The 57,358-nt window shown below is 63.1% G+C and carries 52 protein-coding genes; 23 read left to right on the forward strand and 29 right to left on the reverse strand.

Features of this window, described 5'->3' with window-relative positions; all coding sequences use genetic code 11:
- Positions 1–60 precede the first annotated feature (60 nt).
- From VE092_RS18930 to VE092_RS18940, 3 genes are all read left to right on the forward strand, one after another.
- The gene (locus tag VE092_RS18930) at positions 61–927 is read left to right on the forward strand and encodes an NAD(P)-dependent oxidoreductase (protein ID WP_324879451.1); all 867 of its coding nucleotides are present in this window, start codon (positions 61–63) and stop codon (positions 925–927) included.
- A 30-nt stretch (positions 928–957) separates the two neighbouring features.
- Complete coding sequence (locus tag VE092_RS18935; protein ID WP_324879453.1) at positions 958–1,596, forward strand: 4-carboxy-4-hydroxy-2-oxoadipate aldolase/oxaloacetate decarboxylase; 639 nt, start codon at positions 958–960, stop codon at positions 1,594–1,596.
- Between the two features lie 119 nt (positions 1,597–1,715).
- Entirely contained in the window at positions 1,716–3,038 is a 1,323-nt protein-coding gene (locus tag VE092_RS18940) for an MFS transporter (RefSeq protein WP_324879455.1), read from the forward strand.
- Positions 3,039–3,482: 444 nt separating this feature from the next.
- Here VE092_RS18940 and VE092_RS18945 read toward each other — a convergent pair whose 3' ends face one another.
- From VE092_RS18945 to VE092_RS18960, 4 genes are all read right to left on the reverse strand, one after another.
- Positions 3,483–4,931 (reverse strand): amidase, encoded by a 1,449-nt coding sequence (locus tag VE092_RS18945; RefSeq protein WP_324879457.1) that lies wholly within the window; start codon positions 4,929–4,931, stop codon positions 3,483–3,485.
- Positions 4,932–4,972: 41 nt separating this feature from the next.
- Positions 4,973–6,286, reverse strand: coding sequence for a citrate-proton symporter (locus tag VE092_RS18950; RefSeq protein ID WP_324879459.1), 1,314 nt, complete (start codon positions 6,284–6,286; stop codon positions 4,973–4,975).
- 204 nt (positions 6,287–6,490) lie between these two features.
- Complete coding sequence (gene qhpR / locus VE092_RS18955) at positions 6,491–7,552, reverse strand: AraC-like transcriptional regulator QhpR (protein WP_324879461.1); 1,062 nt, start codon at positions 7,550–7,552, stop codon at positions 6,491–6,493.
- Between the two features lie 59 nt (positions 7,553–7,611).
- Entirely contained in the window at positions 7,612–8,613 is a 1,002-nt protein-coding gene (locus VE092_RS18960) for a phosphotransferase enzyme family protein (protein WP_324879463.1), read from the reverse strand.
- 224 nt (positions 8,614–8,837) lie between these two features.
- On the opposite strand from VE092_RS18960, the gene VE092_RS18965 reads away from it, so the two are divergent.
- On the forward strand, positions 8,838–10,166 hold the full coding sequence (locus tag VE092_RS18965; RefSeq protein WP_324879465.1) for an aspartate aminotransferase family protein: 1,329 nt from the start codon (positions 8,838–8,840) through the stop codon (positions 10,164–10,166).
- 230 nt (positions 10,167–10,396) lie between these two features.
- Here the strand turns inward: VE092_RS18965 and VE092_RS18970 are convergent, their stop codons facing one another.
- The gene (locus VE092_RS18970) at positions 10,397–11,599 is read right to left on the reverse strand and encodes an ammonium transporter (protein WP_324879467.1); all 1,203 of its coding nucleotides are present in this window, start codon (positions 11,597–11,599) and stop codon (positions 10,397–10,399) included.
- Positions 11,600–11,950: 351 nt separating this feature from the next.
- On the opposite strand from VE092_RS18970, the gene VE092_RS18975 reads away from it, so the two are divergent.
- Complete coding sequence (locus VE092_RS18975) at positions 11,951–13,570, forward strand: alkaline phosphatase D family protein (protein WP_324879469.1); 1,620 nt, start codon at positions 11,951–11,953, stop codon at positions 13,568–13,570.
- 44 nt (positions 13,571–13,614) lie between these two features.
- Here the strand turns inward: VE092_RS18975 and VE092_RS18980 are convergent, their stop codons facing one another.
- From VE092_RS18980 to leuS, 15 genes are all read right to left on the reverse strand, one after another.
- The gene (locus tag VE092_RS18980) at positions 13,615–14,412 is read right to left on the reverse strand and encodes an IclR family transcriptional regulator (protein ID WP_324879471.1); all 798 of its coding nucleotides are present in this window, start codon (positions 14,410–14,412) and stop codon (positions 13,615–13,617) included.
- 136 nt (positions 14,413–14,548) lie between these two features.
- Positions 14,549–15,274: an SDR family NAD(P)-dependent oxidoreductase gene (locus VE092_RS18985; protein WP_324879473.1), complete on the reverse strand. Its 726-nt coding sequence runs from the start codon at positions 15,272–15,274 to the stop codon at positions 14,549–14,551.
- A 95-nt stretch (positions 15,275–15,369) separates the two neighbouring features.
- Positions 15,370–16,656 (reverse strand): MFS transporter, encoded by a 1,287-nt coding sequence (locus VE092_RS18990; RefSeq protein ID WP_324879475.1) that lies wholly within the window; start codon positions 16,654–16,656, stop codon positions 15,370–15,372.
- 240 nt (positions 16,657–16,896) lie between these two features.
- Positions 16,897–17,631, reverse strand: coding sequence for an SDR family NAD(P)-dependent oxidoreductase (locus VE092_RS18995; protein ID WP_324879477.1), 735 nt, complete (start codon positions 17,629–17,631; stop codon positions 16,897–16,899).
- Positions 17,632–17,642: 11 nt separating this feature from the next.
- Positions 17,643–18,170, reverse strand: a complete 528-nt coding sequence (locus tag VE092_RS19000; RefSeq protein WP_324879479.1) for a 2,4'-dihydroxyacetophenone dioxygenase family protein — start codon at positions 18,168–18,170, stop codon at positions 17,643–17,645.
- Positions 18,171–18,474: 304 nt separating this feature from the next.
- A complete protein-coding gene (locus VE092_RS19005) occupies positions 18,475–19,374 on the reverse strand; it encodes a LysR family transcriptional regulator (protein ID WP_324879481.1) in 900 nt (299 codons plus the stop codon).
- Between the two features lie 52 nt (positions 19,375–19,426).
- Complete coding sequence (locus tag VE092_RS19010; RefSeq protein WP_006461819.1) at positions 19,427–20,257, reverse strand: dioxygenase; 831 nt, start codon at positions 20,255–20,257, stop codon at positions 19,427–19,429.
- A 141-nt stretch (positions 20,258–20,398) separates the two neighbouring features.
- Positions 20,399–20,812: a DoxX family protein gene (locus VE092_RS19015; RefSeq protein ID WP_324879484.1), complete on the reverse strand. Its 414-nt coding sequence runs from the start codon at positions 20,810–20,812 to the stop codon at positions 20,399–20,401.
- A 179-nt stretch (positions 20,813–20,991) separates the two neighbouring features.
- Complete coding sequence (locus tag VE092_RS19020; RefSeq protein ID WP_324879486.1) at positions 20,992–22,248, reverse strand: class I SAM-dependent RNA methyltransferase; 1,257 nt, start codon at positions 22,246–22,248, stop codon at positions 20,992–20,994.
- 101 nt (positions 22,249–22,349) lie between these two features.
- Positions 22,350–22,955 carry a 2-hydroxychromene-2-carboxylate isomerase gene (locus VE092_RS19025; protein ID WP_324879487.1) on the reverse strand — a complete coding sequence of 202 codons (606 nt, stop codon included), beginning with the start codon at positions 22,953–22,955 and terminating at the stop codon, positions 22,350–22,352.
- A gap of 44 nt (positions 22,956–22,999) precedes the next feature.
- On the reverse strand, positions 23,000–23,425 hold the full coding sequence (locus VE092_RS19030) for a CopD family protein (protein ID WP_324879489.1): 426 nt from the start codon (positions 23,423–23,425) through the stop codon (positions 23,000–23,002).
- A gap of 39 nt (positions 23,426–23,464) precedes the next feature.
- Positions 23,465–24,733, reverse strand: coding sequence for a glutamate-5-semialdehyde dehydrogenase (locus VE092_RS19035; RefSeq protein WP_324879491.1), 1,269 nt, complete (start codon positions 24,731–24,733; stop codon positions 23,465–23,467).
- A gap of 52 nt (positions 24,734–24,785) precedes the next feature.
- Entirely contained in the window at positions 24,786–25,805 is a 1,020-nt protein-coding gene (gene holA / locus VE092_RS19040; RefSeq protein ID WP_324879493.1) for a DNA polymerase III subunit delta, read from the reverse strand.
- A 17-nt stretch (positions 25,806–25,822) separates the two neighbouring features.
- Positions 25,823–26,362, reverse strand: a complete 540-nt coding sequence (gene lptE / locus VE092_RS19045; protein WP_324879495.1) for an LPS assembly lipoprotein LptE — start codon at positions 26,360–26,362, stop codon at positions 25,823–25,825.
- 28 nt (positions 26,363–26,390) lie between these two features.
- Positions 26,391–29,039 carry a leucine--tRNA ligase gene (gene leuS, locus VE092_RS19050; RefSeq protein WP_324879497.1) on the reverse strand — a complete coding sequence of 883 codons (2,649 nt, stop codon included), beginning with the start codon at positions 29,037–29,039 and terminating at the stop codon, positions 26,391–26,393.
- Between the two features lie 481 nt (positions 29,040–29,520).
- On the opposite strand from leuS, the gene VE092_RS19055 reads away from it, so the two are divergent.
- The 6 genes from VE092_RS19055 to VE092_RS19080 are packed head-to-tail and all read left to right on the forward strand — an operon-like array spanning position 29,521 to position 35,291.
- Positions 29,521–30,609: a LacI family DNA-binding transcriptional regulator gene (locus VE092_RS19055; RefSeq protein WP_324879499.1), complete on the forward strand. Its 1,089-nt coding sequence runs from the start codon at positions 29,521–29,523 to the stop codon at positions 30,607–30,609.
- 45 nt (positions 30,610–30,654) lie between these two features.
- Positions 30,655–31,662 (forward strand): ABC transporter substrate-binding protein, encoded by a 1,008-nt coding sequence (locus VE092_RS19060; RefSeq protein ID WP_324879501.1) that lies wholly within the window; start codon positions 30,655–30,657, stop codon positions 31,660–31,662.
- Positions 31,663–31,683: 21 nt separating this feature from the next.
- The gene (locus VE092_RS19065; RefSeq protein WP_324879503.1) at positions 31,684–32,562 is read left to right on the forward strand and encodes an ABC transporter permease; all 879 of its coding nucleotides are present in this window, start codon (positions 31,684–31,686) and stop codon (positions 32,560–32,562) included.
- A gap of 16 nt (positions 32,563–32,578) precedes the next feature.
- Positions 32,579–33,382, forward strand: coding sequence for an ABC transporter permease (locus VE092_RS19070; RefSeq protein WP_324879505.1), 804 nt, complete (start codon positions 32,579–32,581; stop codon positions 33,380–33,382).
- On the forward strand, positions 33,379–34,473 hold the full coding sequence (locus VE092_RS19075) for an ABC transporter ATP-binding protein (protein ID WP_324879508.1): 1,095 nt from the start codon (positions 33,379–33,381) through the stop codon (positions 34,471–34,473). The genes VE092_RS19070 and VE092_RS19075 overlap by 4 nt, the downstream gene beginning before the upstream one ends.
- Positions 34,470–35,291 (forward strand): phosphodiesterase, encoded by an 822-nt coding sequence (locus tag VE092_RS19080; protein ID WP_324879510.1) that lies wholly within the window; start codon positions 34,470–34,472, stop codon positions 35,289–35,291. The genes VE092_RS19075 and VE092_RS19080 overlap by 4 nt, the downstream gene beginning before the upstream one ends.
- A gap of 79 nt (positions 35,292–35,370) precedes the next feature.
- Here the strand turns inward: VE092_RS19080 and VE092_RS19085 are convergent, their stop codons facing one another.
- From VE092_RS19085 to VE092_RS19105, 5 genes are all read right to left on the reverse strand, one after another.
- Positions 35,371–35,697, reverse strand: a complete 327-nt coding sequence (locus VE092_RS19085) for a barstar family protein (RefSeq protein ID WP_324879511.1) — start codon at positions 35,695–35,697, stop codon at positions 35,371–35,373.
- Positions 35,698–35,709: 12 nt separating this feature from the next.
- Positions 35,710–36,153 carry a biopolymer transporter ExbD gene (locus VE092_RS19090; RefSeq protein WP_324879513.1) on the reverse strand — a complete coding sequence of 148 codons (444 nt, stop codon included), beginning with the start codon at positions 36,151–36,153 and terminating at the stop codon, positions 35,710–35,712.
- 16 nt (positions 36,154–36,169) lie between these two features.
- Positions 36,170–36,868: a MotA/TolQ/ExbB proton channel family protein gene (locus VE092_RS19095; protein WP_324879515.1), complete on the reverse strand. Its 699-nt coding sequence runs from the start codon at positions 36,866–36,868 to the stop codon at positions 36,170–36,172.
- Between the two features lie 159 nt (positions 36,869–37,027).
- Complete coding sequence (gene dapB, locus VE092_RS19100; RefSeq protein ID WP_324879517.1) at positions 37,028–37,834, reverse strand: 4-hydroxy-tetrahydrodipicolinate reductase; 807 nt, start codon at positions 37,832–37,834, stop codon at positions 37,028–37,030.
- A 42-nt stretch (positions 37,835–37,876) separates the two neighbouring features.
- Positions 37,877–38,446: an outer membrane protein assembly factor BamE gene (locus tag VE092_RS19105; protein ID WP_324879519.1), complete on the reverse strand. Its 570-nt coding sequence runs from the start codon at positions 38,444–38,446 to the stop codon at positions 37,877–37,879.
- 193 nt (positions 38,447–38,639) lie between these two features.
- On the opposite strand from VE092_RS19105, the gene fur reads away from it, so the two are divergent.
- Positions 38,640–39,065: a ferric iron uptake transcriptional regulator gene (fur, locus tag VE092_RS19110; RefSeq protein WP_006461799.1), complete on the forward strand. Its 426-nt coding sequence runs from the start codon at positions 38,640–38,642 to the stop codon at positions 39,063–39,065.
- A 105-nt stretch (positions 39,066–39,170) separates the two neighbouring features.
- Here fur and hrcA read toward each other — a convergent pair whose 3' ends face one another.
- Both hrcA and VE092_RS19120 read right to left on the reverse strand, forming a co-directional pair.
- Positions 39,171–40,199, reverse strand: a complete 1,029-nt coding sequence (gene hrcA, locus VE092_RS19115) for a heat-inducible transcriptional repressor HrcA (protein ID WP_324879521.1) — start codon at positions 40,197–40,199, stop codon at positions 39,171–39,173.
- Positions 40,200–40,268: 69 nt separating this feature from the next.
- Positions 40,269–40,988 carry an HAD family hydrolase gene (locus VE092_RS19120; protein WP_324879523.1) on the reverse strand — a complete coding sequence of 240 codons (720 nt, stop codon included), beginning with the start codon at positions 40,986–40,988 and terminating at the stop codon, positions 40,269–40,271.
- A 36-nt stretch (positions 40,989–41,024) separates the two neighbouring features.
- Between VE092_RS19120 and VE092_RS19125 the strand changes: the two genes are divergently transcribed.
- From VE092_RS19125 to dnaJ, 6 genes are all read left to right on the forward strand, one after another.
- Positions 41,025–41,942 (forward strand): NAD kinase, encoded by a 918-nt coding sequence (locus tag VE092_RS19125; RefSeq protein ID WP_180665618.1) that lies wholly within the window; start codon positions 41,025–41,027, stop codon positions 41,940–41,942.
- 68 nt (positions 41,943–42,010) lie between these two features.
- Positions 42,011–43,657 carry a DNA repair protein RecN gene (gene recN, locus VE092_RS19130; protein ID WP_324879527.1) on the forward strand — a complete coding sequence of 549 codons (1,647 nt, stop codon included), beginning with the start codon at positions 42,011–42,013 and terminating at the stop codon, positions 43,655–43,657.
- Between the two features lie 39 nt (positions 43,658–43,696).
- On the forward strand, positions 43,697–44,806 hold the full coding sequence (hemH, locus tag VE092_RS19135; protein WP_324879530.1) for a ferrochelatase: 1,110 nt from the start codon (positions 43,697–43,699) through the stop codon (positions 44,804–44,806).
- 621 nt (positions 44,807–45,427) lie between these two features.
- Positions 45,428–45,988, forward strand: a complete 561-nt coding sequence (gene grpE / locus VE092_RS19140) for a nucleotide exchange factor GrpE (protein WP_324879532.1) — start codon at positions 45,428–45,430, stop codon at positions 45,986–45,988.
- Positions 45,989–46,143: 155 nt separating this feature from the next.
- The gene (gene dnaK, locus VE092_RS19145) at positions 46,144–48,093 is read left to right on the forward strand and encodes a molecular chaperone DnaK (RefSeq protein ID WP_324879534.1); all 1,950 of its coding nucleotides are present in this window, start codon (positions 46,144–46,146) and stop codon (positions 48,091–48,093) included.
- 264 nt (positions 48,094–48,357) lie between these two features.
- Positions 48,358–49,488 (forward strand): molecular chaperone DnaJ, encoded by a 1,131-nt coding sequence (dnaJ, locus tag VE092_RS19150; RefSeq protein ID WP_324879536.1) that lies wholly within the window; start codon positions 48,358–48,360, stop codon positions 49,486–49,488.
- Between the two features lie 109 nt (positions 49,489–49,597).
- Here the strand turns inward: dnaJ and panB are convergent, their stop codons facing one another.
- Complete coding sequence (gene panB / locus VE092_RS19155; protein ID WP_324879538.1) at positions 49,598–50,425, reverse strand: 3-methyl-2-oxobutanoate hydroxymethyltransferase; 828 nt, start codon at positions 50,423–50,425, stop codon at positions 49,598–49,600.
- Positions 50,426–50,432: 7 nt separating this feature from the next.
- Positions 50,433–51,074 (reverse strand): deoxynucleoside kinase, encoded by a 642-nt coding sequence (locus VE092_RS19160; protein ID WP_324879540.1) that lies wholly within the window; start codon positions 51,072–51,074, stop codon positions 50,433–50,435.
- A gap of 394 nt (positions 51,075–51,468) precedes the next feature.
- Here VE092_RS19160 and VE092_RS19165 point away from each other — a divergent pair, with 394 nt between their 5' ends.
- From VE092_RS19165 to VE092_RS19185, 5 genes are read left to right on the forward strand one after another with little or no spacing between them, the layout of a single operon-like run.
- Positions 51,469–52,554, forward strand: a complete 1,086-nt coding sequence (locus VE092_RS19165; protein ID WP_324879542.1) for a chemotaxis protein — start codon at positions 51,469–51,471, stop codon at positions 52,552–52,554.
- 9 nt (positions 52,555–52,563) lie between these two features.
- Positions 52,564–52,932, forward strand: coding sequence for a response regulator (locus VE092_RS19170; protein ID WP_324879544.1), 369 nt, complete (start codon positions 52,564–52,566; stop codon positions 52,930–52,932).
- Between the two features lie 45 nt (positions 52,933–52,977).
- Positions 52,978–53,310 carry an STAS domain-containing protein gene (locus VE092_RS19175; RefSeq protein ID WP_324879546.1) on the forward strand — a complete coding sequence of 111 codons (333 nt, stop codon included), beginning with the start codon at positions 52,978–52,980 and terminating at the stop codon, positions 53,308–53,310.
- Positions 53,307–55,499, forward strand: a complete 2,193-nt coding sequence (locus VE092_RS19180) for a chemotaxis protein CheA (protein ID WP_324879548.1) — start codon at positions 53,307–53,309, stop codon at positions 55,497–55,499. The genes VE092_RS19175 and VE092_RS19180 overlap by 4 nt, the downstream gene beginning before the upstream one ends.
- 26 nt (positions 55,500–55,525) lie before the next feature.
- Positions 55,526–57,313: a methyl-accepting chemotaxis protein gene (locus tag VE092_RS19185; RefSeq protein WP_324879550.1), complete on the forward strand. Its 1,788-nt coding sequence runs from the start codon at positions 55,526–55,528 to the stop codon at positions 57,311–57,313.
- Positions 57,314–57,358: the final 45 nt, after the last annotated feature.

The raw sequence follows: 57,358 nt of genomic DNA on the forward strand, positions 1-57,358 counted from the left end.
ATTTGCCTTAATTGTACTTTTTTTGTATTCTTCATAAAAATATTCAAACCGGAGACACCGATGCGCATTGCAATCGTCGGCATGGGCGAAGTTGGTCGCTGCTATGCCAAAGCCCTCTATGCAGCTGGGTATGAACTGACCCTCTGCGAAGCCTTTCCTTCCCCGGCGGCCCGGGAGCTGGCCAGCCAATGGAGCCTGGAGCTACACCAGGAGCCAGGCGTTTGCTTCGAAAATGTACAGTGGGTGTTTTCCTGCGTGACCGGGGCACAGGCCCTGGCCGTGGTCCAAAAGGCGGCACCGTTTCTGGACCCGGGGACCGGATTTGCCGATCTGACCACCGCCAGCCCCGAGGTCAAGAAGCAAGCCTTCGCCACCGCCCGCGCGGCCGGATTCGAGTACGTGGATGTAGCCATCATGGGCGCCATTTCGCTCAACTGGGAAAAGACCCCGCTGCTGGCTGCCGGCAGCAGGGCGGCCGATTTCAGGGAGGTGCTGGGCGCCGCCGGCGGCCGGGTGCAGGTGATCGAAGGCGCCAGCCCGGGCGCCGCGATTTCGCTGAAGATCCTGCGCAGCATCTTCACCAAGGGCATGGAGGCCCTGGCGGTCGAACTGCTGATGAGCGCCGAGAAGCAGGGCGTGCGCGAAGAGCTGTATCACCAGCTGAAGGATATCGACGAGACCCCACTGCGCAGCTTCATCGACATGCTGGTGCGCACCCACGTGATCCACGCCAAACGCCGTGCCCATGAAGTCCACGATGCCCGCCGGGAACTCGATGGCCAGGGCTTGCCATCGCTGGTGCTGCCGGGCGTGGAGGCGCGCTTCAATGCCACCACGGCACAGCTGGAGCGGCGCCCGCTGGCGCTGGACAACCCCGACGTCGGACAGGCTCTTACCTGGTTGCTCGCCGCTGGCGACGCAACCTGACTTCAACTTCCAACCCAGGACATATCCATCATGACCACCAAAGAACAGATTACCCAGTTGCGTGAGCTCGGTTCGGCCACGGTCTACGAAGCACAGGGGGCCAAGGGCGCCCTGGACCACGGCATGAAACCGATCGATCCCACCTCTCGCCTGGCCGGTCCGGCCCTGACGGTGGATGCCCGCCCGGGCGACAACCTGGTGCTGCACTACGCGGTCCTGCAGGCCAAGCCGGGCGACGTGCTGGTGGTCGATGCCAAGGCCTTCATGGAAGCCGGTCCGTGGGGGGACGTGCTGACCGTGCTGGCAATGAAGCGGGGTATTGCCGGGTTGGTGGTCAATGGTTGCGTACGCGATGCGAACACCATCATCGATCTGGGCTTCCCGGTCTTTTGCCGCGGTCTGTCCATCAAGGGTACCGGCAAGCACCAGCCGGGCCGGGTCAACGTTCCGGTGGTCATCGGCGATGTCGTCATCCATCCCGGCGACATCATCGTCGGTGACCGCGACGGCCTGGCAGTCGTGGCAAAAGACGAAGTCGAGGCGACCATCGCCAGCAGCATCGCGCGCGAAGAGAAGGAAGAAAAGATGCGACGTGCCATCGAGGACGGCGCTTCGACCGTCGAGCTAATGAACCTGCAGGACATCCTCAAGAACTACGGCCTGGTATAGGCCATCGACCGGAGAGAGCCGGCGCAAGACCGGCCTCCATCTCCCTGTCGGCCCGCTGTTTCCGGTGGCCGGCCGACAGGTAAAAACAGAACATGCTTCAATCGCTGAAGGAGACTTGAATGGAAGCGGTAGCCACTGAACGTACGAAGTCGAAAAGCCATTTCCGATGGGTGATCGGCGCACTGATTTTCATCGTCTATACGGTGGCCGCGGCCGACCGTGCCAACCTGGGTGTCGCCTTGCCATTCCTGCGCAAGGAATTCGTGATGTCCAACACCGAGGCCGGGGCACTGGCCAGCATCTTTCTGTTCGCCTACAGCCTTGCGCAGCTGCCTTCCGGGCTGGCCTACACCCGCTTTGGCATTCCTCGCGTGTTTTCGCTGGCCATGCTGGCAACCTCGGTCTTCACCGGCCTGATCGGTACGGCCTCATCGCTGCTGATGCTCAAGGTCTATCGCTTCGGCCTGGGATTGGCCGAAGGACCGCTGCCCATCGGCATCACCTCGACCATCAACAACTGGTTCCCGGCGCGCGAAAAGGGCACCATGACCGGGATCTTCCTGGCGGCCGCCAAGTTCGGTCCGGTGCTGGTGCCGCCAGTCTGCGCGGTCATCATCCATTACTGGGGCTGGCGCTATATCTTCTACATCTTCGCCATGCCGGGCCTGGTGCTGTCGGTGGTATGGCTGATGCTGGTGAAGAACCGGCCCTCGGAAAGCCCGCATGTGTCCGAGGAAGAACTACAACACATCAATGACAATCATGTCGCCGGCAGCACCACGCAGGCTCCCGCCCGCAAGCGCGACTTCGCCCTGCTGGATCGCCTGATCCGCACGAGCAAGGTCGCCACCGTCGATACCAACCGGGACATCTTCCGTTCATGGAACATCATGGGTGCGGCGCTGGGCTATTTCTTCATGACTGCGATCATGAACGTCCTGCTGGCCTGGATTCCCACCTACCTGATCAGCGTCAAGGGCTATTCCGTCACCAACATGGGCATGGTGGCCGCAGCCCCCTGGGTGGGCGCGGTGATCGGCAATCTGCTGGGCGGCATGATGACCGACCGTCTGCTCGACAAGCGCCGCAAGCCGGCCATGCTGATTTCGGCGTTCTTCACCACCATCATGATGGTCATCCTCATCAACTCGCCGGCCGATCCCTTCCTGTATGGGGCGCTGCTGCTGCTGACGGGGATTCTGCTCAACATCGGCTATTCCACCTACATGGTCTATCCGATGGGCATGACCTCGCGCAAGGTCTACCCGATGGCCAGTGCCATGGTCAACACACTGGGCCAGCTGGGTGGCGCCTGCGCGCCGCTGATCGCCGGTCTCTTGCTGGACAACTACAGCTGGAGCTATGTCTGGGTGTTTCTGGCGGTGTGCTCGGTGCTGTGCTTCATCACCATCCTGACCATTCGCGAGCCGGCGCACGCTTGAATGGTCCTGTTGGGTGCTGTCTTCCACCTCTGGGCGTAGGGTGGCGCTACGATGGCATCGGTGACGAGCGTCTGCAATCCCTGGCTGAAAAGCGCAGGTGATGGGCGACGGCATGCGACTGATTCTGTGAGAGGGCAGCCCGCTTCTGGCCGAAGCTGACATCGGTGAGCCATGTCCCGGGAGCTGCTGGAGCTTCCGGGCATTGTGCAAGGATTGAAATTCGCCGATGCTGGTGGCAGGCCAGTTCCCAATCGCAGTACCGTTGCCCGGACATTGTAGCGCGGGCGAGTACGGCTCCACCATCGCTCAGCAAGGCGTTTGCGCAGAGGGGTACCGTCCTGCTTTCCCCTCAGCTGTGCTTGCAGGTCTGAGAAAAGGCGGCTGTTGAGGCCGCCGAAAAGGCGGAGAATGACTGCGCACGACTCAACCAGCGGTCAAGAACATTTATCGGTTCAATGTTTCCACGACAGTCAACGGCGTTTGTGAGACCCACGAGCGTAGGCCTTCCAGTGCATGTGCCAGTTGCAAGACACCGAGATCGTCTCTGGCTGGACCGATGATTTGCATTCCCATCGGAAGACCATTCTTCCCAAAACCGACGGGTACGCTCATGACGGGCAATCCTGCAAGTGTCGGCCCAATGACCACCTCCATCCAGCGATGGTAGGTATCCATTTCACGACCGGCAACGCTTCGCGGCCATTTGGTCGCTGCGTCGAACGGAAACATCTGGGCGCTGGGCAAGAGCAGGTAGTCAAATTGCTCGAAGAGCTTGTGGATTGCACGGTACCAGTCGCTACGCGCCAGGGATGCACGGAAGATATCGTCGGCCTTCAAGTTGAGACCCGACTCCACTTCCCATTGCGCTTCGGGCTTGAGCAGGGCGCGTTGCACCGGATCGGAAAAATAAGGGCTCAGGTTGCCGCCCACCAGCCAGTGCCGATGAACAAGCCAGGTTTCCCAGAGCTTTTCCATCGGATAGTCGGGTTGGCATTGCTCTACCGCACAACCGAGATCTGCAAAGTCCGATAGCGCTGCCTCGCACAGCGCCATGACTTCCTCTTCTATCGGCAGATAACCATCGTAGTTTCCGAGCCAGCCAATTCTGGCGCCTTTGAAATCCCGCTTCAGTTGCTCCGCATCGCCAGTGACATCCGTGTCGCCGGAAAGGGGGCAGCTGCTGTCATATCCTGCCTGGGTGGCGAAGAGTCGGGCGACATCGGCGACAGTTCGGCCCATTGGCCCCTCTGTGCTTAGTTGCTGCAGGAAGAGTTCGCCGCCTGAACCGTAAGGGACCCGACCCTGAGTTGGCCTGAAACCATAGACGTTGTTGAACGCCGCCGGATTCCTCAGGGAACCCATCATGTCGCTACCGTCGGCGACTGGCAGCATACGCATCGCCAGCGCGGCAGCGGCACCACCGCTGCTGCCGCCAGCAATGCGTGAGGAGTCATAGGCATTCCTGGTCACGCCGAACACCGGGTTGTAGCTGTTTGAGCCGAGCCCGAATTCGGAGACATTGGTCTTTCCTATGAAGATGGCACCAGCGTCACGAACCCGGGCGATGCAAGTTGCGTCGCCCAGGGCAGGCTCCATGGATGACAAGGGGGAGCCTTTGCTGGTGGGAAGTCCTCTACACGATGCGAGGTCCTTCGGTGCCTGGGGCATGCCGTGCATCCATCCCAGATACGTACCCCGTGCAAGCAACTGGTCAGCGCGCTTTGCTTCGTCGAGCAGCTCATCGGCTGGACGCAGCGAAACGATAGCGTTCACATGCGGATTCATCTGCGCGATATGTTCCAGATACGCTTGCATGACTTCACGGCAAGAAACCTCCTTGCTGCGAACTGCAGCGGACAGCGCCAGTGCATCGAGCGTGACCAATGGGTGCATCTTTTCTGCTCCTTGAATCGCTTGCGAACGCTTTGCTTCTGTCACTTGACCTCTCCAATTCCAGCGAAGACTTCAGTCTGCCGGTTCTGCGCAGCGGGGCTTTGGTCACGCATCGCCCAGGCTGCGGCAACACCGATACAGGCGGCGAAAAGCACATACCAGGCGGGCGCCACCGGTGAGCCCGAGACCTTGGTAAGCCATGTCACGATGAACGGAGCAAAACCACCGAACAGCATCGCTGCCAGATTGTAGGCGACCGCCAGGCCGGTGGAACGCACCCGCGTCGGGAATTGCTCGGACAAGGCGGTTGGCATCGGACCAAAATTTGCGCCAATCATGATGCACAGAAGCACCTGCATCACCAGCAGACGGGTCAGGCTGGGGGCCGCGGAAACCCAAACGAACAGAGGATACACAATCAAGAGGAACGCCAGGGAGCTATAGAGCAGGACGGTCCGACGACCAATGCGGTCCGACAGTGCGCCGGCAAATGGGATGATGAGCGTGAGCAACGCCACGGCAATCATCTGTACCATGAACGCCTGGTCGAGCGGGAGCCCCAGTTGCTTGTTGGCGAACGTCGGCATGTTCACCAGGACGACGTAGAAGGCCACGGTACCGTTGATGACCTGCCCCATCGATACCAGCACGCCACGCATGTTGGTCTTCACCACATCGAGCAACTTGATGGGAGCAGCGTTGGGCTTGTTGGCGCTTTCCAGGAAATCGTCCGTTTCATGCATGTGGCGGCGAATCCAGAGACCCACTGGACCGATGAGCAGGCCAATCACGAACGGCAGTCGCCATCCCCAGCTGTTCAGAGCCTCCGGCGATAGATTGCGCGTTATCAGAGCGCCCATGCCTGCACCACAGAAGACCGCGAGACACTGACCGACGAGTTGCCACGAACCATACAGGCCGCGCTTGTGGGCGGGCGCGCTCTCGACCAGAAATGCGGTCGAACTGGAGTATTCACCGCCCGTTGCGAACCCCTGTAGCATGCGCGCGATGACGATCATGATGGGTGCTGCAATGCCGATAGTTGCGTAGGTAGGCGTAAAGGCAATGATTGCGATGGCCAGGGTCATCAGCACGATGATGACCTGCATTGCCGCCTTGCGGCCTTTACGGTCGGCGTAAAGACCGAGCAGGACACCGCCCACGGGGCGCATGAAGAATCCGATGCCGAAGGTCGCAAGGGCGACCAGCAACGAGGTGTATTCGTTGTCTGCCGGGAAGAACAGGCGAGCGATAATGGCCGAGAAAAAACCATAGACAATGAAGTCGTACCACTCGAGGGCATTGCCCACAATTGCGGCGATGACCTGGCGTTGTTTGCTAAGTTGTGGTTGCACGGTAGGTCCCTATCAATGGGTTGGCAAGAGCTTCTGAATGACGAGCTGGAGGAAAAAAATAAGACTTCCGCTTTATCGCTTCAGTATCTTGCGGCCTCGACCTGATTTTTCGTTTGACCCGGAAACACAGCTTCTTGATAGTCAACGACAATAAGAAACGGCCCCCGAGGAGGCCGTCGCTGAAACCGCTGCCGGATGGCAACCTCACTGAATCCGCAGGCTTCCACCCAGATGCTGGCGCCGCCATTCGGTCGGGGAAATTCCGTGCCAGCGTTGAAAGGCCCGCGAGAACGCACTGATTTCTGAATAGCCGAGAAGGAATGACAGTTCTGAAATCTGCAGAGCAGGGTCCTTCAGATATTCGAGCGCTGTGTTCTTGCGCACATCGAGGAGGACCTCCTGATACGTCAGGCCGGCCGTGCGCAATCTGCGTTGCAGCGTCCAGTTCGCCATCCCCAGTGCGCTCGCAATCTCTTCAAGCGTCGGTTCGCTGTCACCCAGGCGCAAGCGGATCGCGGCGCGAACCTTGTCCACCAGGGTTTCCGCTGTTGCCGCTGTCAGTCCCAACTGGCGGAGATTGTTGCGCATCAGGCTATGCAGGTGCGCATCTGCTCCAGGCATCGGAGCATTTAGATCGTTCTCTCGAAGCACGATGGCATTGGTCGCCTGGGAGAACTGGACCGGAGCACCAAAAATGTGCTCGTGCTCCTCATTGCCGTGCAGCGCACCATGTTCGAAACGGATTTCCAGCGGACTCCACTGCTGCCCCAAGGCCTGCCTGAGGACGTTGAAGAACATCCCGATGGATAACTCGGCATCTTGGCGTCGCTGCATGACCAGAGGGTCGGTGATGCGGTATTCAACGTAAGCTAGGCCGCCCGCCTGAGTCACGCCCAGATGAGAACGCTGCTGATGATGATGGAACATCGCGCCCATGTTGCGCAGGGCCTCGCCTACCGTGGGAGAGGTCAACCCGAGATAGCCCAGCATGCCGAGCCCTGTGGGCATGAATTGTTGGCCAAAGCGCAATCCGAAGTGCTCGTTTTGGGTCTGACGTGCGGCTTGCTCCATCGCATTGCAATAGATATCGAGGCTCAAGGTCGCGGTCGGCTGCTCGATTGCATTGCAGTCAGCGCCCGCTGCGCCGAGGATGCGCTCAGGGTCGCCGCCTTCGCTCTGGATGAATTCAAGCAGGCCCGTTGCTGCTGCAGAAAGAATGCGGGACTGACGGTCGGCATTAGGAGATACACGCGGCGCACTGGGCATGGTCGGACTCCATTTTCATGGTAAATAATTTCCCGACCCTACTAGCAATTTTCAGACCATTAGCCCATTTGGCGCAGATAGTCCGTTGCCAGGTCGGCAGTAGCTGCCACCCAGCGCTCGCCCAGGCTTTGTGCCAGTTCGGTTTCGCTGTGTGAGGCCATCCAGGCCAACAGTTGCAGCCGGCGCTGCATCAGGAAGGTCGGGAATTCCTCGATGTCGGCTTGCGTCAGCGCCCCATGGCGTGCATATCCCTCCGCCCAGCGCAGCATCAGTTCGCGGCGGTCGGGACGATGTTCGATGAAGCTCAGCGTCGTCGCCATATCATGCAAGAACCAGCCGATGCCGCAGTCATCGAAGTCGATGATGGTAGTACGATCTTTCTTGACCAAGAGGTTCGCGATACGCAGGTCAGCGTGAATCAGCCCGTATTTGTCCGGCGACTTCCCGAACGAAGCCAGCCGCAAGCTCATCAAATCTCGCGCCTGCTCGAGCACGTTGATCTTTGCCCTGTGGAGCCAGGGAGCATCTCGCCAACGGCCCCAACGGCCATTTTCGCCCACCGTGTCGTTAAGACTCCAGGTATGGCGTTCGAAATAGCTTGGGCGCTGCCACTGGCGTGACTGCCGATGCATTCTTGCGCTCAATTCGCCTAATGTCTGAAGTGAAGGCGGCAGGTTGCTCTCGTCCGGAAAGTCGCCTTCGACCCAGGCGAAGGCGGCGATCATCCTCTTGCCGGCATCGGCTGTTTCCACCTGGATCAGCGATTCGCCATCGAGCGTACGCAAGGGTTGGGGAGTGGCAATGTCCGCTTCGTTCAATGCCGTCATCCAGTCCAGTTCTGACTGGATCGCGTTGGGGGTCTGATAGTTGGCGCGATGCACACGCATCACAGCGCGCCACCCGGTCTTCGGATTGTCGAGCCGGAATACCGTGTTCTCCGAATGGCTCAGCAGCGCCACCTGCACATTGGATGAGAATCCATATCTCGGAAGCGCTGAGCGGGCCAGTTCTTGAAGAGCCGCAATGTAGGAAAGATGGGATTCGGTAGGTGCGAGGGTCATAAAGAGGTTCCGAGTAGCGTTGCCTACATCTTCACGCCAGCACCGAACAGTTCGTTTGACATCGCAACACAAATCGTTGACCGTGGATATCAAGCTGCACACAGGCCTTGCGTTTCCCCGGAAGGGCGTCTTCTGCTATCAAGGAAATGTCGTCGGTGGTCAAGACGGGCAGGCATCTTCGCGAGCACCATTCCCGTGCCGAATCATCTTGTACTGGAGAGACCATGACTCACGCCGATGGCATGCTTGCCTTGAACGCTTTCAATCCGCAATCAGGCAGTACCACCGCCCCCGCGACTCGCGCCCTGATCGAGCGCCGGCGTAACACCTTTGGCGATGGCGTTCCTTTGTTCTATCGCGATCCCGTGCATTTCGTCAGCGCGTCCGGCGTCTGGTTACGTGACCAGGATGGGCTCGAATACCTGGACGCTTACAATAACGTTCCCTCGGTTGGCCACTGCCATCCCCATGTCGTCGAGGCAGTGTCCAGGCAGGTGGCCACCCTCAACACCCACACGCGTTATCTTTCCGATGTCGTCACATCCTACGCGGAACGACTTATCGACACGTTCCCGCGTGAGCTTTCCAAAGTGCTCTTCACGAGCAGCGGTACAGAAAGCGTAGACCTCGCAATGCGCTTGGCTCGTCTCTACACGGGGGGAAGTGGCTTCATCGTGACCCGCTTTGCCTATCATGGGCATTCGACAGCCGTTGCTGAAATTACGCCGGCATTCGGCCCGGGCGTCCCCATTGGCATCAACGTACAGCTGGTCGATGCCCCCGATGGATATCGGCAGGATGAGCCTGTTGGCGTCAAATTCGCGCAGGACGTGGCCACGGCGATCGCTGACATGGAGCGCCGCGGTATCAAGTTCGCAGGACTCATTGTGGATACCGTATTCTCCAGTGATGGCCTGTTTGTCGACCCGCCAGGATTCCTCATGGAAGCCGTTGCCACCGTAAAAAGGGCTGGTGGCGTCTTCGTTGCCGATGAAGTGCAGCCAGGCTTCGGCAGGACCGGAGAAGGTATGTGGGGATTTGAGCGCCACGGAATTCTCCCTGACATCGTCGTGATGGGAAAACCCATGGGCAATGGCATGCCTATCGCCGCCGTCGTGACCACCGCAGATATTATGCAGGCCTTCACCGACCGTTCGGGTTACTTCAATACCTTCGGCGGAAATACGGTCTGCTGCGCTGCTGCATCCGCTGTGCTGGACGTAATCGAATCGGAGGGCCTGATCAGCAATGCCAAGAAAACGGGGGCGTATCTGAAACGAGGATTGCAGCAGTTGAAAGCGCGGCATCAATCTGTTGGTGACATCCGCGCAATTGGCCTTTATGCAGCCGTTGAGTTTGTGCGGCCTGGCAGCAAACACGGCGATACCGGAATGGCACTCGATGTGGTCAATGAACTGAGGCAGCGGCGTGTCTTGATCAGCACCTGCGGCCCGGACGGCAATATCCTGAAGATCCGGCCACCCCTTCAGTTCTCTTCCGATCACTGCGACATCCTGATTGCTGCGATCGATGACGTTCTTCGGATTCGCTAAACCGAGAGTTCCACCAGGCACCTCGCTTACCGGGTTCCTCCCTTGACGCAGGCCTGCTTCCACAAGCAAGGCAAGTCGGGACAAGTGGCGACGGTCGAGTTTTCGAGAAAATCAACAAGGGAAAACCTGGATCGGCGCCGGCTTCTGCCCGGTAAGCCGGTCTATTTTGCGCCAGCATTTTCGGCACAGCAGCAAGGGGGCCGACAGACTTATTGTCAATGGGCAGCGCTCTACCAGCTGGTCTCCCGCTCCGCCGTCGACGAAATCTTGTGGATCGCCAGATCGGCGCCTTCGAATTCCTGTTCAGGATCAAGGCGGATGCCGACCGTCTTCTTCAGCAGGCCGTACACGATCCATCCGCCGACTGCCGCGATGGCGATGCCCATCACGCTGCCCACCAGTTGCGACATGAAGGATACGCCACCGCGTCCACCCAGCGCCTGCAGTCCGAAGATGCCGGCGGCCAGGCCGCCCCACAGGCCGCATAGGCCATGCAGGGGCCAGACACCCAGCACGTCGTCGATCTTCCATTTGTTCTGGGTACGGGTGAACATCCACACGAAGATGGCGCCGGCGATGCCGCCGGTGACCAGCGCGCCCAGCGGGTGCATCAGGTCGGAGCCGGCACATACCGCCACCAGGCCGGCCAGCGGGCCGTTGTAGGCGAAGCCGGGGTCGTTGCGGCCCATCAGCAGTGCGACCAGGGTGCCACCGGCCATGGCCATGAGGGAATTCATCGCGACCAGGCCGTTCATCTTGTCCAGGGTCTGCGCGCTCATCACGTTGAAGCCGAACCAGCCCACCGTCAGGATCCATGCGCCCAGTGCCAGGAAGGGAATGTTGGAGGGAGGATGGGCGGCGACCGCGCCTTCCTTGCTGTAACGGCCGCGGCGCGCACCCAGCAGCAGCACGGCGGGCAAGGCGATCCAGCCGCCGACGGCGTGGACCACGATGGAACCGGCGAAGTCGTGGAATTCGGCGCCGAAGGTGGCTGCCAGCCAGGCCTGTACGCCGAAGTGCTGGTTCCAGGCGATGCCCTCGAAGAAGGGATAGACCAGGCCGACCAGTACGGCGGTGGCCAGCAGTTGCGGGTTGAATTTGGAGCGCTCGGCGATGCCGCCCGAGATGATGGCCGGGATGGCGGCGGCGAAGGTCAGCAGGAAGAAGAACTTCACCAGTTCGAAGCCGCTGCGCTCGGCCAGGGTTTCGGCACCGGCGAAGAAGCTCACACCGTAGGCGACGTAGTAGCCGATGAAGAAATAGACGATGGTCGAGACCGCGAAGTCGGCCAGGATCTTCACCAGGGCATTGACCTGGTTCTTCTTGCGCACCGTCCCCAGTTCCAGGAAGGCGAAGCCGGCATGCATGGCCAGGATCATGATCGCCCCCAGCAGGATGAAGAGGGCGTCTGCGCCGTTTTTGTGATCGTCCACCAGAAAATCTCCCGAAAATTGTGCAAGGAAAGAATCGAAAGCCCGGACTGATGCAATTTTCGTTCCATTTTGGTGATTATTTTGCAGTGGCTTGATTAAAAAGGACTTTCCAGGTGCGTCAGGTGCTTGTCAGATTGTGATACGCACGAAAATTGTGCGATATGGGCAGGTGGTACGATGGGGTGGCTTGTTTTGGTGCGAAGGCCGCGAGGCTCGAATTTTTCTTGAAAATCACGTCATTTGGCCGTTTTGGGGGATCCGGTCAGCATCGGTCATCGTGCTTTCATGGAACGGTCATACGCGATTGCTAAATTGCAACTCCCTTCTTTTCCCTCACCCTCAGGAGTTGCCATGCCAGACCAGAATTCGCCAGCCGATACCCGCCGTCGTCGCTTCCTGCGCGATACCGCCCTTACCGCCGCGGGGACAGCGGCCGTCATCGCCAGCCCCGCCAGCCTGGCTGCCGCGCCGGCCATCGTCACCTCCGAGCGTCTGCGCCCGCAGTTCCCGGGTGGAATCATGAGCGGCGATGTCACCCGCGATAGCGCCATCGTCTGGGCGCGCGCCGATCGCAATGCGCGCATGCTGGTTGAATATTCCACCAGCGAGAACTTCGCCGATGCGGTACGCATCGCCGGCCCCACCGCGCTGGCGCGGGACGACTACACCGCCCGACTGGACCTGCGGGGTTTGCCGGCAGGGCAGCGGGTGTATTACCGCGTGCGTTTCCAGGACCTGGTGCATGAGTCGGCCCTGAGCGAGCCGCTGACCGGCAGCCTGATGGTGCCGGCTGCGGCGCGCGGGCAGGCACGTGACATCACCTTCGCCTTCTCGGGGGACGAAGCCGGCCAGGGCTGGGGCATCAACGAGCAATGGGGTGGCTACCGGGTGTACGAGAGCATGCGCCGCTTCCGTCCTGACTTCTTCATCCATTCGGGCGACCAGATCTATGCGGACGGTCCGATCCAGGCCGAGGTGAAGCTGGACGATGGCAGCCTGTGGCGCAACGTGGTGACCGAGGCCAAGTCCAAGGTGGCGCAGACGCTGGACGATTATCGCGGCAACTTCGCCTACAACATGCTGGATGCCAGCAAGCGCCGCTTCGCCGCCGAGGTGCCGTTCCTGGTGCAGTGGGACGACCACGAGGTGCGCAACAACTGGTATCCGGGCCAGGTGATCGGCGCCCGGGAAAAGCGCTACGACGAGCGCAACATCGATGTGCTGGCGGCCCGTGCGCGCCAGGCCATGTTCGAACACAATCCCTTCCGCATCGACCAGGCCGATCCTTTCCGCATCTATCGCGCCTTCAATCACGGCCCGCTGCTGGAGGTGTTCATGCTGGACGAGCGCAGCTATCGCGGCCGCAATTCGCCCAATCGCCAGCGCGGCGGTCATGATGCCGAGTTTCTCGGGCCGGAGCAGATGCGCTGGATCAAGCAGGCGCTACTGCGCTCACGCTCGACCTGGAAACTGATCGCCAGCGACATGCCCTTGTCCATCGTGGTGCCGGACCTCAATGTCGATGTGCCGCCCGGCACCTTCGAGGCCTGGGCCAATGCCGACAATGGCAAGCCCTCGGGGCGTGAGCTGGAGGTGGCGGAGCTGCTGCGCTTCATCAAGCAGCACGACATCAAGAACGTGGTGTGGGTGACGGCCGATGTGCACTATGCCTCGGCCACCCACTATGCACCCGAGCGCGCGCAGTTCACCGACTTCAAGCCTTTCTGGGAATTCGTCGGCGGTCCGATCAACGCCGGTACCTTCGGTCCGGGCGAGATCGATCGCACCTTCGGTCCGGATGTGCGTTTCGTGAGCATTCCGGCGGACATGAAGCAGAACCGCTCGCCGGCGGAGCTGCTGCAGTTCTTCGGTATCGGCAAGATCGATGCGAAATCGAAGACGCTTACCGTGACGCTGCACAATACCGACGGCAAGGAAATCTACAAGGTTGAACTGCCGCCCGAGGCCTGATGTTCAGTGCTCGATGCGGCCTTGAGCTGAAGGCCGGACCGGCTTCAGCCCGGTCCGGCCAGCTTGCGCGAGATGGTGGCGCAGGCTTGCAGCAACGGTGTCACATAGGCCTGCTGTGGATCGGGCAGGCGCCGGAACAGCGGGATGCTCACGCTCACGCAGGCCACCGGCAAGCCGTCGGCGCCGACGATGGCGGCACCGTAGCAGAAGATCTGGGCTTCGTTCTCTTCGCGGTCTTCGGCATAGCCGCGGGCGCGGGTCTGTTCCAGGTCCTGGCGCAGAGCCGACAGATCGGTGTGGGTGTGCTCGGTGAAGGGCTCCATCTGCAGCGTACGCATCAGGTTTTCGCGGCGCGATTCTTCCAGGCCGGCCAGATAGGCCTTGCCCACCGAACTCGAATAGAGCGTCACGCGGGTGCCGATGCGCGAGGCCATGCGCACGGCTTGCGGGCTTTCCAGTTTCTCGATGTAGACCATGCTGACGTCGCTGGGGACGGCCAGGTGGATGGTTTCGCGGGTGATGTCGCGCAACTGGCGCAGCGGTTCGATGGCAGTGGTGCGGATATCGCTGCGGTCCCAGGCGCGGCTGGCCAGGTTGATCAGGCGCGGCCCCACCTCGAACTGTTTGCTGCGCGGGTTTTCCACCACCATGCCCTCAGCCATCAAGGCGGCCAGGATGCGATAGACGGTAGGGCGCGGATAGCCCGACAGCGCCGCCAGCTGCGCGATGTTCAGGGGCGCGTCCTGGTCGGCGATCAATTGCAGCACGGCGACGAACTTGGAGAAGGCGGCGGTGCCGGCAATCTTGTTCGGGTCGTCGGGATGTTTGTCGTGGTCTGGCATGGGCGCAGGCTTAAGGAGACAGGAGCGAAATCGGGAGCCGGCAGATTATAGCGGAGCCTGGTAGCGCCCCAGCGTAAAAAAGCCCGCGCCGCCTGGAGCAGCGGACGCGGGAAAAGGCATGCATGGCATGGGGTGATCAGGCAATCAGATAGCCGCCGTCGACCGGGATGATGGTGCCGGTCATGAAGGAGGCGGCGGGTGAGCAGAGGAAGGCCACGACATTGCCGATGTCTTCCGGGCGGCCCCAGCGGTTCAAGGGCGTGCGCGCCAGGATCGGGCCGGCGCGGGTCGGGTCGTCCTGCAGGGCCTGGGTGAGCGGGGTGGCGATCCAGCCCGGCGCGACCGCATTGACGCGGATGCCGTCGGCCGCATAGGCAATGGCCAGTGATTTGGTCAACTGCGCCACGCCACCCTTGCTGGCGCTATAGCCGGGGACCAGGCCGCCACCGAAGAAGCTGAGCATGGAGGCCGTGTTGACGATGCAGCCGCCGGACTGTCGTAGTAATTCGCGGGAAGCCGCGCACACGCGCATGGTGCCGGTGAGGTTGACGGCGATCACCTGTTCGAAGACTTCGGTCTCCAGTTCCGCGCCGCGCTTGATGATGCCGGCGCAGTTGACCACGATGTCCAGTTGCTTGAGGTCGGAGAGAGCAGCGCGTACGCTCTCTTCGCTGGCCACGTTCATTTCCACCAGGGTGATGTCGGTGCCGGCGAATTCCTCATGGGCGAAGGGTGGCAATCCGGCGGCGATGACGCGGGCTCCGAGTGCTGCCAGCTGGCGTGCGACGGCGCCGCCTATGCCCTGGGTGCCGCCGGTGACGAGGGCGGTCTTGCCCTGCAGAAGATCGGGAATGAAGCTCATGGTTTTCCTTGTGGATAGCGAGAGTGGCAGGGGACTGGCTGGATGCCGCTACCCATGGGTGGCGGCATCGGGTCAGGCGACTGCGTAGAGGGTGATCAGGCGTGCGATTCGATGGGCTTGTCGACCACGAACATGTACACCAGCGCTGCTGCAAAGGCCACCGCCGCACTGATCAGCAGGGCGTTGACGAAGGAGTGGGTCTGGTCCACCACCACCCCGGTGATGACCGGCGCCAGCGAACCACCGAGGTAGCCGCCGAAGTTCTGCATGCTGCCCAGCGAGGCCACCAGACGGCGCGGAATGGCCACCGACACCAGTGCCCAGGCACCGCCCGAGGCCATGTTCACGAAGGCCATGGCCAGCGAGATATAGACGATCGCCATGGTGGTGCTGGGGGTGTAGGCGGCCGGGATGGTGAAGGCACCGGCGCCGATCAGACCGGCACAGATCGGCCACTTGCGGCTGCGAATCGCAGGCATGCCGCGCTTCATCAGGCCATCGGCGATATAGCCCGAGGACAGCATGCCGAGGGTGCCGAAGATGTAGGGGATGACCACCACCCAGCCGGTACGTGCGATAGATAGGTGACGCTCATGTTCCAGATACGCCGGCAGCCAGGTCAGGTACAGCCAGACCATGTAGATCACGCCCATGAAGCCGAACAGCATGCCCCAGGTGGTGCGGTACTTGAAGAGGCTCTTCCACTCGCTCCAGGTCAGCTTGGCGTTGGCATTGGGATCGGTGTCGTGGTCGTCGGCCAGGTACAGCACCTCGGACGGGGTCAGCTCGACCTCGTTGCGATTGCGGTAGAACAGATACCAGCCCACCGACACCGCGATGCCCAGTACGCCCATGATGACGAACATCATGCGCCAGCCGAAGGACAGCATCAGGATGGTGAGGATGGGCGGCGCCAGGGCCGGGCCGATGGTGGAGGAGGCCACGAAGATGCCGGTCGGTCCGCCGCGTTCGCGCATGGCGAACCATTCCGAGACCACCTTGGCCCCGGCCGGGAATTGCGGTGCCTCGCCCAGGCCCAGGAACACGCGGGCCACCAGGAATTGCTGCAGGGTGTTGACGAAGCCGCCGGCCAGCTGCGCCAGCGACCAGACGAACATGCCGGCGCCCAGCATCACGCGGGCGCCGAACTTGTCCAGCATGGCGCCGATGGGCAATTGCGAGAAGGCGTAGGCCAGCGAGAAGGCCGACAGCAGCAGGCCCATCTGCGAGGCGCTGAGGTTCAGTTCCTGGCTCACCGAATGATTGGCGATGGATAGCGTACTGCGGTCAAGATAGTTGACGATGCCTGCCATCATCAGGAAGGTCAGCGCGACCACCTGTATGCGTTTGAGCCGGGGGCTCTTTTCCTTTTGGACTTCCATGGGTTACGTCTCCAGAGTGAATGAGTCAATGCCATTGGCGTGCTTCCTGCCGGCGCCGTCTGTTGCGGCACTCTCTGTCGGTGACATGGCGAAAGCGTCATGCGAGGACGCGGTCTTGAGGACGTTGTGGATGCCGTCCCTGCTACTGCTCCGGCACGGCCGGGGTGATGTCTGCATCGCCCCTGGCCGTGATCCTCGCTTGCCCGGATGATTCTGCGGTTCTGCTCCTTGCTACTGTGTTCAGTAGGTGGCGCGGCCTCCGGAGAGGTCGAACACCGCGCCGGTATTGAAGCTGCACGAGCCCGAGCACAGCCAGGCGCTCATCTCGGCCACTTCTTCCACGCTGCCCAGCCGATGCATGGGACTCTTGGCGATCATGGTCTGGACGTGGGCCGGCGACATCTGCTCCAGCAGCGCGGTCTTGACCGCGGCCGGGGCGATGGCATTGACCAGGATGCCGGTCTCTGCCAGTTCCTTGCCGAGCGACTTGGTCAGGGCCAGCACGCCGGCCTTGGCGGCGCTGTAGGCCGACGCATTGGGCGTGCCCTCCTTGCCGGCCAGCGAGGCGATGTTGACGATGCGCCCGCGCCCGGCCGCGCGCATGGCCGGGACCACGCTGCGGCAGGCGTGGAACACGCCCAGCAGGTTGACCTGCACGATGCGATGCCATTCGCCCACGTCATATTCGTCCAGAGGCACGGTGGGGCCGGCATAGCCGGCATTGTTGATCAGGAAGTCGATGCGGCCGGTCTCGACCAGCAACTGATGAACGGCGTCCTCGACCGAGCCCGCATCGGTGATGTCCACCTGTTGCTGCAGGTAGGGGGAGCTGGGAGCCTGGTGCAGGTCCCACACCACCACGCGTGCGCCGGCAGTAGCCAGGCGCGCCGCGATGGCCGCACCGATACCGCCATGGCCGCCGGTGACCACGGCCACGCAGTCACGGAAATCGTAGTTCGCAGTGTCGTAATGCATGCGCTCCGCCCTCAACGCACGAAGCGGTCGACGTAGTCGCTGCCCAGCCCGACGGCTTCGTAATGCTTGCGGCACATGTCGAGCTTGGTGAAGACATCTTCATAACCTTCGAACTTGCCCCAGGGGTCGCAGTAGAACATCACGCCGGTGATGTGGAAGTAGGTGATCATTTCTTCCACGTCTTCCGGTACGTAGAGGGTGTGGGTCTCGCCGGGTGGTTCGAAGACGTAGCTGCCCTGTTCAGCGATCCAGTCATGCTCCAGGTAGCGCCATTTCCCCTTGAGCACCATGCCGTGTACGGGCGCCGGATGGCGGTGACGGGAGAGTACGCCGGACTTGCGCACGCGCAGCAGGTTGGTCCAGTAGCCCTGCGACACATTCAGGCAGAGCGGGCGGAACCAGACGTTTTCCGCCTGCGGCACCCAGACCCGTTCATCCTCTGGAATGGCCGGGTTGACCACGATTTCCAGCGGGGCTTCCTTGGGGTTGGGGAATTGATAGGGCTTCATCTTCAGGTCGGCCGGCATGGAAGTGCTCATGGGATCTCCAGGTAGGGATTTGTCTCGCATTGTCCATATAGTGAACAATGCGTCTGTAATATGGTCACTTTGAGTGATCGCAAAATAACTGTCAACACCGCGCCAGTCTGCTTTTTCATTCATAAAAGCGAGTCGGCATCCTTGATATTGATCAAGCCATAGACCAGACAAGGCCTGGCGCTCCTTTCAACACGAGCGCTCAGACCTTGAGGGGGAAAGATGAAATTTATGCGCCGATGGCGTTCAAGCCAGCAGGTGGGAGCGTGGCTGCAGGAGATGGGAGGCGGACTGATCGCCGGTGGCGTCAATGATCCCAGTGCACCTGGGCGAATGCGTCCGCCAGGAAATCCAGCATCGCCCTGACCTTGGCGGGCAGATGGGCGCGGCTGGGATAGACCGCGTAGATGCCCAGCGAGGGAATGCCGAAATCGGTGAGGATGGGGACCAGTTGGCCGCTGCGCAGGTACTGGTCGATCATGAAGGTGGGCTGGCGCGTGATGCCCACGCCGCCCAGCGCGGCCTGCACGCAGCTGTCGCCATTGTTGGCGTGCATGCGCGAATGTACGCGTACGCTGACCGGTCCGTCCGGGCCACTGAACTGCCATTCGTCCCGACCCTGGTTGTAGCTGTAGCTGATCACGTGGTGCCGCGCCAGGTCATGCGGATGGCTCGGAGTGCCGTGCTTTTCCAGATAGGCAGGCGAGGCGCAGATCGGCAGGCTGGTGCTGGTGAGCTTGCGGTGGATCAGGGTGGAATCGGCCAGCCGGGCGATGCGGATGGCGAGGTCGTAGCCTTCGTCGATGATGTCGACGATGCGGTCCGAGAGGGTGATATCCAGCTCCACCTCAGGGTAACGCTCCAGGAACATCGGCCAGAGTGGCGCCAGGTGCAGCACGCCGAAGGTGACCGGCGCATTGATGCGCAACAGGCCGGCCGGCTTGGCGGCGCCGGCCGAGAGCAACTCGTCGGCGGCTTCGAGGTCGGCCACGATCTGCTTGCAGCGTTCGAGGTAGAGGCTGCCCGCTTCGGTGAGCGAGAGCCGGCGCGTGGTCCGTTGCATGAGGCGGGAGCCCAGGCGGGCTTCCAGTTCAAGTACGGTGCGCGAGACGGCCGCCTTGGAGATGCCCAGCGCATCGGCGGCCTTGACGAAACTGCCCAGCTCGGCCACGGCAATGAAGCATTCGATTTCGCGCAGTTTGTTCAAGCCGTCTATCCCCGAGATGGCGCCGCGCCGGCGCCGTCGGGGCGACGGTGGCTCAGGCGGCGGCCGGTAGTTGTGCCAGCAGGCTGGAGGCCGTGCCGAAGGCGAAGGCGTCCATGCGCAGGCTATGATACGTCGAACCGCTGTCCAGGTGAACCAGGCGGGTCCAGTCATCGGCCGCGCCCATGGCGAAGAACAGGCTCAGCAGGTGTTCGTCGCTGGGATGGGTGCGCACCGCATGCGGGGCCGTGGTCCGGTAGCCGAACAGCGCCTCGAGGTCACCGGCCTGCATGCGGTCCAGGAACCATTGCAGGAATTCCAGCGTATGTGGGGCATCGCCGGCATCGGCATCGTTGCGACGCAGTTCGCGCAGGTTGTGCGTGAAGCTGCCCGAGCCGACCAGCAGGATGCCTTCACGGGCCAGCGGTGCCAGCAACTGGCCGACCTGGAAATGATAGGCCGGCGGTTGCTGCGATTGCAGCGACAGCTGGATCACCGGCACGTCGGCCTGTGGATAAAGATAACGCAGCGGTACCCAGGCACCGTGGTCCAGCCCCCAGCCGTCATCGGTGTTGGCCGGCAGACCACCATCGCGCAGTCGCTGGGCGACGTGTTCGGCCAGGGCGGGCGCGCCGGGGGCGGGGTAGTCCAGTGCATAGAGCGCCTGCGGGAAACCGCCGAAATCATGGATCACGCGCGGCCTGGCCTGGTTGCCCACGCGCGGGGTGAAGGTCTCCCAGTGTGGCGACATCATCACGATGCCACGCGGGCGCGGCAGGGCAGCGCCGATGCCGGCCAGCAGCGGACCGGTGCGGCCGGGTTCCACGGCCAGCATGGGCGAGCCGTGCGAGACGAATAGCGAGGGCAGGTGGAGGGTATCGGACATGATGGTTTCCTTGAATCGCCTGTGGAAAACTTGATTTCCCGCACGCAAGAACTGAACTAAAAGATCTCGACGATCAAACTGAATCTATATGAATTTTGCCGGGCGCGTGGCCCGGCAGGATGATTTCGGCAGACAGGGCGATCAACTGCGCTCTTCACGCTTGAGGGCAAAGGCGCCGTCGCCCAGCAGGAACACGGCGACCAGGCCGACGATCCACAGCGCCAGGTATTCCCAGCCACCCTTGGGGTTGGTGAAGAAGAATCCTGCCTTGCCGTGGACCAGCACGATGGCGCCCAGCAGGTCGGCCGCCAGGGGCAGTGCCAGCCAACGACCGTAGTAGCCCAGCACCAGCGCAATGCCGCCCACCACTTCCAGCGCCATCACGGGATAGGCGAACCAGCCGGGTACACCCAGCGAGGCAAAGAAGCCCACGGTGCCAGCCGGGGTGAAAACGAAGATTTTCAGTCCGGCGTGGACCAGGAAGAAGATGCCCATGGTGACGCGCAGCAGGAAGGCGGCGTAGTCGGCGCGGGTATTGACGTTGACGGTGCTCATGATGATCCCGGGAAGTGTGGAGTGGATGAAGGCCGGCCAGCTATCGTGCGCGCTCTCTGGCGGGCGTGATGGAGCTGGGCCATGTCCACACTGTAGGGAAGAATGCGGGCCGGATAAACCGGCCGTGGCGGGATGGATTGTCTTGGCGTGGTTGACAATCCGGCCCCGCCTGTCCTGCTTCAGTCCTCGCTGTCGCGGGAATGCGGCTTGGCCTCTTCGCGGCGGTTGTAACCGGCCACCATGTCGAAGCGGAACAGGCGGCATTCCAGCGCACCATTGAAGAACGGCGTCTTGCGCGATTCCTTCAGACGCATCAGCTTGGGCAGGCCGAGGTCGGCCGAGAACAGGAACACGCTCCAGCCGGCAAAGCGCTGCTTCAGGGTGCTGGAGAAGGCGCTGAAGAATTGCGTGAACAGTTCTTCGGTTGGCAGGGCGCGGTCGCCACGCACGCCGATCCGTTCGCCATAAGGCGGGTTGGAGAGAATGATGCCGACCAGCGGCTTGCCCTCGGCATCGACCGGTGGTTTGATCTCCTGCGCCTCGATCTGCTTGAGCGGTACCTCGAAATGCACGCCGGCGCGCAGCAGGTTCTTGCGGGTCAGCTCCACCATGTCGCCGGAGATGTCACTGCCGAAAAGCGTTGGCGTGGTCGGGATGGGGTTGGGTTTGAAGTCCCCCTTGATGGCGAACCAGGCATCGGCGTCGAAGTTGCTGAACTTCTCGAAGGCAAAGCGGCGACGCGCGCCCGGCGGCACGCCGGCAATCATCTGGGCCGCTTCGGCCAGGATGGTGCCGGAGCCGCACATGGGATCGAACAGCGGCACGCCCGGCTTCCAGCCGGAGGTGCGCAAGAGACCTGCCGCCAGGTTCTCGCGCAGCGGGGCGTCGCCGGTTTCTTCGCGCCAGCCGCGCTTGAACAGCGCTTCGCCGGAGGTATCCAGGTAGACCGTGAAGTTGTGGGCATCGACGAAGCCGGCGATGCGCATGTCGGGCGTGCGGGTATTGACCGAGGGACGCAGCTTGAACTGGTCGAGGAAGCGGTCGCAGATGGCATCCTTGATCTTGAGCGTGCTGAATTCCAGGCTGCGCAGCGGCGACTTCACGGCGGTGAGGTCCACGCGGATGGTGTGCGAGACCTTGAACCAGTCTTCCCAGGCCTGGGCCAGGGTGAGGTCGTAGATGTCGTTTTCGTTCTTGTAGGAACCGTGGCCCATGCGCAGCAGCACGCGGCTGGCGATGCGCGAATGCAGGTTCATCTGGTAGGCCGCCAGCAGCGTGCCGGAGCAGTGCACACCGCCCGGAACCTGGTTGTGCACCTTGAGATTGGCGGCGGGGCCGGCATGCGCGGCGATCTCGTTGAGTTCTTCTGCCAGTGCCGCTTCCAGGCCACGCGGGCAGGGGCAGAAGTAGGAGTATTGGGTGTCGGGAGATTGCATGGGAGTACCTTTTATCCGTTGAAAAACAGGGCTTCAAAAATCAAAACGCCGGGCTGCGCTCCAGTTCATTGCGCAGCCCGGCGTCATTGTACGCTGGTCGCTCAGGCTTTCGCGAAGGCGCGCTCCAGGAAGTCGAGGCGGTCCTGGCCCCAGTAGCCTTCGCCTTCGTAGACGAACCAGGGGGCGCCGAACACACTGGCAGCATTGGCTTCATCGGTGAAGCGGTCGAATTCGGCCTGCACGCTGGCGGTCTCGGCTGATTTCAGCAGAGCCGCGCCGTCGTGTTCCTGAGCATTGGCGATGGCCACCAGGGTGTCGATGTCGGCGATATTTTTTTGTTCTTCCCACACCGCGCGCATGATGGCGCCGGTCAGGCGCAGTGAGGCGGCGGTGCCGTGGGCCAGCTGGGTGGCGATGATCAGGCGCGCGGCGTTGTCGCTGTTGACCGGGAAATGGGCCGGTTGCAGGATCATCGGCTTGCCCAGGAATTCGCTCCAGCGCGCCAGTTCCTTGAGGCGATAGGCCTGGCGTTGCGGGGCGCGCTTGGCCAGCGGCAGGCCGCCCGAGACGCCGAAGATCTTCGACAGGTCGAAGGGTTTGGGCAGGATCTGCACCTGGTATTTGTCGGCAAGGGCGACGAAACGATCGTGGCCCAGGTAGGCGAAGGGCGAATGCGGCGCGAAGAAGTACTCACAGACTTTGCTCATGACCGGCTCCGGTGGCGTGTTGATGAGGAAGGCAAGGTGAAAGATCAGAACGGCTTGACGACGACCAGGATCACGATGGCCAGCATCAGCAGTACCGGCACTTCGTTGAACCAGCGATACCAGACGTGGCTGCGGGTGTTCTTGCCGTGCTCGAACTTCTTGAGCAGGGAGCCGCAGGCGTGGTGATAGCCGATCACCAGCACCACCAGGAACAGCTTGGCATGCAGCCAGCCGTTGCCGGGGCCTTTCCAGAATTGCCAGGTGATGGCCAGCAGCCATGCGCCCAGCACCAGCGCTACCAGCGCGGTCATGCCGGTGAAGCGGTACAGCCGGCGCGCCATGCCCAGCAGGCGTTCGCGGGAGACCAGGTCGGTCTCCTGCGCCAGGTTCACGAAGATGCGCGGCAGATAGAACAGGCCGGCGAACCAGGAGGCGATGAAGACGATGTGCAGGGCTTTGATCCAGAGCATGACGGTCCTTGGCGTTGGCGTTCGGGTTGAGGTGATCGGTTACTGGCGCACCTGGCCCTGGCCCAGCACCACATACTTCAGCGAGGTCAGGCCTTCCAGTCCCACCGGGCCGCGCGCGTGCAGCTTGTCGTTGGAGATGCCGATTTCGGCACCCAGGCCGTATTCGAAACCATCGGCAAAGCGGGTCGAGGCGTTGACCATGACCGAGGCCGAATCCACTTCGCGCAGGAAGCGCATGGCACGGGTGTAGTCCTCGGTGATGATGCTGTCGGTGTGCTGGGAGGAATGGCGGTTGATGTGCTCGATGGCCTCATCCATGTCGGCCACCACCTTCACGGCCAGGATCGGGGCCAGGTATTCGGTGTCCCAGTCTTCAGCCGTGGCTGGTTTCAGGAAGGGGTAGTCGGCCAGGATATCGGCCGCCTCAGGGTCGCAGCGCAGTTCCACTTCCTTGACGCGATACAGCTCGGACAGCGGCGGCAATATGGCCGCGGCGATGTTGCGCGAGACCAGCAGGGTTTCCATGGTGTTGCAGGTGCCGTAGCGATGGCATTTGGCATTGAAGGCCACGTCCAGCGCCTTGCGGGTGTCTGCCTTGTCGTCGATGTAGACATGGCAGATGCCGTCCAGGTGCTTGATCATGGGCACCTTGGCCTCCTTGATCAGGCGTTCGATCAGGCCCTTGCCGCCACGCGGCACGATGACGTCCACGTATTCCTGCATGGTGATGAGCGCACCCACGGCGGCGCGGTCGGTGGTCTCGACCACCTGCACCGCTTCTTCGGGCAGGCCGGCACCGGCCAGGCCTTCTTTCACCAGCTTCGCCAGGGCCTGGTTGCAGTGGATCGCTTCGGACCCGCCGCGCAGGATGGTGGCATTGCCGCTCTTGATGCACAGTCCGGCGGCGTCCACGGTGACGTTGGGGCGGGCTTCGTAGATGATGCCGATCACGCCCAGGGGCACACGCATCTGGCCGACCTGGATGCCGGTGGGGCGGTATTTCATGTTGCTGATCTCGCCGATGGGGTCGGGCAGGGAGGCAATCTGCTCCAGGCCTTCGGCCATGGTGGCGATGGCCTTGTCGGACAACGTCAGGCGGTCCAGCATGGCCTCGGCCAGGCCATTGGCGCGGGCCGCCTCGAGATCCAGCGCATTGGCCGCGCGCAGGGCGTCCGCATCGCGACGGATGGCGGCGGCGATCAGCAGCAGCGCCTGGTTCTTGGCGGCGGTATCGGCACGCGCCATGGCGCGCGAGGCGGCACGGGCCTGCTGGCCGATGCGGTTCATGTAGAGTTCGATGTTTTCCATTCGGTGTTCTCCGGGGCGCTCCAGGCGCGTCGGTTCGAGATAGGGGGAGGGCTCAGCGTCCGCGGGCCAGCTTCAGTCCCAGCTGCAACAAGGCGTCCCACGGATCGCCGGCAAAGCTGCGGGCGCGCAGGCCCTTGACCATGCGGTCCACCAGGGCGGCTTCCTGCAGGGCCTGTTCCAGCGCGGCCAGGCTGATGCGGCGCAGAGCCGGTTCCATCAGGCGTTCACGCGGGCCCCAGATACGGTATTCCTTGAGCAGGGCGCCCACGGGTTTGCCCTGGGCCATGCCGGATTTCAGTTTCAGCAGCGTACGGATTTCCTCGGTCACTGCCCACAGCACCAACGGCAGGGCTTCGCCTTCACCCTTCAGACCTTCCATCATGCGCGTGAGTCGAGCGATGTCGCCGGAAAGCATGGCTTCGTTGAGCTTGAAGACGTCGTAGCGGGCCACGTTCAGGACCGCATCCTGTACCTGTTCGAAACTGAGCTGACCGGTCGGGTAGAGCAGGGCCAGCTTCTGGATTTCCTGGTGCGCGGCCAGCAGGTTGCCTTCCACGCGGTCGGCGATGAAGTCCAGGCAGGGCCGGTCGGCGCTCTGCTGCTGGGCCGCCAGGCGGTTGCCGATCCAGCCCGGCAACTGGGCGCGCTCCACCAGCGGAATGTCGATGTACACCGCCGCCTGCTGCAGGGCGCCGACCCAGGCCGCCTTCTGGGTCGCCCAGTCCAGCTTGGGCAGGCTGATGATGGTGAGGTTGTCGGGCGAGAGATTGGCGGCATAATCCTGCAGGGCCTGGCCGCCATCCTTGCCGGGCTTGCCGGTGGGGATGCGCAGTTCGATCAGCTTCTTGTCGCCGAACAGCGATTGCGACTGGTTGGCCGCCAGCAGTTCACCCCACTTGAAGCTGCGTTCCACCACCAGCACTTCGCGCTCGGTATAGCCATTGGCACGGGCGCTGCGGCGGATCTTGTCGGCCGCTTCCAGCGCCAGCAGGTGCTCGTCGCTGGCGATCACATAGAGGGACGCCAGCGATTTGCCGAGATGGGCGTCCAGGGAGTCGTGGCGCAGTTGCATGATCGTGCGTGACCGGATCAGGAATCCGACTGCGCCTTTTCGGTGCTCAGAGCCGACTTCGAGGCCGCCAGACGACGCAGGATCTGCTGCACCAGATCCGACTGCATGTCGCGGTAGAGCAGCACTTCCTCGGCCTGCTTGGCCAGTTCCTGGTTCTCGTCATAGGTGATGACGCGACGCAGGGTGATGGCCGTGGGCGGGATCACGACGACCCCCTTGGGATCGGTGACCGAGAACGTGAAACGCTGGAACAGCGCGTATTCACGCACACGGCCGTTGGTGTTCAGGGTCAGCACCTGACGGTCGCGCGAGTCGGCCAGGACCTTCAGGATGGCCTCGGCGTCCTTGGTATCGGAAACCACCCGGGCGCCGCTGGCCTCGATGTTGCGCTTGAGTTCCACGCCCACCGCGGAGTTGGGCGCAAAGCCGAGGTAGATGGTCTTGAACGGCAGGTCGGCCGCACCGCGCATATGGAAGCCGCAGGCCGTGAGCACCAGGGCTGCGGCTGCCATCAGCAGCCATTGCGAGAAACGCTTGATTTGGACTTGAGCGTGCATGGAGTTCCGTCGTTGAGGTTGGGCCGGATCAGGCAACGATGTTGACCAGCTTGCCCGGCACCACGATCACCTTCTTCGGTGCGCCGGTCAGGAATTTCTTGACGTCTTCGTTGGCCAGGGCGGCGGCTTCGATGGCGGCCTTGTCGGCTTCCTTGGGAACCGTCACCTCGCCACGCAGCTTGCCGTTGACCTGCACCACCAGCTTGATTTCGCTCTGTTCCAGCGCGGCGGCATCCACCTGCGGCCAGTCGGCATCGAGGATGTCGCCCTGGACGGCGGCATAGCCCAACTGCTGCCACAGCACATGGGTGATGTGCGGCGCCACCGGATTGAGCACGCGCAGGAAGATCGAGAAGCACTCCGCCAGGACCGCGTCGCCGGCCGCGCCGGCAGCCGGCTTGGCGGCTTCCAGCGTGTTGAGCATCTTCATGCAGGCCGAGACCACGGTGTTGTACTGGATGCGCTTGAAGTCGTTGTCGGCCTGCTGCAGGATCTTGTGCACTTCGCGGCGCAGAGTCTTCAGACCGTCATCCAGCTGGGCGACATCGACGCTGCCGGCGGCGGTGATGCGTGCCGCATTGTTGTAGCCGAAGGCCCATACGCGGCGCAGGAAGCGGTTGGCGCCTTCCACGCCGGCACCTGACCATTCCAGGGTCTGTTCCGGGGGCGAAGCGAACATGGTGAACAGACGGGCCGTATCGGCCCCGTACTGGTCGATCTGGGCTTGCGGGTCGATGCCGTTGTTCTTGGACTTGGACATCTTCTCGGTGCCGCCGATCTCCACCGGCTGGCCGTCGGTCTTGAGGATCGCCGAGACCGCGCGGCCCTTGTCGTCGAAGCTCAGTTCCACATCGGCCGGGTTGATCCAGATCTTCTTGCCGGAGGCTTCTTCGCGATAGTAGGTCTCGTTCAAGACCATGCCCTGCGTCAGCAGGTTGGTGAAGGGCTCGTCGAACTTGACCAGGCCGAAATCGCGCATGACCTTGGTCCAGAAGCGCGCGTACAGCAGGTGCAGCACGGCGTGTTCGATGCCGCCGATGTACTGGTCCATGGGCATCCAGTAATCGTTGCGGGAATCGACCATGGCGTCGTTGCTGCCCGGCGAGGTATAGCGCATGTAGTACCAGGACGAGTCCACGAAGGTGTCCATGGTGTCGGTTTCGCGACGGGCCGGCTTGCCGCACTTGGGGCAGTCGACCTTGAGGAATTGCTCATGCTTGTTCAGGGGATTGCCGCTGCCGTCCGGCACGCAGTCTTCCGGCAGCACCACCGGCAGGTCCTTCTCGGGCACCGGCACGTCGCCGCAGTCCGGGCAGTGGATGATGGGGATGGGGGTGCCCCAGTAGCGCTGGCGCGAAATGCCCCAGTCGCGCAGGCGGAACGTCACCTTTTTCTCGCCCAGGCCCTTTGCGGCCAGGTCGGCGGCCACCGCATCGACTGCGGCCTGATAGCCCAGGCCGTCGTACTTGCCGGAGGCGATGGTCTTGCCGGCTTCCTTGTCGCCGTACCATTCTTCCCAGGCGTCGGTGGAATAGCTCTTGCCTTCCACGGCAATGACCTGCTTGATCGGCAGGTCGTACTTGCGGGCGAAGGCGAAGTCACGCTCGTCATGCGCCGGCACGCCCATCACGGCGCCGTCGCCGTAGGTGATGAGCACGTAGTTGCCGACCCAGACCTCGACCTGGTCGCCGGTCAGCGGATGGGTGACGTACAGTCCGGTGGGCATGCCCTTCTTTTCCATCGTCGCCATGTCGGCTTCGATGACGCTGCCCTGCTTGCATTCGGCGATGAAGGTCTGCAGGGCCGGGTTGTTCTCGGCGGCCAGGGTGGCCAGCGGGTGTTCCGGGGCCACGGCGCAGAAGGTCACGCCCATGATGGTGTCGGCGCGGGTGGTGAAGACATACAGCTTGCCATCGTTGATCAGCTGGCCGCTGGCGTCCTTGATCTCATGCGGGAAGGCGAAGCGCACACCGGTGGACTTGCCGATCCAGTTGGCCTGCATCAGGCGTACACGCTCGGGCCAGCCGGTCAGCTTGGTCTCGACGTGTTCCAGCAGTTCGTCGGCATAGTCGGTGATGCGGGCGTAGTACATCGGGATTTCGCGCTTTTCGATCACCGCACCCGAGCGCCAGCCGCGGCCGTCGATGACCTGCTCGTTGGCCAGCACGGTCTGGTCGATCGGGTCCCAGTTCACGGTGCCGGTCTTCTTGTAGATGATGCCCTTCTCCAGCATCTTCAGGAACATCCACTGGTTCCACTTGTAGTACTCGGGGCGGCAGGCGGTCATCTCGCGCGACCAGTCGATGGCCAGGCCCATGGACTGCATCTGCGACTTCATGTAGTCGATATTGGAATAGGTCCACTGCGCCGGCGGCACACCATTGGCCATGGCGGCGTTCTCGGCGGGCATGCCGAAGGCGTCCCAGCCCATGGGCATCAGGACGTTGTAGCCGTTCATGCGCAGATAGCGGTACATCACGTCGTTGATGGTGTAGTTGCGGACGTGACCCATGTGCAGCTTGCCGGAGGGGTAGGGCAGCATCGAGCAGGCGTAGAACTTCTTCTTGTCGCGGCCCTCTTTGTCACGGGCGTTTTCGACGGTCTTGTAGGCGTCGATGGCGTTCCAGTGCTGCTGCGCGGACTGTTCGACTTCGGCTGGGCTGTATTTATCTTGCATGACGGGCTGATACGGATGGGAATCGGTTGGGAAGGGAATGCAATTCGAAACCCTGCATTATACCGGCTCGCCACCCCGGCGACGCAGTCCGCGCCCGGCAAGCCCCGCCGGCCGGGCAAGCAGGATTGCCAAAGAGAAACAAAAAGGCCCGCCTCCGCCAGAGGGGCGCGGAGGCGGGCAAAGATCCCTGTGCCAGAGCAGGGCGGTCACAGGGATAGCAGCTACGTGCATCCGGCCGGTCAGGGGGGACGGATCGGCTGGATTCGCGCGGCCGCAACGACGCTGATCGCCAGCAGGCATATCAAACCACCGGAATGCCGCGAGAGGGCGGTTCTCGAATTTGTTCTTTTTAAATCTCGAAAAATTGTGAAAAAGTAATTTTTTACAAAGTACGGATGGATTTGGCGGCGGCACATGGTCATGAGGTCGTAACAATCGGACGGCATCATGAAATCGTTTTCATTTGCCCTCTGGTGCCGCCGTGCGTCCTTCCATCAAACAAGTTGCCCATCTGGCCGGTGTGTCCATCGCCACGGTGTCCCGCTTGCTCAACAAGCCTGGTTCGGTGAGCGCGGAAACGGCCGAGAAGATCCATCGCAGCATCGCCGAACTGGGCTTTCGGCCCAATTTCACCGGTCGCAATCTGCGGGCCGGCAATTCGCGCACCGTGGGGGTGGTGGTGCCGACACTGTCCAATACCGTCTTCGCCCAGTGCCTGCAGGGCATAGAACTGGCGGCGCGCGCGCTGGATTACTCGGTCATGTTCACCACCACCGAATACCTGCCGGAGGAAGAATCGGCGGCCGTCGAGCTGTTGCTGGGGCATCGGGTGGACGGGGTGATCCTGACGGTAGCCGATGCCGGCTCCAATGCCACGCTGGACCTGCTGGAGCGTGAACGCATCCCTTTCGTCTTGACCTACAACCAGCTGGCCACGTCCGGCCCGACGACCCATCGCGCTTCGGTCTCGGTGGACAACCGCGCCGCCGCCTGTGATGCGGTGGCCCACCTGATCAGGCTGGGCCATCGGCGCATCCAGATGCTGTCGGGCCGCTTCAATGCCTCCGACCGCGCCATGCAGCGCTACTACGGCTATCTCGATGCGATGCAGGCAGCCGGCCTGGCGCCGCTGCCCGCCATCGAGGTGGAGCGCCACACCCTCACCGCCGCCACCGACTACCAGCAGATGATGGCCGACCCGCTGCAGCGCCCGACCGCGCTGTTCTGTTCCAACGACCTGCTGGCCCTGAGTGCCATGCGTGACCTGCGCGCGCTGGGTCTGCAGGTGCCGGGCGATATCTCGGTGATGGGCTTCGACGGCATCCCGGTCGGCGCCCTGATGGCGCCCGTGCTGGCCAGTGTGGTGCAGCCTTCCGAGCGGATCGGCGATGTCGCCCTGCGCACGCTGGTGGAAGCCATCGAGCGCGCCGTACCCGCTGCCGCCGGGGAGCGGTCGCCCCAGTCCCCCGACTCCTCGGAGTCCGCCCAGCCGGCCTTGCGCCACATCCTGCCGCATGCCCTGCGCGAAGGCGGATCGGTGGCGCCGCCGGCTGCCCATTCGCTGTCCTGAATTCTGTCGTGCTTTCGTTGTTCAACCTCTAGGAAAGGATCTGACATGTTCCTGAAACGTGTTATTCAAACCGCTGCCGGCGCACTTCTGCTGTCGGCTTCCCTGGCCGCTTCGGCCCAGACCGCCATCTGCTACAACTGCCCGCCGGAGTGGGCCGACTGGGCTGCCCAGATCAAGGCGATCAAGGACAAGACCGGCATCACCGTGCCGCCCGACAACAAGAACAGTGGCCAGGCCCTGGCCCAGCTGACGGCCGAAAAGGCCAGTCCGGTGGCCGACTTCACCTACCTGGGTGTGTCCTTCGGCATCGAAGCCAGGAACAAGGATCTGGTGGCCCCCTACAAGCCGGCCCACTGGAACGACATTCCCAATGGCCTGAAGGACCCGGACGGTTACTGGTTCACCATCCACTCCGGCACCATGGGCATCATGGTCAACGTCGATGCGCTCAAGGGCAAGCCGGTGCCCAAGTCCTGGGCCGACCTGCAGAAGCCGGAATACAAGGGCCTGATCGGCTACCTGGACCCGGCCTCGGCCTTCGTCGGCTACGTTGGCGCGGTGGCGATCAACCAGGCCCTGGGTGGCACGCTGGACGACTTTTCGCCCGCCATCGGCTACTTCAAGAACCTGCAGAAGAACCAGCCCATCGTCCCCAAGCAGACCTCCTATGCGCGCCTGATCTCGGGTGAGATTCCCATCCTGCTGGGCTATGACTTCGACGCCTATCGCGCCAAGTACAAGGACCACGCCAACGTCGCCTTCGTGATCCCCAGCGAAGGCACCGTGACCGTGCCCTACGTGGTGTCGCTGGTGAAGAATGCGCCGCACCAGGCCGAGGCCAAGAAGGTGCTGGACTTCCTGCTGTCGGACCAGGGCCAGGCCATCTGGGCCAACGCCTATCTGCGTCCGGTGCGCGCCTCGGCCATGTCCAAGGAAGCTGAAGCACGTTTCCTGCCGGCCTCGGAATACGCCAGGGCCAGGTCGGTCGACTACGGCAAGATGGCCGAAGCGCAGCGCAAGTTCGGCGAGCGTTACCTGGCTGAAGTGCGCTGAACGCGGGACGCAGGAGCAAGCATGAAGACCGAGATTTCCACCGTGCCCGCCGCGCGCCGACCCCAGCCGGGTTCTCCGACACGCAGCGCCGGCAACGGCGTGTGGCTGTGGTTCGCCGCGCCGGGCCTGACGCTGTTCTGCGCCTTCTGGCTGTTGCCGATGGTGCGGCTGGTCGGTGTCGGGGCGTCAGGACCGGAGGGCGCCATGGCCTACCTGTCGGTGCTGACCAACCGCCATTACCTGGCCAGCCTGCTGTCGACGCTCGCGCTGTCGGCGGTGGTGACCCTGGCCACGCTGGCGATCTCGGTGGCGGTGGGCTTGTTCCTGCAACGCAACCGCTTTGCCGGCCAGTCGGTATTGCTGGCCATGCTGACCTTCCCGCTGGCCTTTCCCGGCGTGGTGGTCGGCTTCATGGTGATCATGCTGGCCGGGCGTCAGGGCCTGATCGGCAGATTCACCGACTGGCTGTTCGGCCAGTCGCTGGTGTTTGCGTACTCGCTCGCGGGGCTGTTCCTGGGCTACCTGTACTTCTCCATTCCGCGCGTGATCCTCACCGTGGTGGCGGCGGCCGAGAAACTCGATCCCTCGCTGGAAGAGGCGGCCCGTTCGCTGGGTGCGAGACCCTGGCAGGTGTTGCTGCATGTGGTGCTGCCGGCGCTGCTGCCGGCCCTGATCTCGTCGGGGGCGATCTGCTTTGCCACCAGCGTCGGCGCCTTCGGCACGGCCTTCACCCTGGCCGCCAACATCGATGTGCTGCCCATGACCATCTACAACGAATTTACCGGCTACGCCAACTTCGCCACGGCGGCCTCGCTGTCCATCGTGCTGGGCCTGATCACCTGGGCCATGCTGGCCCTGGCGCGCTCGCTCACCGGCAGCGGCGTGGCGGCAGCGGCTTGAGGCGCAAGGAACGATGATGCAGAACCGATTGCGTTTTTACGTACAACTGGCCTTTACGCTGCTGGTGTGCGCATTTCTGGTGGTGCCGGTGGTGCTGTCGATGCTGGCCGGCATTACCGAGAATTTCTTCGTTGGCCTGTCCAGCGGACTCACGTTGCGCTGGGTGGCGCAGGTATGGGAGATGTACCAGCCCACCATCTGGCGCTCGCTGTTCATCGCGCTGGCCTGCCTGGCGGTGACGCTGGTGGCCGGGGTGCCGCTGGCCTACATGCTGGCGCGCTACCGCGGTGGTAACAGCCGCCTGGCGCGCGTGATCGAGGAACTGCTGATGATGCCGGTGGCAGTGCCCGGCCTGGCCACCGCGCTGGCGCTGATCATGGCGTATGGACAGTATCGCCAGTTTCGCGCCAGCATTCTCTTCATCCTGGTGGGGCATGTGCTCTTCACGCTGCCCTTCATGGTGCGTCCGGTGCTGGCGGTGATGCAGTCCTCGCAACTGGCGCAGCTGGAAGAGGCCGCCGCCAGCCTTGGTGCCGGCCGCATGCGTCGCTTCTTCGGCATCGTCATCCCCAATGCGGCCTCCGGCATCCTGGCCGGCGCGCTGATGGTGGTGACCCTGTCGATCGGCGAATTCAACATCACCTGGATGTTGCACACGCCGCTGACCCAGACCCTGCCGGTGGGCCTGGCCGATGCTTATGCATCGATGCGGCTGGAGGTGGGATCGGCCTATACGCTGATCTTCTTTTTCATGATCATTCCGCTCCTGATCGGCATGCAGTGGGCGACCCAGGCAACACGCAAGAAAGTCCGTCTATGAAGTCCAAGAAAGAAGCCGTTTCCATTCGCCTGCATCAGTGTGCCAAGTCCTTCGCCAACGGTACGCGGGCGCTGCAGCCGCTGGACCTGGAAATCCATCCCGGTGAAACCCTGGTGTTGCTGGGCCCGTCGGGCTGCGGCAAGACCACCACGCTGCGCATGATTGCCGGTCTGGAATTTCCCGACGAGGGCGGTCGTGTGCTCTTCGGCGAGGATGACGTGACCGCGCTGCCGATCGAAAAGCGCGGCGTGGGCATGGTGTTCCAGAACTATGCCCTGTTCCCCAACATGAGCGTGGGCGAGAACATCGCCTACGGCATGAAGATCCGCAAGATTCCGGCCGGCGAGCGCGCCGAGCGCGTGGAGCAGTTGCTGGAGATGGTGCATCTGCAAGGTCTGTCGCACCGTCGTGTGGACCAGCTTTCGGGTGGCCAGAAGCAGCGTGTGGCGCTGGCCCGGGCACTGGCCATGGAGCCGCGCGTGCTGCTGCTGGACGAGCCGCTGACCGCGCTCGACGCCAAGCTGCGCGAAGCGGTGCGCAGCGACCTCAACAAGCTCTTGCGCAGCCTCGGCATCACCGCCATCTACGTTACCCACGACCAGAGCGAGGCGATGGCGCTGGGCGACCGCATCGTGGTGATGGAGCGCGGCAAGATATCGCAGATCGGCACGCCCCAGGAGATCTACTATCATCCTGCCAATGACTTCGTGGCCGATTTCATCGGTGCGATGAATCGTGTGCAAGGTATCGTTTCCGGAGATAGATTGCTGCTGCCCAATGGCAGCCTGCCGCTGGCCGCGCTGGTGGATGCGGCGCATCAGGGCCAGTCGGCCTGTGCCATGTTCCGGCCCGAGGACGTGCAGGTGGTCGATATCACCGAAGCCGATGCGCAGTGCGTGCGCGGCAAGCTGATCAATACTTTTTTTCTGGGTGATCGTACCCGCTTTGAAATCGAGATCGGGACGGAGCGCCCGGTCATCGCCGAGACCAGCCGCCGTGGCTGGTGGGAAGCCGGCCAGCAGATCGCCCTGCGGGTGCCGGCCGAGGCCCTGGTGAAGATGGCGCCCGCCGTCGTGAAGGAGAACGCATGATACTGGGACAGATTTCCGACCTGCACATCAAGACCGATGGCAAGAAGTCGTACCGGGTGGTGGACACCGCTGAGAGCCTGCGCCGTTGCGTGGCACAGGTCAATGGCCTCAAGCAGCGCCCGGATGTACTGGTCATCACCGGCGATCTGGTGGACTTCGGCAAACCGTCCGAATACGCCTGCCTGCGGGAACTGCTGGCGCCGCTGACGATGCCCTACTACCTGCTGCCGGGCAACCACGACGAGCGCAATGCGCTGCGGGCGGCCTTTCCCGAGCATGCCTACCTGCAGCAGGGTGGGGAGCGGATCGAATATGTGGTCGAGGATTATCCGGTGCGCATCGTGGCGCTCGATACGGTGATCCCGCGTGCCAGCGGCGGCGAGTTGTCGGTGCAGAGCATGCGGTGGCTCGATGAGGTGCTGGCGCAGCAGCCGGAGCGGCCCACCGTGATCGCCATGCACCACCCGCCGTTTACGACCGGTATCGGACACATGGATGACATGGGGCTGGTCAATCCGCAGGTGCTGGAAGCAGTCGTGAAGAAGCACCCGCAGGTGGAGCGCATCCTGTGCGGTCACCTGCATCGCTCCATCCAGCGGCGTTTCGCCGGCACGCTGGCCACCACCTGTCCGGGAGTGTCACATCAGGTGCAACTGGACCTGGATCCGCAGGCGCCTTCCTGCTTCGTGATGGAGCCGCCGGGCTACCAGTTGCATTGGTGGGATGCGCAGGCGCGCAGCCTGGTGAGCCATACGGCATTCATCGGTGAGTTCGATGGGCCGTATCCGTTCTATGACGGAGATGAACTGATCGATTGAGGGATAGGTGGATTGATCTGTCGGGTAGATCAACCCATGTTCTTGCAGCGTTACGAAAGATAAGTCAAAAAACGCCGGGTTACTTCCATACTAGCTCGATCACCGCCGGTTCGCCGTAATCCTCGCAGCGGTCATTGATGGCCGTGCAGCAGAATTCCACGTCCTCGACCAGCTCCGGCAGGCGCCGGTGCAGGTCGGCGCTGTGGCTGATCTCGATGGTCAGCACTTCCTTGGGCTTGAGCTTGAACTTGCACATGCCTTCGTCATCGCGCAGGTAGGACAGGCAATCCACCCAGGCATCCATGTTGCGGCCATAGAAATCGGGAAAGCCGAAGGCTTGCGCACTCTCGGTGTGGAAGCTCTCCCAGTTTGTGATGCGGTCGCCCGCCAGTGTTACGGTGGCCATGTTCTATCTCTTTCAGTTGGCTTTGGCTTGCGTCTTGCTGCCGGCCTTGGGGTCGGTGACGAAGCCCAGCTTGGTCAGGCCGGCAGACTGCGCGGCCGACATCACCTCGGCGATGGTCTGGTAGCGGGTCGACTTGTCGGCGCGCAGCTGCAGCTCGGGCTGTGGCTTCTTGCCGGCGGCAGCGGCCAGGCGACTGTCCATTTCCTCTTCGCTGACCGGCTGGTCGTTCCAGTACAGCTTGCCGGCGGCGTCGATGCCGAGGGTGATGGTCTCCGGCTTTTCAGGGGCCGGCGCCGATTGCGCGGTGGGCAGGTCCAGCTTGAGGGCGTGGGTGAACATGGGCGCGGTGATGATGAAGATCACCAGCAGCACCAGCATGACGTCGACCATCGGGGTGACGTTGATATCGGCCATCGGGGCCGAATTCTGGTTCTCATTGAATCCGCCGAAACTCATGATGGGCTCCCGGGTGTCATGGCTTGCGCATGCCGCCGACGCGTTCGCCGGTGGTGAGATAGGCGTGCAGGTCGTGGGCGAAGCCATCCAGTTCGGCCAGCACCACGCGGTTGATGCGGGTGAAGGCGTTGTAGGCCAGTACCGCCGGGATCGCCACCAGCAGGCCCAGTGCGGTCATGATCAGGGCTTCGCCGACGGGGCCGGCGACCTTGTCGATCTGTACCGTGCCGCTGGCCGAGACCGCCACCAGCGCGTGGTAGATGCCCCAGACGGTGCCGAACAGACCGACGAAGGGCGCGGTGGAGCCGACCGAAGCCAGCAGGGTCAGGCCGCGTTCCAGACGGGCCGAGACGCGGTTGATTTCACGCCGCAGGGTGCGCGTGATCAGTTCGCCCTGATCGGTGGCGGCGTTGAGCGAAGGCGTGCCTTGCTGGCGGGTACCGATGTCGGCCGCTTCGGCGGCGCGTTCAGCCATGGGCGTGTAGATCTGTTCGCTGTCGAGCCGCTGCATGGCGCCGGTGGCGTCGGCCAGGGTGGGGGCCTGCCAGAACTGTTCCAGCGCGTTGCTGCCACGGCGGATGCGCCAGGCGGCCCAGGCCTTGGAGAGGATGTAGTACCAGCTGGCGATCGACATGATCAGCAGCAGATAGGCGACGGAGTGGGAAACGGCATCGCCTTGCGCCCAGTAGTGGGCAAATCCAACGTTCGGTTCCATGTGCGTTCTTTCGGGAAAGCGCCGCGCCAGCGCGGCAATGGGTCAATCGGAAGCAATCAAGCGGGGCTGTCGCTTGGAGCGGCCTGCCCCAAAAAAATTCGCTGCCGGACCTGGTGGGGCGCGGCAGCGTCGGGCATTTCCTGTGGTTCCGGGCCAGGCTTACTTGAAGCCCAGCACGTCCTGCATGTCGTACAGGCCACTCTCCTTGCCGGCCAGGAAGCGCGCGGCACGCAGGCTGCCCATGGCGTACGAGACGCGGCTGGACGACTTGTGCGAAATCTCGATGCGTTCGCCGATGCCGGCGAACAGCACGGTGTGGTCGCCGATGATGTCGCCGCCGCGCACGGTGGCAAAACCGATGGAGGACGGATCGCGCTCGCCGGTGACGCCTTCGCGGGCATAGACGGCGACGTCGTCGAGATTCTTGCCCAGCGCGTCGGCGATGACTTCACCCATCTTCAGGGCGGTGCCGGAGGGGGCGTCGACCTTGTGGCGATGGTGCGCTTCGATGATCTCGATGTCGTAGCCGTGCGAGAAGTTCTTGGCGGCCAGTTCCAGCAGCTTGAGGGTCACGTTGACGCCCACGCTCATGTTGGGGGCGGCCATGACAGCGGTCTTCCTGGCGAATTCGGCGATGGCGGCCTTGCCCTCGGCTTCGAAGCCGGTGGTGCCGATGACGACCTTCACGCCATGCGCAGCGCAGAACTCCAGGTGCTTCAGCGTGCCTTCAGGACGGGTGAAATCGATCAGCACGTCGGCACCGGCCAGGCCGCGGGCCAGGTCGGATTCGATGAGCACGCCGGTGGTCTTGCCCAGGAACAGGCCGGCATCGGTGCCGATGGCCGGTGCGCTGGCGGTGTCAAGGGCGCCGGAGAGCTTGAGGTCGTCGGCGTTGAGGATGGCTTCGATCAGCATGCGGCCCATGCGCCCGGAGGCGCCGGCGACTGCGATATTCAATACTGTCATGGGAAACTCGGATGACGGATGACGGATGACGGGATACGGGGATTACTTGCCGGTGGCCGAGGAGGGCGCCACAGGCGAGGCCGGCTTGACTTCGCTGTCGGCTTTGTCCTTGTCGCTGCCGAAGCTGGCCTTGGCGCCGACCTTGGAGTCGGTGATCAGGGTCAGGTATTCGCTTTCGGTGGGCAGGTTCTCGCCGCCTTCGACGTGATCCAGCAGGTCATCCTTGAAGAACACCGAGACCCGGCTGGTCATGATCTCGCCATTGCCCTTGGCCAGGCGGAAGTCGTAATCCCAGCGATTGGCGTGGAACATGTCGGTCAGCAGCGGCGTGCCCAGCACGAAGCGCACCTGGTCGCGGGTCAGGCCGGGGCGCAGCTGCGCCACCATTTCCTTGGAGACGAAATTGCCTTGCTGGATGTCGATGCGGTAGGGCTTGAGGAAGCCGAACAGGCTGTTGCTCTTGCCGGTCACCTTCACGCCCGAGGTGTCGGTCGGGGCCGCCTGCTCGGGCGACTTGGTCGAGGAACAGCCGGCCAGCGACAGAGCCAGCAGCGCGACGACGCCGATTGCGGTGGTTTGATGACGGGACTTCAGTCGGGAAAGCATGCGCATAAAGTTTTCAACCGGGTTGAGCCATGAACCTAAAGCGCTATATGATAAGCTAGAACTTACTTCTTAAATAGGCATGAGTGCGTTCCGGGCGCAAAAGGCTGTCCCCCCAGCCCGTCCGGAGCGGTCCCCCAGGCCCTCCCAGCGGACCAGCGCGCCTGTTTGAGACCAGTAAAAACCGGGAACCCACTCTACCATGCCGAACAATCCATCCGAACTGAAGGCCAGCGGCCTGAAGGCCACGCTGCCACGCCTGAAGATCCTGGAAATCTTCCAGAACACCTCTGTGCGTCACCTGAGCGCCGAAGACGTCTATAAACAATTGCTGTCCGACAATCTGGACGTGGGCCTGGCCACCGTCTACCGCGTGCTGACGCAGTTCGAGCAGGCCGGCCTGCTCCAGCGCAATCACTTCGAAACCGGCAAGGCCGTGTTCGAACTGAACGAAGGCTCGCACCACGACCACCTGGTGTGCCTGGACTGCGGCAAGGTCGAGGAATTCTTCGACGCCGAAATCGAAAAGCGCCAGATCAAGATTGCCCAGGAGCATGGTTTCGAGATTGCCGACCACGCGCTGGCCCTGTACGGTCATTGCAAGAACTGCAAGAAGTTGAAAAAGTAGGTGAAGGGGCGCTGACGCCCCGTCCAGCAGAGCGGCTGGATCTCGCACAAGAAAAAGCCACGTGAAGAAGTCCCACGTGGCTTTTTTGCGTCCGGGTGCGGGCGCTCAGTGCTGGCTCAGCGCGCTGGAGAGCAGCTTGGCGGTGATGTCGACGATGGGGATGACGCGCTCGTAGGCCATGCGGGTCGGGCCGATCACGCCCAGGGTACCGACGATGCGGCCATTGACCTCGTAGGGGGCGGTGACGATGCTCATATCGTCCATGGGCACCAGCTGCGATTCGCCACCGATGAAGATCTGTACCCCGGTGGCCTTGCTGGAGACGTCCAGCAATTGCAACAGGCCGGTCTTCTGCTCGAACATGTCGAACAGGCGGCGCAGCGAATTCATGTTGGAGGACAGGTCGGTCACCGACAGCAAATTGCGCTCGCCGGAGATGACCACGTTGTTGTCAGCTTCCTCGCTCATGGCGTCGCTGCCGGCTTCGACGGCCGCCTGCATCAGCGCGGTCATGTCGTCGCGCAGCTGGCGCAGTTCGCCCTGCAGGTGCAGGCGCACCTGGTCGAAGGACTGGCCGGCATAGTGCTGGTTGATGTAGTTGGCGGCCTGGGTCAGCTGGCTGGGGGTGTAATCGACCTCGGTGAGGAGCATGCGGTTCTGCACGTCGCCGCCCTGATCCACGATCACCAGCAGGATGCGTTTTTCCGACAGGCGCAGGAACTCGATCTGCTGGAATACCGATTCCCGCTTGGGCGTCATCACCACACCGGCGAACTGCGACAGCGAGGAGAGTACCTGGGCGGCATTGGTGATGATCTTCTGAGGCGAGGTGCTGTGCTGCAGGCGCGCCTGCAGCCGGCCTTCCAGCGCACTTTCGTCGAGCGCCTCGACGGTGAGCAGGGTATCGACGAACATGCGATAGCCACGCGGCGTGGGCACCCGTCCGGCCGAGGTGTGAGGACTGGCGACGAAACCCATCTCTTCCAGGTCGGCCATGATGTTGCGGATGGTGGCCGGGGACAGTTCCAGGCCCGACAGTTTCGACAGCGCGCGCGAACCGACCGGCTGGCCGTCGGCGATGTACCGTTCGACCAGGGCCTTCAGGAGTGTGCGAGCGCGGTTATCGAGTTGCATGGTGCATATTCTAGCGGCATATCCGACAAAACGTGACAGAGGCATGCGCGGCCGCCGGATTTGCCCTGCTCACGCCCCTTGCGCCTGCAGCCAGTCGTGCAGCTCATGCAGGTCGCGGCAGATGGCGTCGGGCTGGATGCCGGCCGGCAGGGCACGTCCGAAACGGTCCATCCACACCGCCCGCAGGCCGGCCTGTTGCGCGCCCTGGACATCGAGCAGCGGATCGTCGCCGACATAGACCGTGGCGCCGGGGGCGACCTGCAGCGCATCGCAGGCCGCGTGGAAGATGGCCGGATCGGGTTTGGCACGACCAAAGCGGTGCGCAGCGATGGACACGCCGAAGTGCCCGGCCAGGCCGATGCGTTCAAGGTCGGCGAAGCCATTGGAGACCGAGCCCAGCGTCAGCCTGTCCTTGAGGCGCAGCAGCGCCGGTTCCACGTCGTCGAACAGCGCCACCGTGCTGCGGGCTTCCGAGAACAGGGCCATGGCGGGATCGACCAGGGTCAGGTCCACGTCATGTTCGCGGAAGACGTCGGTGAGCGCGGTATGGCGCAACTTCCAGAGGTCGATGCGGTAGACCGGATCGGTCTGCATCAGGGCCATGCGGCGTTCGCGCAGGCTGGCCACGGTATGTGCGGCAGCCACGGCCGGTGCGTGCTGGCGCAGCCAGTCGTAGAGCAGGCCTTCGGCGCGCACCAGTACCGGTTCGATGGCCCAGAGGGTATCGTCGAGGTCGAACAGGACCGCTTCGATGGGCGGGGGAGGCAGGGTGGAAGCGCTTGGTTTCATTACAATGTCATCTCAAATTATGGTCTAATCCGCAGCATGTGGCCCATCAAATTACCCGTTCAGGCAGCCGTACCCAAAACCGTCGCCATCGTCGGCAAGTACCAGGCCGTCGGCATCGCACAGATCTTGTCGGACATCGCCGTGTTCCTGGAGTCGCACGGCCACACCGTGGTCTTCGAGACCGAAACCGCCGAGAACATCGCCCTGCAAGGCTATGACAGCATGACCCCGGAGCAGATCGGTCATCACGCGGACGTGGCCATCGTGGTCGGCGGCGACGGTACCATGCTGGGCATCGCGCGCCAGCTGGCGCCCTACAACGTACCGCTGATCGGCATCAACCAGGGACGCCTGGGCTTCATCACCGATATCGCGCAAGACCGCATGATACCGGCTCTGGCCGAAATGCTGGAAGGCAATGTCGAGGCCGAGTCGCGCTCGCTGCTGGAAGCGCGGGTCTATCGCGAGGGCGGCGAGATCTTCCGCGCCCTGGCCTTGAACGATGTGGTGGTGGCGCGCGGTTCCACCTCCGGCATGGTCGAGCTGCGGGTCGAGGTCGATGGCCGCTTCATGTACAACCAGCGCTCCGACGGCCTGATCGTGGCCACCCCGACCGGCTCCACCGCCTATGCGCTCTCGGCCGGCGGACCCATCCTGCACCCCAGCCTGCACGGCATCGTGATGGTGCCGATCTCCCCGCATTCGCTGTCCAATCGTCCGATCACGCTGTCGGATTCCTGCGAGATCGTGATCCAGGTGGTGTCCGGGCGCGAGGTCAGCGCCAACTTCGACATGCAGTCGCTCACCAGCGTGTTGCATGGCGACCGTATCGTGATCCGCCGTTCGGCGCACAAGATCACCTTCCTGCATCCCCAGGGCTGGAGCTATTTCGACACCCTGCGCGAGAAGCTGCACTGGAATGAATACCCCTCGATAGAAGGCCGATTACAATAAGTCCGGCCGGCGCGTGCCGGTTCGCTCCATTCTTCTGGCCTGTCCGTCCAACCCGCTGCGAGACCACCATGCTGCGTACCTTAACGATCCGCGACTTCGTGATTGTCGATGCCATCGAGCTCGAATTTGCGCGCGGATTTTCCGTCTTCACCGGCGAAACCGGCGCCGGCAAATCCATCCTGATCGATGCCCTGGCGCTGGCCCTGGGCGGGCGCGGCGACCCCAGCGTGGTGCGCGAGGGCGCGGCCAAGGCCGATGTCAGCGCCGATTTCACCGCCACGCCCGAGGTCCAGGCCTGGCTGGAAGAGCATGAGTTCGCCGACGAACATGGTGGCGTGCTGCTGCGTCGCGTGATCGACAATGCCGGTCGCAGCAAGGCCTACATCAATGGCAGCGCGGCCACCGCCGGGCAATTGCGTGAGGTCGGCGAGATGCTGGTCGATATCCACGGCCAGCATGCGCACCAGTCGCTGATGAAGGCCGATGCGCAGCGCCAGCTGCTGGATAGCCAGGCCGGCCTGCTCGACCAGGCACGTGAGGTCGCCGCTGCCCACCGCACCTGGCGCGCGCTGGCACGTCAACGCGAGCAGTTCGAGCAGGATGCCCGCAATGTGCTGCTGGAGCGCGAGCGCCTGGAATGGCAGGTGGCGGAGCTGCAGAAACTGTCCGTCAAGCCCGGTGAGTGGGCCGAGATCAGCACCGAGCATAGCCGCCTCTCGCATGCGGCCGCGCTGATCGGCGGTGCGCAGGAAGCGCTGGGCGTGATCTCCGAATCGGAGTCGCCGATCCTCTCGCAACTGTCCTCGATCACGCAGAAGCTGGGCAAGCTGGTGGATGTCGATACCGCCCTCAAGCCCGTGCTCGATGCGCTGGAGCCGGCCCAGATCCAGCTGCAGGAAGCGGTCTATGCGCTCAATGATTACCTGGGGCGGGTGGAGCTCGATCCGGCGCGCCTGCAGGAAGTGGAAGAGCGCCTGGAAGCGATCCATTCCAGTGCCCGCAAATTCCACGTGCAGCCCGATGAATTGCCGGAGGAATATCGCAAGCTCTCCGAACAATTGAAGCAACTGGCCGACGCCAGCGACCTCGACGCCCTGCGCGCCCAGGAAGACAAGCTGCAGGCTGCCTACCTGTCGCAGGCGCAGAAATTGTCCAAGGCCCGGGCCAAGGCGGCAACTGCACTGGGTGAGGCCGTCACGGCAGCCATGCAGGACCTGTCGATGGCCGGCGGCCGTTTCGAGATCGCGCTCAATCCTGGCGAGCCGGCCGCATATGGTCTGGAGCAGGTGGAGTTCCTGGTCGCCGGTCATGCCGGGGTGGCACCGCGTGCGCTGGCCAAGGTAGCCTCGGGCGGCGAACTGGCGCGTATCTCGCTGGCCATCTCGGTGATCGCTTCGGCGGCCACGACGGTGCCGACCCTGATCTTCGACGAAGTCGACAGCGGCATCGGCGGCGCCGTGGCCGAAGTGGTGGGGCGCCTGTTGAAACGCCTGGGGCAGGAGCGCCAGGTGCTGTGCGTGACCCACTTGCCGCAGGTGGCCAGCCAGGCCAACCAGCATTACCAGGTCAAGAAACGCAGCGAGGGTGGCAAGACCCTGTCTGATATCGACGGCCTGGATGCCAAGGCCCGCGTCGAGGAAATCGCCCGCATGCTGGGCGGACTGGAAATCACCGCCACCACGCGCAAGCACGCGCGCGAACTGCTGGCCTCCTGATCGCCGGCGATCACAACAAGAACATCCTACGAAGCAATCATGGCCTTCCGCAAAGAACCTCCCCATACCCATGGCAGTCCGGCCTCCACCGCCGTGGTGCTGGTCAACCTCGGCACCCCCGATGCCCCCAGCGCCAGCGCCTTGCGGCGCTACCTGAAGCAATTTCTGTCGGACCCGCGCGTGGTCGAGATCCCGCGCGCGGTCTGGTGGTTCATCCTCAACGGCATCATCCTGCCGTTCCGCTCTTCCAAGTCGGCCGAGAAATACGCCAGCATCTGGACCGAGCAGGGTTCCCCGCTGCGCGTGCACACCCAGGCCCAGGCAACGGCGCTGGGCGCGCAGTTGGCCGCGCGCGGGCACCACCAGCTGCAGGTGGTGTATGCGATGCGCTATGGCACGCCCTCGCTGCCGCAGGTGCTGGAGCAGTTGAAGCAACAGGGCTGCACCCGCATCCTGGTGCTGCCGGCCTACCCGCAATATTCCGGGACCACCACGGCTTCCATCTTCGATGCGGTCTTCGAGCACTACCGCCAGGTGCGCAACATCCCCGAGATGCGCCTGATCCGCAACTATCATGATCAGGATGCCTACATCCAGGCGCTGCGTCAGTCGGTGCTGGATCACTGGGACCTGCATGGTCGCCCGGACAAGCTGCTGATGAGCTTCCACGGCGTACCCAGGCGCACGCTGATGCTGGGAGACCCCTACCACTGCGAGTGCTACAAGACCGCGCGCCTGCTGGCGCAATCATTGGGCTTGAGCGAGGAACAGTACCAGGTCACCTTCCAGTCGCGTTTCGGCAAGGCCGAATGGCTGCAGCCCTACACCGCGCCCACTGCCCAGGAACTGGGGCGCCAGGGCGTACGCCGCATCGACGTGATGTGTCCCGGGTTCACCAGCGATTGCCTGGAGACCCTGGAAGAGATCGCCATGGAGGTCAAGCAGGACTTCCTGCAGGCCGGCGGCAAGGAATTTCACTTCATTCCTTGCCTGAATGAATCGCCGGCCTGGATCGCCGGGATGGTGGAGATCGTCGAGCAGCATCTGGCCGGTTGGCCCACCATGAGCAATGCCGCCGCGCGCGAGGAAGCCGTGCGGCAGGCCGCCATCGCTGCCGAGCGCGCCCGCGCACTGGGCGCCATGCAGTAATCGCCCTCGCAGCGCATCGACCACCGTCCGACGCACCCCATGCTTCCTGTTGGCAACATCTGGTCGCCCGGAATCGACGGAATGCCGCGTCCACCCTGCTAGAATACGGGCTGGAAAGATGTTTGTTGTGAAAAAGATAATTTCACCCGCCGGCCGCGACCTGCGCCAGAGAAGAACAAAGCCGGCTCAGGGGAGGGCAGGCAGGGCGCCAGCAGGAATCCCGGGGGCCCGCCTTACAGCGCGAATTCGCCGACCAGATGGGTGTAGCTGATCCAGGCGGTGGCCAGCAGGCTGTAGGCGGCGATGAGGATGGTGGCCGCAATCAGTGGCGGTTTCATGATGTCACCTTGTTGACAGAACAAGTCCGAGGCGGCCCCTGTCGGGGCCTGATTTCATATTAGGTCGGCCCTCCATGAACGTGAAGGCCGAACCGGTCACTGCGGTCCAATCCAGGATTTCCGTTGCAAGCGCAGAAATAGGCAAAAAACCCCTCAAAAAAGGGCAAATAGCCCTTGAAAAAGCAGGGATATGCCTTACTTGAGCCGCATCTTGCGCCGGCGAGATGCTTAGTCCACTCGCCGGATGCACGTCACCAATCGATTCGTTGGAGGTAATTCAGCAATGCAAGACATGGAAAAACAGGAAGCCCAAACCGCCCAGCAAGATCAGCAGCCGGTCGAGACCGCTGCTGCCGGTGCCGCCGAGCAGGCTGCTCCTGCCGAGCCGACCCTGGAAGACAAGCTGGCTGCAGCCGAAGCCCGTGCTGCCGAGATGCAGGACGCCTTCCTGCGCGCCCGTGCCGAAGGCGAGAACATCCGCCGCCGTGCCCAGGAAGACATCGCCAAGGCCCACAAGTTCGCCATCGAAGGCTTCGCCGAATCCCTGCTGGCCGTCAAGGACAGCCTGGAAATGGCCCTGAAGATCGAAAACGCCTCGCTGGAATCCCTGAAGGAAGGCGTGGACATGACCTTGAAGCAACTGAGCTCGGCCTTCGAAAAGAACAAGCTGCAGGAAGTCAGCCCGCAAGCCGGCGACAAGCTGGACCCGATGAAGCATCAGGCGGTCTCGGCCGTGCCGGCCGAGCAGGAAGCCAATACCGTGGTGGCCGTGCTGCAGAAAGGCTATATGATTTCCGACCGTCTGCTGCGCCCAGCGCTGGTAACGGTGGCCCAGGGAAAGTAACGGGACCGGCGTCGAAGGGGGAAAAGCGCCAAAGGCATCATTTTTGCTTGTTCCGGTGGTTTCGACGCTTGAAAGTCCATCTTTCCTCCACATATTAAAACCATCCAAAACTACTGTAGCCCGGCATCCAGGGCTGAAAGATCGAAGGAAAAATCATGGGAAAAATCATTGGTATTGACCTGGGCACCACCAACTCTTGCGTTTCCGTCATGGAAGGCAACCAGCCCAAGGTGATCGAGAACTCCGAAGGCGCGCGTACCACGCCTTCCATCATCGCGTATCAGGAAGACGGCGAAATCCTCGTCGGCGCACCCGCCAAGCGTCAGGCCGTCACCAACCCGAAGAACACCATCTACGCCGCCAAGCGCCTGATCGGCCGCAAGTTCACCGAGAAGGAAGTGCAGAAGGACATCAACCTGATGCCCTACCAGATCGTGGCCGCCGACAATGGCGACGCCTGGATCGGTGTGCGCGACAAGAAGCTGGCACCGCCGCAGATCTCCGCAGAAGTGCTGCGCAAGATGAAGAAGACCGCCGAAGACTACCTGGGCGAAGAAGTGACCGAAGCCGTCATCACGGTGCCGGCCTACTTCAATGACGCCCAGCGTCAGGCCACCAAGGATGCCGGTCGCATCGCCGGTCTGGACGTCAAGCGCATCATCAACGAGCCGACCGCGGCTGCGCTGGCCTTCGGCCTGGACAAGGCAGAGAAGGGTGACCGCAAGATCGCCGTGTATGACCTGGGTGGCGGTACTTTCGACGTGTCTATCATCGAAATCGCCGATGTCGATGGCGAAAAGCAGTTCGAAGTGCTCTCCACCAACGGTGACACCTTCCTGGGTGGCGAAGACTTCGACCAGCGCCTGATCGACTACATCATCGAGGAATTCAAGAAGATCAACGGCCTGGACCTGTCCAAGGACGCCATCGCCCTGCAGCGCATCAAGGCTTCGGCCGAACGCGCCAAGATCGAGCTGTCCTCCTCGCAACAGACCGAGATCAACGAACCCTACATCGCCATGGCCAATGGCGCGCCGGTCCACCTGAACCTGAAGATCACCCGCGCCAAGCTGGAATCCCTGGTCGAGGAACTGATCGCCAAGACCATCGAGCCCTGCCGCACCGCCATCAAGGATGCCGGCGTGAAGGTTTCCGACATCGACGACGTGATCCTGGTCGGTGGCATGACCCGCATGCCCAAGGTCATCGAGAAGGTCAAGGAATTCTTCGGCAAGGACCCGCGCCGTGACGTCAACCCCGACGAAGCCGTCGCCGTGGGCGCCGCGATCCAGGGTTCGGTCCTCTCGGGCGACCGCAAGGACGTGCTGCTGCTGGACGTGACCCCGCTGTCGCTGGGTATCGAAACCATGGGCGGCGTCATGACCAAGATGATCAAGAAGAACACCACCATCCCGACCAAGTTCAGCCAGGTGTTCTCCACTGCCGACGACAACCAGCCGGCCGTGACCATCAAGGTCTATCAGGGCGAGCGTGAAATGGCCGTGGGCAACAAGGCCCTGGGTGAATTCAACCTGGAAGGCATCCCGCCGGCACCGCGCGGCACCCCGCAGATCGAGGTGACCTTCGACATCGACGCCAACGGCATCCTGCACGTGGGCGCCAAGGACAAGGCCACCGGCAAGGAAAACAAGATCACCATCAAGGCCAACTCCGGTCTGAATGAGGAAGAGATCGAAAAGATGGTGCGCGACGCCGAAGCCAACGCCGAGGAAGACAAGCGCCTGAAGGAACTGGCCGAAACCCGCAACCAGGGCGACGCGCTGGTGCACTCGACCAAGAAGGCCCTGGGCGAGTACGGCGACAAGCTCGAAGGCGGCGAGAAGGAAGTCATCGAAGCGGCCATCAAGGAGCTGGAAGAGGCCCTGAAGGGTGACGACAAGGCCTCCATCGATGCCAAGACCGCTGCCCTGTCGACCGCTGCGCAAAAGCTGGGCGAGAAGATGTACGCCGACCAGCAGGCGCAAGCCGCTGCCGCCGGTGGCGCAGCCGGTGCCGCAGGCGCCCAGGCGGGTGCGGCCGGTGCCGGTGGTGCAGCCGCGAAGGACGACAACGTGGTCGACGCCGACTTCAAGGAAGTGAAGTAATCCGGGACTGACGCGTCGTTTTACCTGACGTCAGCGCTCGCGCCCGGGTGCGGTTTTTCCGCAGCCCGGGCGGATTTTTAGGAAATCAGCTCCAGCAGCATCCACCCGGCCGGGTTGTCTGATCGGCCAGGCCGGTACGCCGAGTCCGCAGTCAAAAGCTGAACTCGGCTTTTTCACATTGTTGGTTTCCGGTCGTGCTTGCGCGGCCGCAGTGCAGGCCATCGCAGCAGCGACGGAACACAATAACAAGGTGGGTTATACAACATGGCAAAACGCGATTTTTACGAAGTGCTCGGACTGGCGAAGAACGCCAGCGACGACGAAATCAAGAAGGCTTATCGCAAGCTGGCGATGAAGTACCATCCTGACCGCAACCCCGACAGCAAGGGCGCGGAAGACAAGTTCAAGGAGGTCAAGGAAGCCTACGAGATGCTGTCGGACCCGCAGAAGCGCGAGGCCTACGACCGCTACGGACACGCCGGTGTCGATCCCAACATGGGAGCCGGCGGCGGTGCCGGCGCGGGCGGCTTTGCCGACGCCTTCGGCGATATCTTCGGCGACATCTTCGGTGGCGGCGGCGGACGTGGCGGGCGCAGTTCGGGCCCGCAGGTCTATCGTGGCGCCGACCTGCGCTACAACCTGGAAATCACCCTGGAACAGGCGGCCCACGGTTTCGATACCACCATCCGCGTGCCCTCCTGGGACCAGTGCGACACCTGCCACGGCAGCGGCGCCAAGCCCGGTACCTCGCCGGTCACCTGCACCACCTGCGGCGGTCATGGCCAGGTGCGCATGCAGCAGGGCTTCTTCAGCATCCAGCAGACCTGCCCCAAGTGCCACGGCAGCGGCAAGATCATTCCTGAACCTTGCCCCACCTGCGCCGGTGCCGGTCGCATCAAGCGCAACAAGACGCTGGAGGTGAAGATTCCCGAAGGCATCGACGACGGCATGCGCATCCGCTCCTCCGGCAACGGCGAGCCGGGTGTCAACGGCGGTCCTCCGGGAGACCTGTATGTTGAAATCCATATCAAGCCGCATGACGTGTTCCAGCGCGATGGCGACGACCTGCATTGCGAAATGCCGATCTCCTTTGCCAAGGCAGCGCTGGGCGGCGAGATCGAAGCGCCGACCCTGAACGGCAAGGCATCCTTCTCCATTCCCGAAGGAACCCAGAGCGGCAAGACCTTCCGTCTGCGCGGCAAGGGCATCAAGGGTGTGCGTTCCGGTTATGCCGGTGACCTGTTCTGCCACGTCGTGGTGGAGACGCCGGTCAAGCTGACCGAACGCCAGAAGGAACTGCTGCGCGAGTTCGAGCAGTTGACCACTGAAGGCGGCGCCAAGCACAGCCCGCAGACCAAGACCTGGAAGGACAAGGTCAAGGAATTCTTCGAGTAAGACCGAAGATCCTTCGCGCAACGGCAGCAAAGCAAAACGGCCAGCAGATCGCTGGCCGTTTTGCTGTCCGCCTGCGTCATGCTGCAGGCGGTTGATGCCTCGCGCAGCCTCAGAAGCAGTGCTCCGGCGCCGGGAAGCTGCCGTCCTTGACCGCCGCCACATAGGCGCGCACCGCATCCTCGATGCTGGCGGCGCCCTCCATGAAGTTGCGCACGAAGCGGCTCTTGTGCCCTGGGAAGACGCCCAGCATGTCATGCATCACCAGCACCTGGCCGGAGCAGTCCGGGCCGGCGCCGATGCCGATGGTGGGAATGGCCAGGCGGTCGGTCACTTCCTTGCCCAGCGTTGCCGGTACCGCCTCGATCACCACCAGCGATGCTCCCGCCTGCTGCACGGCCAGGGCATCGGCGTGCAATTGGGTCGCGCCATCGCTGGTCTTGCCTTGGACCTTGAAGCCACCCAGCTGGTGCACCGATTGCGGCGTCAGGCCGATGTGTGCACAGACCGGGATGCCGCGCTCGGTGAGGAAGCGGATGGTATCGGCCAACCACACCCCGCCTTCCAGTTTGACCATCTGTGCCCCCGCCTGCATCAGCAGGGCGGCGTTGCGGAAGGCTTCCTCACGGGTCGGATAGGTGCCGAAGGGCAGGTCGGCGATGATCAGCATGGTGCTGCTGCCGCGCGCCACGGCGGCGGTATGGTAGGCCACGTCCTGGATGCTCACCGGCAGGGTCGAATCATGGCCCTGGCAGACCATGCCGAGAGAGTCGCCGATCAACACCGTCTCCAGCCCGGCACGCTCCATCAGGGTGGCAAAGCTGGCGTCGTAGCAGGTCAGCATGCTGATCTTGTCGCCCTTGGCGCGCATCGCCTGCAGGGTGTGGGTCGTCACCGGTTTGGCGCGCGCCGCGCCCGATTCCTGAAGATAGCCTGCCATTGGAAATTCAACCTCCTTGATTGAGAAAGGCGCGCTTGCCGCGCATCTCTTCGATGTGCTGCAGCAGGGTCCGGAGATCGGCGTCGCTGTGTGCCGGGTCCAGATGTTCGGTATTGACGGTCAATACCGGCGCCCCTTCGTAGTGATAGAAAAAGTGACTGTAGCACTCGCAAAGGCGTTGCAGGTAATCCAGGGAAATACCTTCTTCCATGGCGATGCCGCGCTCGGCGATGCGCGCCTGCAAGACCTCGGGCGCTGCCTGCAGATGGATCACCAGGTCCGGCAGTCGCGCCTGCGGGCGCAGCTGCAGATACAGGGCCTCGTAGAGTGCCAGTTCGTCGCCGGCCAGGGTCAGGCGGGCGAACAGCAAGTCCTTCTCCAGCATGAAATCGGCAACGAAACGCCCTTCCAGCAGCGCCGGGTCCAGTGGCGCCTGCAATTGCCTCATCCGCTGCAAGAGGAAAAACACCTGGGTCTGGAAGGCATGCTGACCGGCATCCCGATAAAAGTCGGCCAGGAAGGGATTTTCTTCCGGCCGCTCCAGCACGGGTTGGGCTTCCCACAGCCTGGCCAGGCGCGCAGCCAGCGATGTCTTGCCGGCGCCGATGGGGCCGTCGATTGCAATGTAGTGATAATTTTCCAGTTCCATGCGTCCTCTTTCCCCGGCACGCCGGGTGCGGCATTGTAGTTGATTTCCCCCCGGCAGGCGGCGCCTGCGGAGGCCTGTTTTTATTGTATTTGTGGCAATAAACGGCGTTTGCGCATCCGGTGCAGCGACAACTCCAACGGAATTTGGCCTTTATTCAACGAAAGGCGACACACTGGCAACCAGCACAATAGGCTGTGGGTTGGTGCGCGCAGGATAGACCAACCCGGCGGGAGATTAGTGCCGGGCCGGCCGCGGACTGCCATCGCGCGCGATGCAGCGTGCCGGCTACCAAAAGATCTGCCGATCCCCGCCGTAAACACCGTCAAGACCTTGGTGCGTCCGCTGCAAGCATGCGGAGGGCCCAAGCTGGAAACAACAAACCGGGATCGTGGCTGTGAAATCGCTTCGCAATATCTTGCCAGTGCTGTGCCTGGTCAATCTGCTGCTGTTCATGATGCTGGCCCAGCACTGGTGGCTGGGTGCGCTGGTGGGTTTGCTCATCGGTGGCGCCTTCTACCTGACCTGCCTGCCGGCCCCGCAGGCCGAGGCGCAAGCGCTGGCGGCCGCGCCCGCGTTGGCACCTGCTGCGCCCATCGCCGCGCCCGCGCCAGCCGCGCAGGAGAATGCGCTGGCCGGACTGCTGCGCGAAGTGCTGCCGGTGTGGCAAGGCAATGTCCAACTGGCCCGGGCGCAGACCCAATCGGCCATCGACGGCCTCACGGCGCGCTTCGTCGGCATCCACGAACGCCTGGGCGGGACCCTGGACCCGGCCAGTCGCGCCGCCAGCGGCGATATCCTGCAGACCATCCAGGATGCGGCCGAGCAGTTGGGCATCATCGCGTCGGCGCTGGAAGGCATGCAGGCTGCGCGGCAGGTCCTGGCCACGCGCTTCGATGCGCTCATGGCCGCCAATGACGATATCCGCCGCCTGGCTCAGCAGAACGAACAGCTGGCCGGCCAGACCGGGGTGACCGATCTGTTGAGCGATGCCCAGAGCTGGCAGGAGCTGGCCGAACGCTCGGCCGAGAACAGCCGCCAGATCGCCGCCCGTGCCAAGGGCGCGCGCCAGCAGATCCTGGCTGCCATCGGCAGCACCGGTGAAATGGCCGTCGGCGCCGGCGAGATCGTGGAAAACTCGCGCGCCGTGATCGACCAGATCATCGCCGACTTCCGCCAGTCGGCCATGAAGCTGACCACCACCGTGGAAGAGCTGGAAGACGAGGGTCGCGAAGTCGATCGCGAGGTATGCGACATCCTGGTGCACCTGCAATTCCAGGACCGCATCAGCCAGATCCTGGACCACGTGCAACAGGACATCCTGCGCCTGCGTGGCGCCGCCGAGCCGGGACAGGCCGAGCTGCCCACGCCCCAGCAATGGCTGGCCGACCTCGAAAAGACCTATACCACGCAGGAACAGCGCCAGATACATGCCGGCCAGCAGGGCCATCCTGCCGCGCCGTCCCAGGTGGATTTCTTCTGAGGAAGCGAGATGGAAAAGAACATACTGATCGTCGATGACTCCTTCAGCCTGAGGCAGACCATCTCGGCCGCGCTGCGCAGCGCCGGCTATCACGTGGAAGAAGCCGCCGATGGCCGCGAAGCCTTGAAGAAACTGGATGGCCGCAAGTTCAACCTGGTCATTTCCGACCTTAACATGCCCAACCTGGACGGTCTGTCCTTCGTGCGCGAGATGAAGCAGATGCCGCCCTACAAGTTCACCCCCGTCATCATGCTGACCACCGAAAGCAGCGAGGCGCGCAAGCAGGAAGGCAAGGCCGCCGGCATCCGCGCCTGGGTGCACAAGCCCTTCCAGCCGCCGGTGCTGCTGGATGCGGTGGCCAAGCTGGTCCAGCCCTGATTTCCGGCCACCGTAAGCCCGTCACAGAAAGCCGAGAACCCGAACATGCCGCTGACGTATTCCGTGCAAGAGGACAGCCTGCTGCTCACCGTGAGCGGCGGGCTGTCCATTTTCCAGGCCGCCGAGCGCAAGCCCGAGCTGCTGCACGCATTGACGCTGGCGCAGCCGCGCGTGGTCCTGGACCTGGCGGGCGTGGACGAGATCGATACGGCCGGCATCCAGCTGTTGTTGCTGTTGCGGCGCGAACTGGCCGACCGCGACCGTCAACTGGAGATCGGTGCCTACAGCCCGGCCGTACTGTCGGCGCTGGACCTGTTGCAACTGCATGAGCGCTTCAGTCCTGCCGCCATGCCGCTGCCGGTCGGGGAGGACGCATGAAAAAGGATGGTGCGCGCGATGCCGTGGTACAGGAAGCCCGCGAGCTGCTGGTGGCCATGGAGGCCGCATTGCTGCAGATCGAGATGGAGGGGCCGAGCCGCGAATGCATCAACGCCATCTTCCGCGCCGCCCATACCATCAAGGGCTCGGCCGGGCTGTTCGCCTTCGACAGCATCGTCCAGTTCACGCACCAGTTGGAACATCTGCTGGACCTGGTGCGCCAGGAGCGACTGGCCCTCACCGGCCACCTGATGTCGCTGCTGCTGCAGTGTGGCGATTACATCGGTGAACTGGTGGATGCCATCGAGCGCGGCCAGGAAGCGCAAGAACCCAATGCCGAGCGGCGTGCCGCCCTGCTGGCCGAACTCGATGTGGTGGCGCTGGGCGCGACCGCCGCTGAGGAGACTGGCACCGTGCAGCCGGGCGCAGCAGTGGCAGGTGAATCCGCTGTCCTCGCCACCACCGAAGCCGGCGGCGAGGACCTGGTCGCCCAGGCGGCGGCCGATTATCCCTACTGGCACCTGTCGTTGCAGTTCAACGAGAACGTACTGCGCGACGGACTCGATCCGCTGTCCTTCCTGCATTACCTGCGTTCGCTCGGTCGCATCGTGGCCCTCCTGCCGGTGGAAGCCGGCATTCCCGGGGCCGAGGGCATGGATGCCGAAAGTTGCTATCTGGGCGTGGAAATCTGTTTCGCCTCCGACTCCAGCCGCCAGACGCTGGAAGATGTCTTCGAGTTCGTCCGCGACGACAGCCGCATCGATATCCTGCCGCCGCATAGCCGGCTGGCCGACTACGTCTCCGTACTGCAGCGCCTGGCCAGTGAGGATGCCGCGCGCCTGGTCGCTCTGTGGCGTCGGCATGGCCTGTTCAATGACGTGCAATGGCGCTGCCTGGGGGCGGCCACGCTGGAGAGTGCCACCCCCGTCCTGCCGGTGGCGGCGCCGGACCTCGTCCAGCGCCCACGCCCGCTCGACGAACGGCGTGCCCAGGAGCAGAAGTTCATCAAGATCGAAGTTTCCAAGCTGGACCAGCTGATCGACCTGGTCGGCGAACTGGTGATCGCCGGCGCCAGCGCACGCCTGATCGCGCGTCGCCGCAAGGACAGCCAGTTCGAGGAAGCGACCCAGGCCATCGATGGCCTGATGGAACAGATCCGTGACGCCGCGCTGACCTTGCGCATGGTGCAGATCAACGAAGTGTTCCAGCGCTTCCCGCGCATCGTGCGTGACATCGCCCGTGATCTCGACAAGGATATCGAGCTGACCATGACCGGCGCCGAGACCGAGCTGGACAAGTCCATGGTCGAGCGCCTGGCCGATCCGCTGATGCACATCGTGCGCAACGCCATCGACCATGGTATCGAACCGGCGGCCGAGCGCGTGGCCGCGGGCAAGCCGCCCAAGGCTACCCTGCGCCTGAACGCCACCCATGAATCGGGCAGCGTGGTGGTCGAGGTGATGGACGACGGACGCGGCATGGACCGCGACCGCATCCTGGAAAAGGCCGTGGCGCAGGGCCTGGCCACGGCCGACGAGGACCTCAGCGATGCCGAGATCTATCGTTTCGTGTTCGAGCCCGGTTTCTCGACCGCCCGCCAGGTGACCGAACTGTCCGGGCGCGGCGTGGGCATGGATGTGGTCAAGCGCAACATCGAAGCACTACAGGGGGAAGTCGCCATCGACACCGAACGCGGACGCGGCACGGTGGTGCGCATCCGGCTGCCGCTGACGCTGGCCATCATCTCGGGCTTCCAGGTGGTGGTGGGCAACGCGGTGTTCGTGATCCCGCTGGACATGGTGGTGGAATGCATCGACATGCCGCCGCACCAGGACGGCAGTCACATCGTGGCCGTGCGCGGCGAGCCCTTGCCCTTCGTTCCTCTGCGCGAACTGTTCGACCTGCCCGAGCGCGCCCAGGGCAGGGTGCGCAAGAGCATGGTGATCGTGCAGTACGGCCAGCTGCGCGCGGGTCTGCTGGTCGATGGCCTGCTGGGGGAATGCCAGGCGGTGATCAAGCCGCTGGGCCGTCTCTTCGGCAAGGTCAAGGGCCTGTCTGGATCGACCATCCTGGGCGATGGGCGGGTGGCGCTGATCCTGGATATTCCGCACCTGGTGCAGCATACCCAGCAGCAGGAACAGGGCAATACGGCGGCCTACGCCGAACGCGGCGTGGCGTCCGCGCAATGACGAGCGCAGCACAAGGGGAAGCGAGCATGCAAGAATCGATGACCAACAGGATGAGCATCAAGCAGATATTCATCTGGCTGGCTGTGGTGGTCTCCATCCTGGTGGCAGTGGTGATCAGCCTCACCGACACACTGCAGCAGGCCAACATGGCGCTGGAGCACGCCCATCAGTCGCGCTATTCCTCGGCCGCACTGGCCAACGAATTGCGTCGCACCACCGAGGACATGACCAAGTTCGCCCGCGCCTACGTGACCACCGGCGACCCCAACGACGAGGATCGTTATTACATGATCCTCGACATCCGCAACGGCAAGCGCGTCCGTCCGGCCAATTACGATCGCTTCAACTGGGACCTGGTGAGTGCCCGCAAGCTGCCGGTGGAAGCCGGCGCCCAGGCGGTGCCGCTGTCCGAACTGATGCAGCGCTCCGGCTTCACCGAACAGGAACTGGCCAAGATGCAGGAAGCCCTGAAGCTGGCCGACCAGCTCTCGCGCATTGAGATCACTGCCTTCCATGCGGTCAAGGGCGAGTTCGATGATGGCGAAGGCAAGTTCAGCGTGGTGGGTGCCCCCAACCAGGCCATGGCACAGGAGCTGGTGTTCGACCAGACCTATCGCACCCTGTTCGGCAAGGTGATGAGCCCGATCAACGATTTCCTGCGGCTGGTGGATGAACGAACCCAGGCCAAGGTGATCAGGGCCGGTCGCGATTACGCCGAGCTGGAGCAGAAGATCTTCTGGCTGCTGACCGCCTCTGTGCTGGTGCTGTTCGCCTGCCTGGGCTTTGCCTATCGCACCATCCGTGCCCAGATCGGCGGCGAACCGCGTGACGCCATGAGCGTACTGCGCCGGGTGGCCGAGGGCGACCTCACCGTGACCGTGCCGCTGCGCAAGCGCGACAAGGTGAGCGTGCTCTACAGCACGCAACAGATGGTCACCAAGTGGACCGACGTCATCGGCGATGTCAGTGGCACCGCCAGCGCATTGGCCTCGGCCTCGGAGCAGATTTCATCGTCTTCCCAGGCGCTCTCGCACAACGCCTCGCAACAGGCCGCCAATGTGGAGGAAACCAGCGCCTCGGTGGAAGAGATCACCGCCACCATCGCCCAGAACGCCGACAACGCGCGCACCACCGATGGCATCGCCAGCCTCTCGGCCAATGCCGCCACCGAAGGCGGTGAAGCTGTGCGCGAGACGGTGGCGGCGATGAAGCAGATCGCCAGCAAGATCGGCATCATCGATGACATCGCCTACCAGACCAACCTGCTGGCGCTCAACGCCGCCATCGAAGCGGCGCGCGCCGGCGAACATGGCAAGGGCTTCGCGGTGGTCGCGGCCGAAGTGCGCAAGCTGGCCGAGCGCTCGCAGAGCGCTGCCCAGGAAATCATCGCGGTGGCCGAGAACAGCGTGGGCCTGGCCGAAAAGGCCGGCGGCCTGCTCAACCAGATGGTGCCGTCGATCCGCAAGACCGCCGACCTGGTGCAGGAAATTGCCGCCGCCTCGGCTGAGCAATCGACCGGACTGGAACAGATCAACAATGCCGTGCACCAGATGGCGCAGACCACCCAGATGACGGCCTCGGCTTCGGAAGAACTGTCGGCCACCTCGGAAGAGATGAGCGCCCAGGCGATTCATCTGCAGGATCTGATGCGCTTCTTCCGGGTAGGCGAGCTGCCGCAGGAAGCTCCCCGCGGCGGCAAGTCCAGCCCGCCGCGCGCGCCCGGTGTGAAGCACGAGAAGGTGCGCCGGCTGTCCATGCTGGATGTGGACGAGAACGAGCCGGGCGTGGATGAATCCGCGTTCAAGCGTTTTTGAAGGCGCATCCTCATGAGCATGATTCCATCCATCGACATCGCCACG

It is taken from the genome of Herbaspirillum sp. (genome assembly GCF_035644555.1).
GTDB lineage: Bacteria > Pseudomonadota > Gammaproteobacteria > Burkholderiales > Burkholderiaceae_D > Herbaspirillum.

Coding starts and splice junctions, on each gene's coding strand:
- qhpR (WP_324879461.1), bottom strand. CDS start 7,552: ATGCCCAGTGCGCCGCGTGTATCTCCTAATGCCGACCGTCAGTCCCGC.
- VE092_RS19070 (WP_324879505.1), top strand. CDS start 32,579: ATGCAGAACCGATTGCGTTTTTACGTACAACTGGCCTTTACGCTGCTG.
- VE092_RS19015 (WP_324879484.1), bottom strand. CDS start 20,812: ATGAGCACCGTCAACGTCAATACCCGCGCCGACTACGCCGCCTTCCTG.
- recN (WP_324879527.1), top strand. CDS start 42,011: ATGCTGCGTACCTTAACGATCCGCGACTTCGTGATTGTCGATGCCATC.
- dnaK (WP_324879534.1), top strand. CDS start 46,144: ATGGGAAAAATCATTGGTATTGACCTGGGCACCACCAACTCTTGCGTT.
- VE092_RS19075 (WP_324879508.1), top strand. CDS start 33,379: ATGAAGTCCAAGAAAGAAGCCGTTTCCATTCGCCTGCATCAGTGTGCC.
- VE092_RS19035 (WP_324879491.1), bottom strand. CDS start 24,733: ATGGAAAACATCGAACTCTACATGAACCGCATCGGCCAGCAGGCCCGT.
- dnaJ (WP_324879536.1), top strand. CDS start 48,358: ATGGCAAAACGCGATTTTTACGAAGTGCTCGGACTGGCGAAGAACGCC.
- grpE (WP_324879532.1), top strand. CDS start 45,428: ATGCAAGACATGGAAAAACAGGAAGCCCAAACCGCCCAGCAAGATCAG.
- VE092_RS19060 (WP_324879501.1), top strand. CDS start 30,655: ATGTTCCTGAAACGTGTTATTCAAACCGCTGCCGGCGCACTTCTGCTG.
- VE092_RS18930 (WP_324879451.1), top strand. CDS start 61: ATGCGCATTGCAATCGTCGGCATGGGCGAAGTTGGTCGCTGCTATGCC.
- VE092_RS18940 (WP_324879455.1), top strand. CDS start 1,716: ATGGAAGCGGTAGCCACTGAACGTACGAAGTCGAAAAGCCATTTCCGA.
- VE092_RS19175 (WP_324879546.1), top strand. CDS start 52,978: ATGCCGCTGACGTATTCCGTGCAAGAGGACAGCCTGCTGCTCACCGTG.
- VE092_RS19120 (WP_324879523.1), bottom strand. CDS start 40,988: ATGAAACCAAGCGCTTCCACCCTGCCTCCCCCGCCCATCGAAGCGGTC.
- VE092_RS19160 (WP_324879540.1), bottom strand. CDS start 51,074: ATGGAACTGGAAAATTATCACTACATTGCAATCGACGGCCCCATCGGC.
- VE092_RS18980 (WP_324879471.1), bottom strand. CDS start 14,412: ATGCCAGACCACGACAAACATCCCGACGACCCGAACAAGATTGCCGGC.
- VE092_RS19180 (WP_324879548.1), top strand. CDS start 53,307: ATGAAAAAGGATGGTGCGCGCGATGCCGTGGTACAGGAAGCCCGCGAG.
- VE092_RS19020 (WP_324879486.1), bottom strand. CDS start 22,248: ATGCAATCTCCCGACACCCAATACTCCTACTTCTGCCCCTGCCCGCGT.
- panB (WP_324879538.1), bottom strand. CDS start 50,425: ATGGCAGGCTATCTTCAGGAATCGGGCGCGGCGCGCGCCAAACCGGTG.
- VE092_RS19090 (WP_324879513.1), bottom strand. CDS start 36,153: ATGAGTTTCGGCGGATTCAATGAGAACCAGAATTCGGCCCCGATGGCC.
- VE092_RS18965 (WP_324879465.1), top strand. CDS start 8,838: ATGACTCACGCCGATGGCATGCTTGCCTTGAACGCTTTCAATCCGCAA.
- VE092_RS19080 (WP_324879510.1), top strand. CDS start 34,470: ATGATACTGGGACAGATTTCCGACCTGCACATCAAGACCGATGGCAAG.
- lptE (WP_324879495.1), bottom strand. CDS start 26,362: ATGCACGCTCAAGTCCAAATCAAGCGTTTCTCGCAATGGCTGCTGATG.
- VE092_RS18945 (WP_324879457.1), bottom strand. CDS start 4,931: ATGCACCCATTGGTCACGCTCGATGCACTGGCGCTGTCCGCTGCAGTT.
- VE092_RS18935 (WP_324879453.1), top strand. CDS start 958: ATGACCACCAAAGAACAGATTACCCAGTTGCGTGAGCTCGGTTCGGCC.
- VE092_RS18990 (WP_324879475.1), bottom strand. CDS start 16,656: ATGGAAGTCCAAAAGGAAAAGAGCCCCCGGCTCAAACGCATACAGGTG.
- VE092_RS19125 (WP_180665618.1), top strand. CDS start 41,025: ATGTGGCCCATCAAATTACCCGTTCAGGCAGCCGTACCCAAAACCGTC.
- hrcA (WP_324879521.1), bottom strand. CDS start 40,199: ATGCAACTCGATAACCGCGCTCGCACACTCCTGAAGGCCCTGGTCGAA.
- VE092_RS19185 (WP_324879550.1), top strand. CDS start 55,526: ATGCAAGAATCGATGACCAACAGGATGAGCATCAAGCAGATATTCATC.
- leuS (WP_324879497.1), bottom strand. CDS start 29,039: ATGCAAGATAAATACAGCCCAGCCGAAGTCGAACAGTCCGCGCAGCAG.
- VE092_RS18995 (WP_324879477.1), bottom strand. CDS start 17,631: ATGCATTACGACACTGCGAACTACGATTTCCGTGACTGCGTGGCCGTG.
- VE092_RS19000 (WP_324879479.1), bottom strand. CDS start 18,170: ATGAGCACTTCCATGCCGGCCGACCTGAAGATGAAGCCCTATCAATTC.
- VE092_RS19170 (WP_324879544.1), top strand. CDS start 52,564: ATGGAAAAGAACATACTGATCGTCGATGACTCCTTCAGCCTGAGGCAG.
- VE092_RS19095 (WP_324879515.1), bottom strand. CDS start 36,868: ATGGAACCGAACGTTGGATTTGCCCACTACTGGGCGCAAGGCGATGCC.
- VE092_RS18960 (WP_324879463.1), bottom strand. CDS start 8,613: ATGACCCTCGCACCTACCGAATCCCATCTTTCCTACATTGCGGCTCTT.
- fur (WP_006461799.1), top strand. CDS start 38,640: ATGCCGAACAATCCATCCGAACTGAAGGCCAGCGGCCTGAAGGCCACG.
- VE092_RS19065 (WP_324879503.1), top strand. CDS start 31,684: ATGAAGACCGAGATTTCCACCGTGCCCGCCGCGCGCCGACCCCAGCCG.
- VE092_RS19025 (WP_324879487.1), bottom strand. CDS start 22,955: ATGAGCAAAGTCTGTGAGTACTTCTTCGCGCCGCATTCGCCCTTCGCC.
- VE092_RS19030 (WP_324879489.1), bottom strand. CDS start 23,425: ATGCTCTGGATCAAAGCCCTGCACATCGTCTTCATCGCCTCCTGGTTC.
- dapB (WP_324879517.1), bottom strand. CDS start 37,834: ATGACAGTATTGAATATCGCAGTCGCCGGCGCCTCCGGGCGCATGGGC.
- VE092_RS19085 (WP_324879511.1), bottom strand. CDS start 35,697: ATGGCCACCGTAACACTGGCGGGCGACCGCATCACAAACTGGGAGAGC.
- VE092_RS18985 (WP_324879473.1), bottom strand. CDS start 15,274: ATGAGCTTCATTCCCGATCTTCTGCAGGGCAAGACCGCCCTCGTCACC.
- hemH (WP_324879530.1), top strand. CDS start 43,697: ATGGCCTTCCGCAAAGAACCTCCCCATACCCATGGCAGTCCGGCCTCC.
- VE092_RS19105 (WP_324879519.1), bottom strand. CDS start 38,446: ATGCGCATGCTTTCCCGACTGAAGTCCCGTCATCAAACCACCGCAATC.
- holA (WP_324879493.1), bottom strand. CDS start 25,805: ATGCAACTGCGCCACGACTCCCTGGACGCCCATCTCGGCAAATCGCTG.
- VE092_RS18975 (WP_324879469.1), top strand. CDS start 11,951: ATGCCAGACCAGAATTCGCCAGCCGATACCCGCCGTCGTCGCTTCCTG.
- VE092_RS19010 (WP_006461819.1), bottom strand. CDS start 20,257: ATGTCCGATACCCTCCACCTGCCCTCGCTATTCGTCTCGCACGGCTCG.